This window comes from Paenibacillus sp. FSL R7-0345 (assembly GCF_038595055.1).
Taxonomy (GTDB): domain Bacteria; phylum Bacillota; class Bacilli; order Paenibacillales; family Paenibacillaceae; genus Paenibacillus_AQ.
Genome location: NZ_CP152002.1, coordinates 4,026,761 through 4,084,431 on the forward strand (window position 1 = coordinate 4,026,761; position 57,671 = coordinate 4,084,431).

A 57,671-nucleotide genomic window follows, 5' to 3' on the forward strand; every position below is an offset into this window, starting at 1 on the left:
GTCCAGAAGCTGGGCGATCATCGTACACAGCATCTCGACATGGCCGATTTCCTCAGTTCCGATGTCCAGAAGCATATCACGGTATTTCTGTTCGGCCCGGCAGTTGAAGCCCTGAAACAGATATTGCATCATAACTGACATTTCACCGTATTGCCCGCCCAGCACCTCCTGGAGTTTACGGGCGTACACGGGGTCTGGTCTCTCAGGTTTTGCCCGGTACTGGAGTTCCTTGATGTGATAAAACATAGTATGCATCCTCCTTGTCCATGTGTGGTGTCTGATTTTCCCTAAATCAATTACCCGCACTACAGGAATTTAATCGGATGCCTATCCACCCCAAATATTTACAACCGGAATTTCATTTTCTATCCTCCATTTACTTTCTGCAATCCAGTCCTTTAACCACTGGTTGTCTGAACTGCTGAAGGTTTCATCTCCATCCCAATTTCTAAAGGAGCCGATGTATACAATCAGTTCCCTTAATCGTAAAAATAGCGGAATTTGTTTAAGCCAGCACTCATCTAAAGAATGCTCAAGGGTATAACCTTGCATAAAGTGATTCATGAACCGTTGTGCCTGCTCTTCTCTATACCCCTTACCGTCTTCACCTCCAAAAACATATACGAGATAATACAGCTGAATCGCTATATCCTCAACAAACCAGCTGTACTGGGCTTCATCAAAATCAAAGAGAGTAATTCGCCGTTGCTCATCTACCCTATAATTTCCAATATTAATATCGCCGTGAATAAGTCCATATGAGTTTTTATCTTTTTTCAGGGACTTAATCGTGTTTACCAGGCTGTAGCAGCTTTTACGAACGCTGACCTGTGATTCAGGAAGCAAATCAATATTTTGCAGGAACCAATTCTGGCTCCAGTCATGTCTTTTTACTATCCCATCTTGCGGTATATAGGTTTGGGATAGAGCATGCAGTTTTCCCGTAAGCCGTCCTAATTGCTCATACAAGTTATTATCCTGAAGACATTCCGGATATCCGACTTTTCTCCCCTGAGCTTTTTCAAACAATACACAAGTGTAATATCCATCGGGCAATTGAATCACTTCTGTAAATTGATCGTTCTTCGAGAGTATGGGCTCAGAAACGGAAATACCTTCATTCGCAAGAAAACGTATCCAATCCAGCTCACTCTGAACCAGGCTTACCGTGCGATTACAACTTGGGGTTAATCTCAAAATATAGCTTTCTCCACCCTGCTGATATTCATAGACAATATTCTGGCTTCCACCGAGATAAGAAGTTTGGATACTGCTTGTATTAAACAGCCTTACTGCATTTTTAAGAATTTCGTTGTTAAAAGAACCCGTTCTGTTCATTTACCTGACCTCCACTGCGAATGGCATCTTCTGCTTCATCTTATGACACAATAAAAAGTATATACTTATATGGTGTAATATCCCAATAAAATGATTGTTGTACTATAAATTATAAAGGATATTTATCTAGGGGGAGTCCGTATAGCCTTGCGGATTATAATAATAGAAGGACCATTCTCCCATCCGAAGATGCAGAGCCGGTCCTTCTGTCCGTTCGCTTTTTATTAGTCGAAGAGTGAAGTGAAACCCAGCAGGGCAAGCAGAAGCACACCGATGCCCAGGAGAATCCCTCCTATAAGCGAATACTTGACCTCCTGCTGAAAGGTTGCAGTGCCAGGCCCTCCGGGTGCAGGCGGCCCAGGCTTCGCAACCACGCCTTCCTGACCTGTACGCCGGCCGGTACGCCGCCGCTTGTAACCAATGATCAGCAGCACGGCGCCGAGCAGACAAAAGAAGCTACCGGGATAAACGAATGCCATCCACAGATCGTCCATGATCTACCTCCTTGTTTAGCTGTCTTTCTTTATACTAAACAATGTTGCGATGAGCCAAACAAAAAAGGAGAATGGAGGGCGGGCTTCAAACCATCCGCGGACTTAAAACCACCCTAAGCAGAAGGCCCTTTCGTTTTCCATTAATCATAAATAAATACCTCGTCAGTCTGCGGTGAATTGTTGTGTCGAACTCAAACCATTCCAAACTTGTCCGCCGGACAAATAGTATTCTCTTTCTACCGAACCGTCGGTTTTATAGCAGTCGATCACAAAGACCTGTCCTGTTTCTATGAGCATCGGGTAGTTATCGTAAGGAAGATAATTCTCTACCAACGGCAGCGTTTTAACATCCTCATAAGCGTTCTCCAGTCTCCAAAACTCCAGGTGGTCATAATCCTTAAACCCGGTCAAATCCTGTTTGCCAAAATACGAAGCTGCATACTCCTTACCCTTTAAGGTAATGTAATCTACTCTGGACGGTTCGATATCTTTAGTCATCCAGCTTAGGTCTTCAGAAAAAATGTTCTCCCCATAACGCTCCCGTAATTGATTAGCCATACAAGGAAGCGAGTCTGTACCATAAGCAATTCCATCAAGTACGGTGTGTGCCGAGCCATAAATGCCCATAATGCTCTCATTGCCCAGTTTATCAACTTCTCGGATAAAGTTTTCGGTCATCTTGTTTTCCCGGTATTCGTTATCATCATTTTTGTAATAGAGCCGGCCTTGCTGGATCGCTTCTTTAGTTAAGGTGTACTCCTCCGATTCTGTCAGGCCGTTTGCCTCAAGATAAGACAAGAAAAGGCTTCCGGTAGAATCATACTGATGCCCAACATCTGTGCCGTGGAATATCGTCTCCGGACACTCGCTTTTTATTTGTTTATAAAAATTCTTGGTATCCGGATTGTAACTAGGTGATCCCTTCCAATCCTCATAGATCTCATCCAAAATATCGTCATTGTCCGACAGCATCCATACATTCAAGTATTCGGCGGTAAAATAAGACAGCTCGACGAACAAGTGCCTCATGCCCTCGTTATGATAGTATTCAGACCATATATCAAATTCCTTGTCCAAAATCTTGGCTACGCCATGCGCTTCACCATACAGATAGATGCTGCCGGATGCCTGGGCTGCAACAATAGTTGCTCTTGCTGGCTGCAGCGGCTTGCTTGGAGTCTTACCTTCGGCGGAATTGCTGCAGCCGGCAAGACTGCCGGCCGCAAGGACGATGATAAGGAGCAGCAGTAAAGGTTGTAGAAGGATTGTTTTCGCTTTTACTTTTGCTGGGCAGATAGGCTTTTCGTTATTCATTGGCAGGATTCAACCTTTCCTATAAAATAATCTATTTTATCCGCCAGCAATTGTACCACATATTGGAAATGTGTATAATGATGAAAGTAATAGAAATTAAGGGCACTGCTTCGCTAGCATCGCTAGAGACAACCCCGCTACTTGTAGCCGGGTTGTTTTTGTTTATTACACTGAAAAGGTGGCGAATCCGTTTATGACCGCAAAGGAAACTAGAGCTCTCCTCACGAAAGATGACCTCATTAAGCAGTTTAAAGACTGCGGGCTCAAGCAAGGACAACACGTCATGGTTCATGCATCGTTAAGCAAGCTGGGTTTTGTTATTGGCGGAGCCGAAACCTTCATCCGGGCGCTGCTTGAAATCGTCGGAGCAGAAGGAACCCTGATGATGCCGTCCCAGACGTGGAAGAATCTCGACCCTTCCACCGGCGTACACTGGGAGGAGCCTGCGGAGTGGTGGCCTGCCATCAGAGCGCACTGGCCCGCCTATGATAAAGAGGTAACCCCGGCGATTGGCATGGGCGTTGTAGCCGAAATGCTCCGCAAATGGCCGGGAGCCAAAAGGTCTGACCACCCGGCACGTTCTGTTGCGGCAGTAGGCAAACATGCGGCGTATTTAACGCAAGATCATGATTTATGCAATATTTTTGGGGAGGGCTCTCCGCTGGATAAGCTGTATCAGTTGAACGGTCATATACTGTTGGTTGGGGTCGGCTACGATAAAAACACGTCCCTGCACCTGGCGGAGACTAGGGCAAATTTCCCTGGCAAGAAGTTTAGCGAAGAGAGTAGCGCCATGATGGTTAACGGCAAGCGCGAATGGGTTACTTACAGGACTCAAGCCGTGGATGACGGGGATTTTATCCGGTTGGGGCAGATCTATGATAACGAAAACAAGGTGAAGCTTCATACAGTCGGGAATGCCGACGTCCGGTTCCTGGAACAGCGTCCCTTGGTCGACTGGGCCACAGCCTGGATGGAGCGCAACAGGGTCTAGCTGTAGCCGGTCAGGGTATCGCTTTAGGCAGCCAACACCCGGTGAAAGGTTAAACCTTTTTCCGGGCGCGGTATTGCTGCGGCGTTACGCCTACGATCCGTTTGAACAAATTGGAGAAGCTGCCAAGGCTCGTGTAACCTACCTGCTCGGCAATGTCGGTAATTTTATGTCCGGTTTCTTCCAGCATTTGTTTTGCCTTCCCTATGCGCTCCTGAATAATAACATCCGATATGGATAGACCGGTTTCTTTCTTGAACAGCCTGGATAAATAGGCCGGGTTAAGATAGACATGTGCGGCCAATTCATCCCTGGTAATATCTTCACTAAGACGGGAACGGATATATTGCCTGATCTTCGTGACAACGGCAGACGACACGTTATTGCTTGCCTGCAGCAATTGTAATGCAGCCCCGAGACAATCCATTGCCCAGTTTTGTAAAGCGGCCGATTGTTTCGGGTAATTATCTTTGTCCATCAGGCCTTTCAGCCTGGCCGATTCATGCGCGGACAGACCCTTTTTAGCCAGAACAGTGTGAATAATGAAGAGGATGCCATGAATAAGCTGACGGTGCGATTCAGTCGTCCAATGCTCGGCCGCAAGGGTCGAGAACCATAGTTTTACACGCCGGTCCAGCTCTCCGAGTTCACCAAGCTCCAGAATGGTCGCCCACTCTCCGAATAAATGCATAGGAGCCGCTGGCGGCAAGTAATCCAGGCGTTGATCGGATGCAGGATAGTCCGGAGTGAATACTTGGCGGGAACGGACCAGATTACGCTGCTCCCTCTCTGTTACATACGTATATGCGCTCATAATTTCCGGAAGAAACACAGCAGGACTGATGTAGACTGACAGGGAGCAATGGAGCATCTGCTCACATGTGTTCAGAAAGGTCCGGCAGTTATACTCAAGCGTAGGACTGACCGGGCCGCCTTCGCCTCTGACATAAACAATTGCCAGATTATGACCCGCCTGATCCTGCAGCACAGCGCCTTGAAGCCCGTTGATAAGCAATTCTTCCGCCAAATTGCGCACCGCATATTCCATGATTGTCTCATCCCGCGCACTTAAATCCTCTTTCCATTGCTCAAGGCCTAACAAAGCGATGACGTACCGGTCGCCCGGCTGCAAATCTAGATCATAAGTGTTTGCGGAGATCTGTAACGAGTTCAATACGGGCGCAGCCCGCCGGCTAAGAATATCCTGCCAGAACCTCTCCACCAGCAAGGGCAGCTGATGCTCCCATTTTCTCCGGTAATCCTTTATAAGCGCTTCGAACTGCTGCTGCTCTTTCAGTTTGTTGATTTCGGTAATAGCCTTGCTTGCCACTCTCATCAATTCATCATAATCCACCGGCTTCAACAGATAATGAAAGGCCCCGTGCTGGATGGCTTGCTGCGCATATCCGAAATCTGCATGGCACGTAAGCATAATCGTTAGCGTACCGGGAGAGAACTGTTTCACCCAGGCCAATAGCTCCAAGCCGCTTTTCCCCGGCATTTCGATATCGCATATGAGTAAATCCACGGATTGGTGTTCCAGACACATAGTGGCCTGATCCACGTTCTCCGCAAGACAGACATCCGTAACATCTAATGCGCTCCAGTTCACACCCTGCTGCAATCCAAGCAAGGCAAAAGTTTGATCATCGACAATCAGAACCCTATACATATGAACATTACAGCCCCCTTTGAACAGGCAGTCTTATCTCCACAACCCCGCCCCCCTCGGGAGCATTATGAAAGGTCAGCCTTGCACGGTTGTCATAGAACATCATCATGCGTCTGTATACATTCCAGATTCCCAGATGACGGTCTGTAGGCTTTTTTTCATACAATCCAAGATTTAGCCGTTCAAGCTGCTGCTCGGAGAATCCCGGCCCGGAATCCCAGATTTGGATGAAAATATACGAATCCCCGTTCTTTCCGGCTTCCTCTTCAACCGTTATACCAACCTCGAACGGCTTCGTGTTATTGATGAATCCGTGTTTAATGGCATTTTCCACAAACGGCTGAATCAGCAATGGCGGAATGAGCGTGCTCTCTAGCTCCTTTGGAAGTTTCTCCTGATAGACCAGCTTGTCCGGATACATGACCATCTGGATCTCGATGTAATTCCGGATATGATTCAATTCACTGGCGAGCGCAATCCATGTATCATTGGTGCTCATAATAAATCGGAAGTAGGACACCAGATGTCCAATCATTTTTTTGATCAGGCCATACTTCTGCAGCTCTACGAGATGAAAGACGATATTTAATGAGTTCATGAAAAAATGGGGATTGATCTGCGCCTGAAGATGCTTCAATTCCGCCTGCTGCACCTTCATCTGCTCTTCATACACATCGATCTTGAGATTGCCGATTTGCTCGGCCATCTGGTTGAACTGCCGGGTAATGATCTGAAATTCCTTGCTGTTACCCTCTTTCAGCCGGTAATCCAGCTGCCCCTTGCCCAGGATACGCATTCCGCTTATAAAATGCTGGATAGGCTTGAACACAAGCCGGCTTAGCATAACCAGAAGGATAACCAGAATGATGATAATGGCCACAGGGATCGCATTGATGATCCTTTGAAATTTCGGCAATTCGTCCAGAATTGTTTTTTCGTCCAGCAGGATAAAAACATCCAGATTGGAATAAAGGGAGGGTTTGTCTATAAGCAAATAGTTATTGCCGTTACTGAGCCGGATCGAATTACCCGATGGACGGAGCGGATCCTTCAGGCGGCTGCGGATAAGGTCAAGATCCGCGCCTGCGAAATGGCCCCATAACAGTGCGCCGTCGCTCGAGACAATACCGATCTGCTCTCCGTCCCCTGTGGACTCCAAGTGAGTCAGGGGCTGTGCCAGTGAATCAATGCTGACAAGAACACCCACGAGAAGCCGTCCGCTTTTATCCGGCAGTGCTTTGAACAACACCGGCTCTCCGCCTATCATAACCGTCTCCCATTTAAGGGAAGCGGGGAGTTTAGAAGCTTTCAACCGGGAGGACAGCCCCAAGGTTATCATGTCTTTCTCCTGGTAATACTCCCTCTGGCTGCTGAGGAACAATTCATCCCGGTCCAGATGGTACACAAACACACTTCGGATGATAGTGTAATAGCTGACATCGCTATACCATTGATCCATAAGCTTGCGTATGGACAAGTAATAATTGACACTGTCCGGCCCGCTATCCGAGTATAGCTCCAGCAGCATGTTTTCATTTGCTGTACGCAGCAAATAATGACTGGTCTGCTCCAGCAGCTCATCTAGGGTGCCCAAGTGAAGAGTCAGTGTATCGGAAGCCGATTCCGCAACTTTTTCCCGGACAATGTTGATCGAATAGATGTTGGTGTAATACTGAAAAAGAAACAGTGGCGTAACCAGCAGCAAGACCAGTGCGCTTACTTTAAACCGCAGTGATAATTTCACAGTCCCACTCCTTAGCTGCATTCACGCTTAAGCAGCATTAAAGGGAAAGACCCGATCAGTCTTCCCCTTCCCTGTTTATGGCTGCTTTGCTCTCCAGGCATCGTATTGCTTCTGAACCTCTGCACGGATCGCTTCGATCCCGTTGGCTTTCAGCTTTTGATTGTATTCCGGCAGCACCTTGTCTACGCTCAGGCTGCCCGTTTCAAGCAGCGGACGAAATTCCTTGATGATATTGCTGACCACCGACACCTGCGTTTTAACAGGATCCGTATTAAAGTTGAAGCCGAAGGATTTTACTTTATGGGCTTTCTCGTTATAGGCTTTGAATTTCTCCCACTTGTCAGCGCTTTCACCTTCCCATAGATACGTAATGGTCTGATTCCCGAACATCCACTCAATGCCTGGTGCCCAGCCTGTATCTGCCCGGGTAGCTATACCATCGGGAAGCTTAATAAAATTCTCTTTCCCCTCTACTTTGACATATTGTCTGCCCTCTACACCAAAATCAATCAGGTTAACAAGATGCTTATCGGTATGGAGAAGATTCAGCAGCATCATCGTCCGTTCCGGATCAATGGAGGTTCGCCCGATCGCCATCATGGAATTGCTGACGCTCGCGGTACTGATTTCGGGATCATTGCCTTTCAGTTTAACAAGCTCGATCCCGGTAGCAATGGAATCCTCCTTGTCGGAATCCGGTTTATCCGATCCAAATTTCATCCAGGTTTTCCCAGCCTTGAAAGCGTCCTCAGTACTTGTCTTGGTTGTTGCCGCATCTTTATTAATGTAGCCTTTACTGAACCAGTCACTGTAGAGCTTCATCCGGTAGATGGCCGTGTCGGATTCCATGGAGCTGATAATCATCTTGTCGGTCTTTGTATCCAGTACAATTCCGGCGGGAGCGCCGGCCACCAGCTCATACCGGAAATTCTCTTCCATGCTCGGCCTGGTTTTGTCAAAGTACCCCAGGGTGTCCGAGCCGCTGCCGGAGAGCCAGATCGGTGCAATGGCAGGCTCCTTCTCCTTGATGGTCTGAAGCCACGGCTCCAGATCCTCCAGCGTATTAATGGAGTTCACATCGAATCCATATTTATCGATAAGATCCTTTCTGAACATAATGGTATGGCTTTCGCCGATTTCCTTATTGGTTGGAATCGCGTAGATTTTACCATCCACGGTTCCGCCGTCAAAAAACCGGGGGTCCAGTGTCTCCTTGATCCCCTGCCCGTATTTGTCTAACAAATCATCGAGCGGCAGGAAGGCGCCTTTGGCGACATTGTTGGCAAAATCGGCCCAGTTAGGAGCAAAGGTTAAATCGACTTGTTCTCCGGACTGGTAGGCAAGCGCCATTTTCTCGGCCCAGGAAGACCAGGGCAGTCCTTGAAAGTCAATCTCGGCATTGATCTTTTCTTTAAGATATTTATTGATCTCCTCCACAACCGCTTTCGTGTCATTTTGAGGGAAATTCCCAACAGTGTACACGGTCAACCTGCGGAAAGTCGAGATATCGGGATTGCCGGAGCCCGTGTCTCCGTCTGTAGCAGCAGCAGTCGCCGGTGATTCTGTCCTGGAGGCATTGGATACGCTGGAATTGCCCCCGCTGCAGCCGGTTACAGCCAGCATGAAAGCCGTCAGACAAGCAAGCACCGGGCCAGAAGCTCTTGTTTTTTTCATTGTGATGAACCCTCCTGAATAATATTATCATATATTCTAACCGGCATTTTTGCCAGAGTTAGACAGCCTCAGCCTTTGATGGCTCCAATCGTAAGCCCCTTGGTAAAGTACTTTTGAAAGAATGGATAGATAAACAAAATTGGACCGATTGAGACAATAACCATAGCCATCCGGAGACTTTCAGTAGGAACCGCTTCCTGGACAAGCAGTGCAACTCCGCTTCCGGCCAGCTGGTTCTTAAAAAATTCTGCCTGACGGATCATTTGAATCATGACATACTGCAGAGAGTACAGGTCCGTATTATTGATAAAGAGCATGGAATTAAACCAATCGTTCCAATACATCAGTGTAGTGAACAGCGCAATGGTGGCAAGAACCGGCAGCGATATGGGCAGCACAAGCTGGAAGAAGATCCGCCACTCCGAGGCTCCGTCCAATTTGCCGGACTCAATCATTTCCTCCGGTACAGTCTGCTGAAAGAAGGTCCGGGTAATAAAGATATAGAATGCATTTGAAAGCCCCGGAAGAATAAGGGCGATCAGCGAGTCCTTCAAATCCAAAAAATTAACGTACAGCAGATAGAAAGGCACAAGCCCGCCCGAAAACAGCATCGTTATCAGGAGATAAAAATTAAAGGCTTTTTTGAAGGGAAAGTCTTTGCGGTATAGCGGGTAGGCATATAGAGCAATTAACAGTACAGCCAGGAAGGTCCCGGCAACCGTCACCGTGAGACTGACCCCATAGGCTTTGGCAAGCGTCTGTGAATGGCTGAATAGATACTGGTAAGCAGACAGATCGATCTGCTCAGGCCAGAACTTATACCCTTGTAAGGTCAGTGCTTTTTCGTTCGTCAAGGAAATAGATACAATGAGCAGGACAGGCAGAATGCAGGCCAGACTGAATGCGATGAAAAAAAGATGAAGGATCACTTGCGCACCCTTAGGTCGTTTTGAATAAGGCTTTCGGCTTGATACTGTATTCATTTAAATGCCCCTTTCTAAAAAAGTGCCGTTTCACTGTTAAGCTTACGGGCCAGACTGTTTGCTCCGAGCACAAGGAAGAACCCGATAACCGACTGATAAAAGTTGGCCGCTGAGGACATGCCCAGATCGTTGAGCTGAATCAGCCCTCTGTACACATACGTATCAATAACATCGGTTGTAGAGCGAAGCGCGCCGGAATCAAGCGTAACATGGTAAAACAGTCCGAAATCTGACCGGAAAATGCCGCCCAAGTTCAGGATGGTGAGAATCACCATGATGGGCGTAAGGAGCGGCAGTGTGATCCTGGTGATTTGCTGCCACTTGCTGGCTCCATCCATTACTGCAGCTTCGTACAGCTCCTCGCTGATGCCGGTGATTGCCGCCAGATAGATGACACTGCCTATGCCGACAGAATGCCACATCTTGGTCAGCCACAATATATAAGGCCACGCATTGGGGTGCATATAAGCATTCACTGAGGAATAGCCGAATAAAGGCAGAATGTGTTTAACCAGGAAGCCGTATTCCGGATGCAGAAAGGCGTATACAATAAAGCTGACTACAACCATGGATAAAAAATTCGGCATAATCATCACCGTCTGATAAATGCGTGAAGCCAGCCTGCCGGTTACTTCATTGACAGCAACCGCAAGGGATACGGAAAGAATCAGCCCGGAAATAATAAACACAACATTGTAGGCAACGGTATTGACGGTTACACGCAAGGCATCGGAGGTGGCGAACAGGAAGCGGAAATTGTCAAGTCCAGCCCACGGGCTGCCCATAATTCCATCCACGTAATTGATGTTTTTGAACGCAATGAACAATCCGAACATCGGGATATAACAGTTGATAAAGAAAACAATCGTTGGCGGCAGAAGCATGAACAGCAGCACCCGGTATTTGACAATGTTGTGCAACATACGGTTCAGACGGCTCTGATGCTGTGGACGCTGCTTCTGTCTCAATGCTTTTACAGTTGATGAATTTGCCATATTTTCTGACCTCGCTCTACATATTCTGGATGAATTTATTATAGTAAAGGAGAATGGACCTTTTCTCTCTTGCAGGTGACCCCTTTTATTCTGAAGTTACCTCATGATTCAGCCGCTTGAGAGATGAAGCTAAAGAAAAGCATCTTAAACAAAGCAAAAGCATCTTGAACAAAGCAAAAGCAGGAGGCAGCTCGTTTGAGTCAGCCTCCTGCTTGATCAATACAAAAAAACCGCACAGCCATCCACCGGCTGTGCGGGTCCTTCTACTATTTTACTTCGCCTGACGCTTCAGCAGCGCCAATCCGTTCACCGGCAACGCGAGCTCTGCAGGAGCCTCAGTGCCAGTTTCCAGATCGGTATAGCCGCGGCCGTCCAGCTTCACGGTCTGTGCTTCGCCGCTAAAGTTCTGTACGAAAACAAATTCGTTTACGCCGTCCGTACGCAGCTGTGCAGTCACGCCTACCGGCAGGTCCGACTCCAGCGTGCGGGTGATTCCTGCTTTGGCAGTAATCGCAGCATACAGCTCCACATAGAACGCCAGGTCCTTGACACGGGTTGCCAGATGATAGGCTTCACCTGCACCCAGCTTGTTAACGGTCAGTGCCGGGCGTCCGGCATAGAAGTCGGTACGGTAGTGTCCGAGCGCTTCAGCACCTTCCAGGTGAATCAGCTCGGCAATTTCATGCGCATCATAATCGCCGGACAAGCCCAGGGCGTTGCCGCTTTCCATTACCAGGCCGTTTAGATCACGGCTGTGCAGTCCCTCTGTCTCTTCTGCCCAAATACCCAGCGTCTTGCGCAGCGGTCCAGGGAAGCCTCCCAGATGACACAGATCGGTCTCGCCTACAACTCCCGACCAGTAAGTGGCCAGGAAAGTACCGCCCTGCTCTACATACTGCTCAATGTTCTTCCCGTTCTCTTCGCTGATCAGGTACAGCATTGGAGCGATAACCAGCTTATAGCGGGACAGGTCGTCACCGGAGCCGACAATATCTACAGGAATGCCCTGCTCCCACAGCGCACGGTAGTGCTGCAGAACAGTCTCTTCGAACTTCAGGCCGGAGTTGCGGATACCTTGGGCATCTTTGATTGCCCAGCGGTTGTCCCAGTCGTACAGAATCGCTGTCTGTGCAGGAGTCGAGGTACCCACCACATCCGTTAGGCCAGCCAGAATCTGGCCCACTTCAGCTACATCTTTAAATACGCGGGTTTCACCATGTCCGCTGTGATCCAGCACGGCACCATGGAATTTCTCGCTGGAGCCGCGGCTCTTGCGCCACTGGAAGTATTGTACGGAATCCGAACCGTGCGCTACAGCCTGCAGAGAAGACAGCTTGTGCATGCCCGGACGCTTCAGCTTACTGACCGTCTGCCAGTTGGTAAGGGAAGGCGTGCTCTCCATCAGCAGAAACGGCTTATGCTTGAAGGTGCGGAACATGTCATGGTGCATTGCTGTCCAGGCAGCCAGACGGGCATCATCGTTATCTTCCGTGTAGCCCCAATCCGGGTAAGCATCCCAGGACACGACATCGAGGATCTTGGCCATTTCACGGTAGTCAATACCGTCGATGTTATGCATATTGGTCGTAATCGGCAGCTCAGGATTGTAGCCGCGCACCGCAGACATTTCGTGGCTGCAGAAATTAATGGTCTGCTCACTGACAAACCGGCGCCAGTCCAGATTCAGGCCGTGAACCTGGGTCTCACCGTGCGGAGCCGGGGATTCAATCTGCTCCCATGCCGTATACGTATGACTCCAGAAGGTAGCCCACCAGGCATGGTTAACCTCTTCCAGACTGCCGTTATATTTCACTTTCAGCCAATCTCTAAAAGCATTCTGGCAGTAATCACAGTGGCATTCCCCGCCGAACTCATTGGAGATGTGCCAGCCGATGACTGCCGGATGGTGAGCGTAACGCTCGGCCAGCTTGGAGTTGATCAGCGCTGTTTTTTCCCGGTAGACGGGAGAAGTGAAGCAGTGATTGTGGCGGACGCCATGGAGGTTACGCACACGGTTGCGTTCTATACGCAGCACTTCCGGATATTTGGCTGACATCCATGCCGGGCGTGCACCGCTCGGAGTAGCCAGAAAAGCATAAATGCCGTTCTCGGCAAAAGTATCCAGTACGTGATCCATCCATTCGAAGGTAAAGACGCCCTCTTCCGGCTCCAGGGACACCCAGGAGAAAATACCGACAGACATTACGTTACAGCCTGCCAGCTTCATCAGGCGGATATCCTCTTTAAAAACTTCAGGGTATTTCAACCATTGCTCGGGATTATAATCGGCTCCATGCAGCATGACCGGGGCCTTGCTGCTGATTGCAGGGGATTTAAGACTCATAGTAGTTGATTCATCCTCTCATCATCTTCCGTGTCAGAATGGGACTTTTCTCTGATTAGATTCAGTCAGTATCCTTGTCCAAATCACGGATAATCATTTATACTATTTATAATATAGGATAAATGCCGTCCGGCAGTAGGAATATACTCGCGACTGCATAGCACAAAATGAATATGAGGTGTATACTTTGCTCCCTTTTTCCCTGGTCGAGCTGCCCCGCCAGCCTGATGAATTCCCGCTTTATCCTTACTCTGTAGGCCATCATATCCAGTACCATCATGTCCGCCCTGGCGGCTTCCCGGTTCATCAGGTGTTCCTGATCCGCAGCGGCAGCGGGCTGTTCCGCGATCTTACGGACGGCACGGAAACGGTGCTAAGTCCGGGGATGGTGTTTGCTTTTCCGCCTGACCGGGGACACGAATACTATCCGCTGTCCCATGAGCCTTGGCATTTGGCTTTTATCGGCTTTGACGGCAAACAGTCTGCGCCGGTACTGGAAGGGCTGCGCCTGCTGCCTTCTGTGCCTGTTATGGCCGAACGGTTCGAGGAGTGCTGGGAGGCTATCGCCGGAATCTGGCATACGGTGGACCGGCATAATGCTGCCCGGCTGGATGAACAGACGATGCAGGAGCTGTCCGTTACCCTGTACAGGCTGCTGCTGATGCTGCGCCGGGGCGATTCCTCCCTTAACCAGACTGAGCGGCCGGAGACCGAAACCGTCCGCAACGATGCGCTGCAAAAAGCGGTCAGCCTGATCAACGAGCATTTTACCGAACCGCTGCTGATCGCCAATCTGGCTTCTGCGGTCGGCTATTCGGTGCAGCATTTCCAGCGCCTGTTCCTGCAGGAATACGATGTCACACCGCATAAATACTTGCAGAACCTGCGGCTGCAGCGGGCGCTGCAGATGATTACCGAGAGTCCCGAGCGGCCGGTGCAGGATCTGGCGCTGAACGTGGGCATGGAGACGAATTATTTTATCCGGGTATTCCGCAAAACTTACGGCTGTACACCGGGTGTCATGCGCAGCCGTCTTGCAGTTGAGCGGGAGCTTCCTTCGGAATAGGTTTATACAACAGATTCAATCGGGTGTCCGAGCGGGACTCAACCCCGAAGCGCAGGCTCCAGCTCTCTATTTGGAACGGGGATACTGTTAACCGCCGTCTTATTAATCCATGAAAGCGCAAGCGTTCCTTCGCCCATATGAACACCCACCACCGGAACAAATGTCATGATTTCTGTTCGTACAGCAGGTGACATTTCCTTAATGGCCGACTCCAGGCTCAGCGCCTCTCCCATATTATTGGCATGCATTATGCAAATGTCCTGGATCAGCCGGATATCCTGGTGGAGTATCTCCAGCAATTTTTGCTTGGTCTTCTTGAAGGTGCGGATTTTGTCCACGACGATAATTTTGCCCTCATCGAACTTCAGCAGCAGATGAATCCGCATCAGCTGGCCCAGTACAAGCTGAGAGCCGGAGAGCCGTCCGCTGCGGTGCAGCTGGCTCAGGCTGGCAGGGATCAGATAGAAAGACATCTCTTCAATGATATTTTCGATTCTGCTCTTGATTTCCAACGCCGAGCAGCCGGTGTGCTGCCAGTGAACGCCGCGCAGAATCATCTCCCGGATCGGGTAAGCGCCTACTTTTGAATCAATACCAATTACTGTAACCCCGGCGATATCCGCCGCCTGCATCGAGGTCTGGTATGTACCGCTAAGCTCGGAGGAGCAATGAATCGCAATGATTTCGTCATACTCTTCCTTTAAGCGCTCATATAACTCCACGAACTCGCCGATCGGCGGCTGGGAGCTGCCCACCTTGTCATTCTGGCGCATTTTATCATAGAACTGATCGGCGTTAATATCGATATTTTCTTTATAACATTCATTATTTACAATTAGACGTAGAGGAACAATATACACATGGTTATTCATGGCAAACTCAGAATCAATTGTACTGGTGCTGTCGGTTACCCAGGCGATGGATTTCATAATCACTACTCTCTTTCGTGAGGGATTGGCTACATCAGAAATAGGCAGCTATTTAACTCTCTGCTTATTCGTAAATTATACAGGAAGCCAAGCACTCGCATAGCAGTTACGAGAGAATTCCAGCGCCTTTTTTCAACTTAATTCGACATAATTTCACATTATACATGATAAATATACCTATGAATGAATAGTCCATGTATGGTATATAAATACGCTTTTAACATCTGTTATCAGACCTCACAGCAGACAGAAGCCTGCGTTTCAATCGCCGTACCCATCACTTCCGCTACCTCCTGGTGAGCCGGGTGTATAAGGTACTCCTCCATGTCTGCCAGGGAAGCAAACTTGGTGATCAGAATCAGATCATAGGCTGAAGGGCCGGAACGAACGTTAGTCTCAGCCTGAATATCGAGAAGCACGTCTATTTTCCCGCTCATGCCCAGCAGAACAGTCTGAATGTACTCGATATGCTCAGGGCTTGGATCCTTCAGCTTTAACATCAGATGATTTACTATCATTGTCAGGGTCTCCTCGTTTCTTATCCGATTGACAGCTGTATCGCAAGCTGTTTAATTTTATCGTCGCGGATCTGAAAATGAAAATCCAAATATAGAGGATCCGGAAGGCCTGTTTTGTCGAAATCCCCGTCTACTTCAAAAGCCACTGCGATTTCTTCTTCATGACCTTTAACTCGTTCCGGTTTAAGCGTTATGTTAGCACCAAAGTGATGTTCAGCACTCCATTGTGATATAGCAGCTTTGCCTGCCCACTCTTTGCCCTCATCGTGAACCATTGCATCCTCCGAAAAGCAATTCACATAAGCATCCGGATCGGGTTTATTGGCGGCAGCTATAAAATCTTGAATCACTTGCGGAAGTAAAGTAATCTCCATAAGCTCAGCTCCTTTTTAATTTCCTTACACGGTGCGGATCGTTCCGCCGTCAATGACATACTCACAGCCGGTAATATAAGAGGCTCTTTCTGAGGCAAGGAAGGCGGCGAGCTCGGCAACCTCCTCAGGTTTGGCCGGCCGGCCAAGTGGAATGCCGCCAAGCTCGTCCATTAACTGCTGGCGCGCAGCAGTATAGTCCGTTCCAGCCTGTTCAGCCATCCTCCCGATTAGGCGTTCCGCCGATTCCGTCTCGGTAAATCCCGGTGCCAGTGCATTAATTCTTATCCCCTTAGGTCCGAACTGGGTAGCCAGGTTCTTACTATAGTTGACGAGTGCAGCTTTGGCAGCCGAATAAGGCATGGTCATGATGCCGGGAAGCTTACGTTGAATCGAGGAGATATGGACAATCACACCGCTTTGCTGTCCGGTCATGTAAGGCAGAAACCCGCGGTCGAGCCGGACGGAAGAAAACAGGTTAGCAGTGAACGTGGTTTGCCAGTCTTCATCTGTTAAGGCTAACGCTCCTGCTGTACTTGTAGAGGAGCCGCCCACATTGTTAATCAAAATATCCAGACCCCCGAGCTGTTCTATCGTCTGCTGAACGAGATGATCCACACCTTCCGGAAGACTCACATCGGCCTGAATGAACCCTACTCCCTCCGGTAATGCCTCAGGTACAGATCTTGCCGTAGCCATGACCTCAGCTCCCGCCGCATGCAGGCGCTTTACGATCGCGAGGCCGATCCCCCGGGTGCCGCCGGTCACCAGTACTCTTTTACCTGTAAATTCTTTGCTCATATCTAGTAAGTAAGGCCTGCTATTCATCATTCTGTTGAAACCTCCTTGATAAGTTTTGATTACAAGGCTAGTGTACTCAACAGAACCTGACAGCTGCGTGTCCAGTTATCCTAAATATTTTCCGGCCATTTTGGCTGTGCGGGCTTTCATCTCCAGCCTGAGGGATTCCGGCTCCACTACCTCCAGTAAATCTCCATACGAAAAAAGATATTGAATAAGCCATTCTCCGGAGGGCATATCTGTATTGACAAGGAAAGAGCCGTCCTCGAGCTTCACGATATCCTCTTCCTTAAATTCATCCACGATGCGGTAGGCTGCCGCCGGCTCTACATTTAATACCAGAGAGATTCCCGGCATTTCATTACCCTTACCTTCTTTACGGGAAGTATCGGCCGTCCCCCTCGCCTTCTGCTGAAGCTCCAAGAGCTGAATCCCGTCCCCGTCTAAAAGCTGTACATTCGACATCCTGGTAATCTTAAAGGTTCTGGACGCATGTTTTTCAAAACAGTACGCCTCAACGTACCAGGCTCTATCTTTGAACAGCAGCTTCATTGGTGCAGCTTTCCGGCTTATGTGTTCTCCGGCCCCACTCAAGTAGGTAAATGAAATCACTGTATGCTCCAAAATAGCCTGCTTCAGCAAGGTATAGAGCTCTTTTTGCTTTTGCCCGCTGCCCCATGGCGAGAAATCGACTTCAATCCAGCTGGTGCTATTCTTCCTGAACAGGCTGCTCAGCTTGGAGAAGGCCTCACCCAAATCAGGCAGCCGGGCTGCGGACAGGCTCTGCAGGGCAAACAGGATTTCATCCTGCTCCTTATCAGTCAGCAAGGATTTATTCAGGACAAACCTGTCAGTCAGAGAAATACCGCCACCTTTTCCTTGACTTGTATAGACCGGAATTCCGGCCTGGCTCAAGGCTTCAACGTCCCTGTAGACCGTTCTGACCGACACCTCGAACCGCTCAGCCAGCTCCGGTGCCGTAACCGTCCCCTTTTCCAGTAAAATATAAGTCATTTGAAGCAGTCTGCTGATCTGCATTTTTTCACCTCTTGCATTCAGTATAAACAAAAAAACCTGACAGGTTTATGTCAAGTTATACTATTCTTCACATGCACCAGGTTTTTACGAACACCGGTAGCTCCCAAATTTAAAAAGGCACCCGCACACGGATGCCCTTCTTCTACACTCTTTTAAATGTTATTCTTCCGTACTCATTACTGCAGCAGACTTCGCCTCGTCCCGGCAGGCTCTTTGAGATTCGACTTCTTAGCTGCCTATTGCAAAGACAATTTACCGTCTTCCATCCGGTATACCTTGTCGCAGTATTCAAGCATACGCTCATCGTGAGTAACCATAATCGCCGCTTTCTGGCCTGAATTCACCTCTTGTGCAATTAGACTGACCACTTCATGGGCACGTCTGGTATCCAAGCTTGCTGTCGGCTCATCCGCTAAGATGATATTGGGATTATTAATCAGGGCACGGGCAATCGCTGTCCGCTGTTTCTCACCGCCGGACAGCTCTTCCGGAAAGCTCTTTAGCTTCGAGCCCAGCCCCAGCTTTTCCAGCAGCTTAGCGGCAAATTCATTATCCTCTCTTCTAACCTTTCCCGACATCCTTTTTATAATGAGCAGCTGATCAAGCACATTCAAATAGGGTACCAAATTCGAGGACTGCATAATAAATCCGATTTCTTTTAGTCTTGTATCCGCCAGCTCTTGAGCAGTAAGCGTAGAAATATTATGTCCATTCAGCTTAACTTCTCCTTCTGAAGCTTTAAGCAGCGCTCCGGCAATGGACAAAAAGGTACTTTTACCTGAACCTGACGGTCCAACTACCGCAACAAATTCCCCGGGCTCCACTGATATGGACACATGATCGAGTGCAACAATGCGATTGCTGCCTTCGTTATAATACTTTGTGAGTTCACTCATTTGTAATCCCTTAGTCATTATTCAACCCTCCCGAGCGCCTTGAGCGGATCAATCTTTGTAATTTTTCGAACAGATACCATCGAACTTAACATTGCGATAATTAGCAAGATAATAGAATAAGTGATGACAAGGCCAGGTTCCAGCTTAAATGGCATACCCTTCGGCATAATGGCTGCTGTTCCATAAGTCAGTAAGATTCCAACTACGATACTAGTCAGCGAAAGCACAAACACTTGCGATACGATGGCTTTGCTCAAGAATCTGTTACTAGCACCTATAGCCTTCATAATGCCGAACTGGTTCGTCTTCTGCATCGTAATTACATAAAAGAACACTCCAAGCACGAATGCGGCGATAGCAAGCAGAAAGGCAAGCATCATGAAAATAGTGCCGTTCTCTTCTTTGTAACCCGGCATTCCTTGAACAGCTTCCGACCGGGTAACCGTGTCCGTACCTGTTAGCTTGCTGTCCATTACGTCTGGATCAATGTCCTTGCCCTGCAGCATAATGGCATTAACGGGCCCTGTAATACCTTTATCTGAACCCGGAGCCGCAAAGGCAATCTTCCGCCATTCAGTCATCGGGGTAAATACAGATGCCACATGGTTATAGGTCTGATTCTCGACAAATCCTATGATGGTTAATGATTGCGTCGTGCCGTCTAACTGAAAAGTATCACCGATGGCATAGCCCTCCTCCTTCATAGTCGAATTCACTATGACACCAGCAGGGTTCTCAGCGGACAAGCCTTCCCCTTCCACAACAGCCGGCTCCAGGAAGCTTCCCGGGTTAATGCCTATGACCGCAATATCCAGCTTATCTTCGTTTTTGGCGCTTTGTTCCTTTAACGCTGTCGCCATCGTACTCCCCATAGGTGCGGCAGCAATTACATTAGGCAGCAGCTTAGCTTCCTCTATCATTTGATCAGACAGCAGCGATTTGCTCATCGAAGATTGCGAGCCCTCTTCAAAAATGACATAATCTGCTTTCATGGTTTTGAATGTTGACGCAGCCAACGTAGATAACCCGTTCCCTAAACCGGATAAGATAAATACCAGCCAGGCCAGCAGTACAAAAATAATGACGATCATTAAAAATCTCATTTTACTATGCATCAGTTCTTTAACAGCTAAAAACATTCTCCTTACCAGCTCCTTCGTTCTCTTTTTTTCGACACAAGTGTCATTTTAAAGCTGCCATCATGCCCGGCACATTAATTAAACATCATAAATGACACTTGTGTCAAATTACATCCAAGACTGCGACTAGCTCTTGGCCCCTCCCATCCACATTTGAAACAGCAGCTTTCCCCAATCAGGAGCAGGGATATTCATCATATTAGGGGTATCGATCAAGTTAAAAAACACACCAATAAGTACAGGAAGTGGAATATCCTGCCGCAATCCTTTATTCTGTTGTGCGCATTCAAATAAACGAGATAATTGAACCTTGAGCGTCATATGCGCCTCATCAATAAATTCAAGATCTCTCGCTGCCGCTGAAGAGTTAGCAACATTAATTTTACCGGCATTTCCCAAAAGCTGATGTAGCGCAGATTCTTCCACATAAACGAGAAGCAGCTGTTCGAGGGCGTCCATAGGATCTGTCTCATCAATGGCTAATGCCTTTTCTAATACCTTTACCATTACGCGCTTCATGCAAGCAGCGACAATCTCTTCTTTGTTAGAGTAATATTGATAAATAGTGCTTCTGGCTCCTGACAGATGCTGTGAGAGTAACTTGAGATGAAAACCGTCATACCCATGCTCAAGCACTAATTTTTTTGTCGTATCAAGCAGTTCTGTCTCCGTAAAAGACTGTTTTCTTCCCATCGAATCTCTTCCTTCTTAACAAATTAAATAGAGTTCAGTTCCATCTCTGATTTTATTTATTATCAGTTTAGCATTGTTTATAAGCATTTCCCAATACCATAACTATTGATTTCAGCTCTTCTTGTGCCCGTAACATTCATAGTACGAAGAGGTTTATTATTCGATATCTATTTTATCGTACTATTCTTCACATGCACCAGGATTTTACAATGATAAGCTTGTTAATATACGCCTAACAACACTTTAGGAGGTAATATAATGAGCAAATTTGACGAAGCCATGAAGCTGCTGGATGAACAAGCGGGTAATAAGGATGGGCTGATCACACTGTCCACCATCGCGCTGGAACCGGGTGCTAACGGCAAAAGCCGTCCCGCCTCACGCATTGTAGATGCCTATTATGAAGACGGCGCATTCTACACCGTCACTTACGCAACCTCAGGCAAGATGCTGCAGATCGCCCAAAACCCTGAAGTCGCCGTTTGTATCATCGTCGAGAACTTTACGGCCAACGGGATCGGTGAAAACCTGGGCTGGGTATGTGATGAGAAAAATGCGGAGATGATGACCAAGCTGCGCACAATATTTGCCGGGTGGTATAACGAAGCCAATAATGATGAAGACCCTAACACCTGCCTGCTGCGCATTCGCCTGACAAAGGGCCTGTGGTATGACGCCCATAAAGGCATCCGGAATGAGATTGATTTTGTGAATAAGACGGCAACTTAAGCAGTCTGCGCGGATTCTATATTTTACATATTGGCTCATCGCCGTATCGCTGCTCATTTTTAGCACTGATCTAAAGTAAAATCCCTCCCGGATAAATAACCGATTGCAGACATCATTTATTACTGTCATTGAAAATTCGATTAGTATAAAATAGCATACATGTGCAGGTTGTCTATCAACGGGGAGAGGCAGATGGAAAAGAATGAGCGAATTTATGAAATTGATGAAGGATCTCCGGTTCAGAAGAACCATGCGGATGATTTTTAAGTTCGCGTGGGCTTTCTGGTGGCTGAGCAAACAAAAGTATTTTATACCAAGACGGCGCTTAGAAGCGAAAACAAAAGCCATATACCGAAAGCAGGCTGTCTATTTTACGAAGACTGCAATGGACATGGGCGGGTTAATTATCAAGCTTGGGCAGCATGTCAGTGCACAGGTGGATTTTTTGCCGAAGGAAATTCTTGATGAATTGTCCAAGCTGCAGGACTCCGTAGATCCGGTGGATTTTTCTGAGATAAAACTTAAGGTAGAGAGCGAGCTCAGCGCGTCCATTAACGAGATTTTTGCCGAGTTCAATACAGCTCCTATCGCAGCGGCTTCCCTTGGTCAGGTACATCGGGCAACATTACGAACTGGTGAACAAGTCGCAGTGAAGGTTATGCGTCCCGGGATCGAGGATATTATTGAAATCGATTCGAAATCCATTCAAATTGCTGTCCGGCTAATGAAACGTCAGACCCAACTTGCAGCCCTCATGGACCTTGATACAGTGTATGATGAGTTTTACGATACCGTTATGGACGAGCTCGACTATCAAAAAGAGGGACGAAATGCCGAAGAATTCCAGCAGCAGTTCACCCATCGGAAGGATATCGTTGTTCCAGGTATTCACTGGACCTATACAACCTCAAAAGTGCTTACTATGGAGTTTATGGAAGGTGTAAAAATCAACAATTTCGTCCAGCTTGCTGCCTGGGGTGTGGACCGGACGAAATTAGCAAAATCATTGATGGAGATTCTTGTAGAACAGATTCTGATAAACGGCTTCTTTCACGCAGACCCGCACCCGGGCAATGTTCTCGTGCAGCCAGACGGCACCATAGCCTTAATTGATTTTGGAATGGTCGGACGAATTCCCGAGGATATGAAGAAGCAAATGGTGGCCCTTTTAATGGCGGTGTATTTAAAAGATGCTCCCGGCGCAATTAATGCCCTTAATCGTTTGAGATTTTTAAGACGGAATACAGATTTAGAGGTGTTTTCCAGGAATCTCACGTTATTATTTGACCAAATTAATGGGGATACGTTTGACCTCAGCTTCGTGACATCAGGTGACAATGTTGAGGAGTTACGAAATTTTTTCTATTCCCAGCCCTTTCAGTTACCGGCAAACACAACCTTTTTAGGTAAGGCAATGATTACAATTTATGGACTCTGTCTGGGACTGGACCCTGAGCTGGACTTGATCGGGACCGCTAAGCCTTACATCCAAAGGGTTGTGCTTAAAGATCTGAAAGGAAGTGTCTTTTCCACCGTTCTGGATGAAGGCACGAGTCTGCTTAAAGGAATCCTTCCTACGACTAAGAAGTTCATTTCTACAGTAGATAAAATGGATAGCGGAAACCTACGGGTAAAGCTATCAAGTTCCTTTGAGAAAAAATTAGTTGAGACGCAAAATAAAAATACAAGACGGATTATCGCAACGATCATTGGAGGGGTATTTCTTCTGACTGCCTCCAACATGTGGAATGAAGTGAATCCTATCGTTTCTTATGTGCTGGGCACCCTGGGGCTGCTCATTATGCTGAGCCAGCTGATAACGGGAGGAAACCGCCGTGAAGCAAGACAGGTCAAGCATATGAACGCCATGCGTGAACGGAGCAGATTGGAAAGACCGAAGAATTAATATTTGCCAAAATAAAGAGGACCGACATTTAGTCGGTCCTTTTTCCATCACCAAGGTAGAGATTGACGACGGTTTTCGCCGGACACATGCTTACGTTTATTTTAAAATTCCAAAGCAGCTTTAAGAAATTGAAGTGAGCTATGGCGAAATGCACTTGTTTTTGATTCGTCAATATGATGAAAAGTACACTCACCGATATTTGGAATGTTTGATGTGTCATAAACATAACAAGAAGATAGTCTAAATGTATCCAGCAGAGCTAACAGTCTTGAATCCATTGATTTGGGGTCCTGCGGATTATCCGATACCGGGAAAACCAGAAATGGAACCTTATATAAAATGGCAAAAACAGCCCCATGAAAAGCACTGGTAATAAAATACTTAGCGTGTTTTATGTATCCTACAAATTCCTTCGGACCAACTGTAGCTGCTCCAGCAGCTGCAAGAGTTATAATCTCGTAGCCGCACTTTCGTGAAAGTGCTTCGGCATATTCCTGAACCCCTGTATCTCGTAAATCATAGGTCAGTATATAAGCTTTTTCTACAGGAGCTACACATATTTCATCCCATTCGGATCTATCGAGAAGCATCACAGGATCCAATACATGAGATATATCTCCATTATTCATCGTTGACACAAAGGGAATGGCACTTTTTTCGCGAACAGAAACGAAGTCTAAAGAATTAACGTGCGGGGCAAGGATCCTTTTTCGATCAGGCTCTATTTCTGCTCCCCCCATGCTTGCTGCGTATGCAATTTTCGTTTTTGATTCAGGGACAAAAGAAAGTGCCATGCAGGGTAGAACGCCGTCGGAAATAACCCATGGCAATCCCCATATTTGGTCACTGCCGCACACAAAAAAATCGTAATCATCCACGCATTCTGCAATATCAGATACTGTATATAAGCGTTTGCTGTGAGGAATGCTTTCGGAAAAAATCCTGAAATGTTCAGCCCCTTTAGCGCTTTCATATGTTTGTAAGGTGTGTTCGTTTAGCCACTTGAATGTAATCTGCTCACAATGAAAGCCTAGCTTAGCTATAGCTTTTTGCAGTGCATAAGCTCCAAGTTGGCCACCATAATTGTAGTTTTTATAATAAAGAGTAATAATACCAACTCTTTTCATAACTGATTATCCTTTCGTTTGCCAACTTCAATCGCAATGAACTCCGGCAAATAATCGGGAGTACAGCCCCTTGATACCATGTCACCTTTATAAAGCCCCGCTACCTCACCCAGCTTAATACAACGTGCACGATGCTTCTGATCCATTTGGTACAGCTCCTTTCGGCCTTGCTCTTCTTAAATAATATCCGATAATTCATTTTCCGCCAAAAAAAATTGATATTTATAGCTTTTTATTTTATACTTACAAAAAAACATACCGATTGAATGTTTTTAGGGAGGAGATCACTTGAAAAAGAAATATACAGCTAAGGAAGCCAGAAACTTAATCCTTGATACCGCTTCTCTTTTATTTATTGAAAAAGGCTATGAGCAAACTTCCATCAGTGACATTGTTACCGGATTGGACGGGCTCACACGCGGGGCTATTTACCACCATTTTGAATCCAAATATCACATTATTGTCGGAATCGCAAAAAGGTTTATACCGGAACAGGAGTTATTAGATTCTATTGATAAACGGGATGATCTAAGCGGCTTGGGAAAAATTCAAACGATTCTGCTGGAATCGATGTTTAATGAGGATATTACCAAATCGACAGTAATCTCTTTGTCCTTGCTCAGGGATCCCGTCTTTATTTCGATTTATAACACTCAAATGTGCGAGGTTTTTGTTCCAATTATAGAAAGGTATATTATTGCCGGCAATGCGGATGGCTCTATCACGTCACCACAGCCAGCACAAATGGCAGAGGTTGTTATTTTATTAACAAGCACCTGGTTCATTCAGGCCTTATTTCCAAGTACAGCTGAATCTTTTTTTGAAAAATTAAAAGCAGCCCAATATGTTTTAAAACAAAGCGGAGTAAATGTTATTAGTGATGAGGTCTTTTCCACAATCGTCCAAAAACTTACAGAGGCTGCTAAGCGGTAAAAGAAGGAGCAAACAATGAAAAAAACGTTTAAAATTGTCGGGATCATTTTACTATCGATACTAATCATTATTGCATTATTTTTTGCAGGAATTTTTATTAACAATAAGCTTCAACTGGGACGCGAAGAAAAAAAGATCGTTCCTTACGGTGAGTCCGTTGTTATAGACGGAAAAAAAATGAATGTTCAGATCTCCGGAAATGGCAGCAAAACCATCGTATTATTACCTGGCTATATGACAGCCGCACCCGTTATTGATTTCAAGCCTCTGATTGATGAGTTAGAAAAAAAGGTTCGCGTTATTGTGGTAGAACCGTTCGGTTATGGTTTAAGTGAGGATACAGACACGGAAAGATCCGTTGAACATTTAACAGAGGAACTACATAAGGTACTGGTTATGCAGGGAATTAACAAATACACGATTATGGCGCATTCCATTTCAGGGGTATACTCTCTTGACTATATTCACAAATACCCTCATGAAGTTGAAGCCTTTATAGGGATTGATAGCAGTCTTCCCTCTCAGGGAGGGGCTGATGATAATAATCAGGGGGCCATTGAATGGCTAAGTAAGTCTGGACTGTTCCGGTTACTCTCCAATATAAACGCTGATATACTGAACATTCCGGATGTGGGAGCTGTACTGGGCGAGCAGTATAAATATTTATCACTTAAAAATATAGGGTCAAAGGCAACCATGAATGAAGGCAAAGCAATGCCGGAGAATTTTAATAAAACCGCTGAGATCCAGTATCCCAAGAATCTGCCCGTGTTATACTTTTTGGCTACTGAAAGTACAGAGCCTGATGATAACTGGTTGAAGATTCATAAGGATATGGTTAAGAATAGTGAAAAATCCGCTATTGAAATCCTAGAGGGAGGGCACTATCTACACCATACTCAAGCAAAGCAAATAGCTGAACTTACTGCTGCTTTTTTAGAGTGATATGTTCACTCCATTGATAAGATTGTGAGGTTAGCCGGCTTAATCCGGTTAACCTCATTTTTCATCTAGAGCAGCTGGAGCGTCTCAACCAATTCCTCTATCTTTGAACGGGAAATTAAATATACAGGACCCATTATTTCTACTTTGCCGTCCTTTACACGTATAGCGCTCTCCTGCTCTGCCGCATAAACCTCAATTTTTTCAGATAAGGGAAACAGGTAGCCTTGAACAAATGTGGCGTAGTCGCGTTTAGAATGAGATTCATAGGCAAAAGGATCACAGCCCATACCATCATATACACTGCCTGTTTCAGCGTCATCGTCTGCGTCATTCAATTTCAGCCAGTTCGCAGCCATATTTAACGAACCGGCGCTGGCACCCAATATAACGGCATTGCTGTTCTTAATAAGATCCGACAACTCATATTCCGCTAAAAAACCATTCTGCCAAACCGGATCTCCGCCGCATAAGAAAATGACAGACGCGTTATGAAGGACCCGCCGGGCCTCTTCCTTCTGCATGCGGTAATCAATGAAATGATATTCATCAAAAATAAGGTTTGCCTGATGCAGCCAGGTCCATTCAGAACTATCAGCAAAGTTAATTTGCTTATCTTCACAACCAGACGGCCCAGCGCTAATCATAACAAGCGATTTCCGGTCTTGGATATCCTCCTGCAAACACTTAACAAGCCTCTCTGGAAAAAAATCATTAAACCAGCTGAAATAGTAATGAGTATTCAATTTAATTTACCTCCGGTTGAGTTATTCAACGTCATTAAAGCAGTTTAATTCAGCCTCAGCCGTCAGCATGGCGCCGTTAAGAATAAGATTATGAGAGTTATTCCGGGCCGTTGTTCTGAAATACAGGCTGCGTACAAAATGTTTCCCGTTAACTCTGGCGATTCTCTGCGCGCGCGTATCCGGCCATTCCGTACACTTCGACAAGCTATGAATCCAGCCGGCAATCTCCTGCTGCGGAAGCAGCGCTTCGCTGATCATCGTGTCCACAATGCTGGCCATGCGTTCGTCTTCCTCCTCGTCAAAAATCCGGACACCGTTATGTAGCATCCCTTTAATTGCCACCAGCACCTCGTGCTGTACTGCATTATCGCTTTTTGGATGGCGGATCAGCTCCTCCAGGGCATCTGCCCCGTGAGCTGCAGCATGAGCCCAGCCTTCGGCTGCCAGATAACCGCGCAGATCCTCCTCCTCCTGATAATAGCGAAGCAGGGAAAGCTTTAGATGCTCGAACTCGCCGGGGGTCAGGAATGGATTGTTCCTGTCCCGCTGCACTATAAGGGCAATAGGCAGAACCGCAAACGCCCTGGTAAGCACACTGTGGTCGCCCTCGCTTCCAATCCGGCAGAATAAATGCCGGTCATCCATCAGGACTGCCAAAAGCTGCCGCAGCTCCTCACACGAAAACTTATTATCGCGCTTCAGCCATATGTAAAAGGTAGAATAGATATGCTCACGAAGCTCCGCCTCCGGGTCCCCAATATGCCGCAGCATCAGATAAGTAAAATCTTGTAACCTTTCTCCCTCATGCAAAATATAGCGTTCCTCCTCCAATCTTTGCAGCTTTTGTATCAGTTCCGTTCGCGTATCCTCGTGCATTTGGTCGCTTGCCTCCTAGAGTAGTTATAGCGGGCGTTATGCTTCCCGCCGATATCCCTACTATAAAACACAATGACTGACACCAGGGCGTCAGTCATTGTAGGTTAAAAGCATATTTCGTATATATTGCTGCAGCTCCGCACGTAATTCACGGGGCTCCAGCAGCTCGCACTCCTTGCCGAAGCTTAGAATGAACTTTAGCAGGCCCTCCTCATTAGGAAAAGTATCCGAAACAAGATAAAAACCATCTTCCCCCCGGCTAATCTTCTCCTTCTGAAAATACTCGGTAAGCTGTGCGCCAATCCGCGAAGTGAATCTCAACACAACCTGTATGTCCCGCTGCGAGTAGCTCTGCTCAATGACCCCGGCAATCCGGTCTGCTGCCAGCTCTCTTTTTTCAAAAGCCGGCCCCTGCTCCAGCTGCTTGATCCGCACAAGCTTGAATCTGCGGTAGTCCCTTCTGACCCGGCAAAAGCCTGTCACATACCAATGGCCGTGGCGAAAGTCAATCGAGCTTGGCTCTACCGTCCGCTCCAGATATTCCATATCCCTGTTAATATATTTGAATATGAGCAGCCTGTTATCCGTAATGGCCCTGCTTATGATTCTCAGGTATTCTTTCATTTCCTGCTCCATGCTGAAATGGGACAGATCCAGAGTCAGTTTGTCCTTATCGGGATCGGGCTTATAGGTATGTTCAACCTTCAGCATGATGTCATTAAAGGCTTCATTCCTGCCGAATAAGCCGTGTAAATTTTTCATTACCGTTACAAACGTATGTGCTTCATCCCGGTTTAAAAAGAGGCTGCTTATATTATAGCCGTCCATAATATAGTATCCTCCGCCCTTGCCGCTGGACGCTGCAACCGGTATGCCGGCTTCGCTTATTTTTTCGATATCCCGGTAGATCGTCCGCAAGGATACCTCAAAATGCTCGGCAAGCTCCTTGCCCGTTACCGTACCTTTACCGGAGATGATCAGCAGCATGGAGAGTAATCGATCGACTCGCATGATTGTGTGCGACGCTAAAGTAACGTCTCCTCCTCTGGGTGAAGTAAGTGAATCATATATTCTCTTGCTTTAACGCATCAATAATATTCTCCTTTTTTACTTTAGCTCCGGAATAAACAACCGCAGAGCTGACAATGACAAATACGCCTACAATGACAGACAGAATGCTCATCCATGGCAGGGTGAACCCATAGCTGAATTTGTTCGCAAATGCTTTATAGATCAGAACCATCGCGGCGAAACTGATAGGAAGCCCATACAAGAGCGACTTGACCCCATAAAAAACACTCTCATAGTTCAACATTTTTGCAAACCCCTTTGGCGTCGCGCCTACGGATTTCAGCATCGCGAATTCCCGCTTGCGAAGAGCCAGCCCTGTTGAGATCGTATTAAAGATGTTGGCAACGGAAATTGCAGAGATTAATACGATAAAACCGTAAGCAAAGACGTTCATTAGCAGAATTTGTTGTTCTTCGCTTTTTCTGAATTGATATACATTGTAGACATTCAGATTGGTCTCATTCATCGCTTCAATTTCCTGCTGCGTTTTCACCGGTTCCGTGCTTTTCAAATGGAGGTACATCGAAGCGTTAGCCAGCTCCTCGTCGTCAGCCAGCCGATTCATAACGCGTTCCGACACGATCATATTTAACCCGCCTACGCCTACCGGGCTCATCCCCATCGGTGCCTTATCCGTCAATGCGGCAAATATCACTTTGTTTGCCTTCGTTTCTTCCCCGCTCTCTTTAATAAAACTCGTTAGCTCGATATGTTGACCGATATTCGCATATATGGACTTCGTCTGAATATATTTCCCCGTGTCCATATCTTTGTAATGAATCGTATCCATCACGATTGCGGCGGGATGCTCCAGATCCGTAAGCTGTTCGTAATCTGCGTGAGCCGCTCTGGCATAGGCTTGCAGGCTCGAATCATTCAGTGCATGGAGTTTAATGTCGTAAGGGTATTTCCCGTCTTGCAGCATACTCTGATCCTGCTTGACCTTCTCTTGCAACTCGTCGGCGATGCTTGCCGCATCAACCCAAGCGTTCCCGACTAACTCATGAATTACGTTGTATTCCGTGACGCCATCCAGAGATACAAGCGATTGCATTAACTGTTCATCTAGTCCTTTTCCATTACTGGTCGACACTTCAATATCGTAATTGATGCCTTCCTGGGACAATGCCAGAGATTGTGTCAGGCCAGTCGTGAAAAACGATATCGTCAAAAACAAAACGATGCTGATGACAAGCGAAAAAAGAATGACATGATGTCTTCGTTTGTTCCTTTTTAAGTTTTTCAGCCCGATTTCTGCTTCGATTCCGAAGAGTTTACGAATGATCTTCGACGTCTTCACTGCTTTGGCCGTAAGCTTTACGTCAGTGGTTTGGCGAATCGCGTCCATGGGAGATACTCTGGATGCCTTGGCCGCCGGGAGATACAACGAAACGAAAATCGTCAGCATTGAAACAAGACAAGTAATCAAGAGCAATAACGGCGTGACGATAAGCCTCAGCTTCTCACTAGTCCATAATGCCCCTTCAATCCTTGTGTTCATGAACGAAAAGGTGATTCCGATTCCGGCAAGACCGCATAGGATGCCAATGGGAATGCTGATCAAACCAATGACGATACCCTCAAAAAACACGGAATTTCGCTTCTGCCGTTTCGTCGCCCCCACGCTCGCAAGCATCCCTAAATGGCGGGAACGTTCCGAGACGGATATCGCAAAAGCGTTGTAGATGAGCCCAACCGAGCCAATTACAATGACCCCCATAATGATTGCCGATAATGAGAACATCATGCTGGATGAGGCTCCGCTGCCGGACAAGCCATAATAATGAAGCAAATCGTTATTAAATTGGACAGTGTCAATTTGGTTTTTCTCAGCCAGCTTCTCCGCATGTGTGAACAAGAACGGATTGACCTGCTGCAAAACCACCGAAGCATCGACCCGATCGTCCCCCCCGAGGATATGATCATCGGCATAGCTAATGATCGTATAACCCGGGGCCCAGTCCGTTTCCGACACGGGACGTTTAATGAAGCCTACCACCGTATAATCCCTGATTATGCTATGCTGTAATGTCTCAGTCAATGTGCCGTCTTTCCTGCGCAGCGGTTGCGTCTGATCCAGGGGATGTTCGCCCCCTTGTTCATATCGGTCGCCGACGCGAAGCGTTAAACGATCGCCGATTTCGTATTTCACTTTGCCATTTGTTACAACAGACTCGGAAATCACAACTTCCTTGTCCGTATGCGGAAGACGTCCCTTGCTTATTTCAATCTGAAATTGTGCAAACCCTTGCACATCATATTCCTTAATGAACAAGTACGGCTTATTGGAATTTTGTCCCCCTTCTAATGGGGCATACCCAAGTTCTCTTGTGATTGCAACTGTTTTGGTTGCATCATCGCCCTGTATCGCCGCAAGCTGTTCTTTAGTTATATCTTGATACTGAATATGCCACTCCCCTGTATCTGCGATCGTTTGTCTGATCATTAAATCCGCAAAGGAAAAAATAAGCGTAATGACAGCGGTCATCATGGATACTGAAATAATCACGCCAACAATAGTCACAAGTGTTCGTCTCTTGTTCTGCTTCAGATGCCGGATGGTTAATGTATTGACAATATTCATCGCCTTATTACCTCGTCTTTGGCAATCCTCCCATCTTCAATCGAAATGATTCTGCCGGCTTGCAGGGCGATCCGTTCGTCATGCGTGATTACGATCAGTGTCTGATGATAGGTCCTATTCAGCATTTTCAATAAATCGACGATCTCGCTGCTATTCCTGCTGTCCAGATTCCCGGTGGGTTCGTCAGCCAGCATGATCGCAGGATTGCCGATGATCGCCCTGCCAATCGAGACACGCTGCTGCTGTCCGCCGGATAGCTGATTCGGCAGATGGTTTAATCGATGCTGCAAATTCAACGTGCTCACAAGATTAGCCAATTGCTTTTGATCTACCTTTTGTTGATCCAGCAAGAGCGGCAGCGTAATGTTCTCTTCCACCGTCAGGACGGGAATCATATTAAAAAATTGGTAGATCAGCCCGATTTGTCTGCGCCTGAAGATGGCCAGCTGCGTTTCGTTCAAGGTATACATATCCGTATCCTGAACATACACTTTCCCGCCGGTCGGTCGATCCACACCGCCCAGCATATGAAGGAGTGTCGATTTTCCCGAACCGGAAGGTCCGATAATTGCGACGAATTCACCTTTTTGGACCGAAAAGGAAACATCATCAAGCGCCTTTACCGCCGATTCGCCTGTGCCGTATATTTTAGACAAATTTTCGATTGTTAAAATCTCCATTGTCATCCCCCTTCCCTAGATGCTCAATTCCAGGTATATACCATCTCTCTATATCCAACATCCCAAAGGGTTTCATTCCCCTCAATGGTTATCTTAAGCTCCTTAGCCCGGGTGAGATAAAGGATCCTCATATCCGGCTCATGGAGCTGATCTTCTGCAGATACAGACAGGAGCTCTTGCCCGTCAACGGTAACCTTAATGCTGCCCTGAAAATCCTTATGATCAGGAATTCCATAATTCAAGCTAAGATACAGCTCTCCCTTATTGCCTAACGAATACGTATAGGTTTCGTTCTTTTTACCTTTGGTGTCATACACATTATATTGGGGTTTCACGTCTTGACCGCCAATCTTAAGACGGTCCTGTCTGGTTCCCGTTAATGGATTTCCGGTACTATCCTTCCATTCGTTTATCGCTACAAATGGGCCCACCTCTTTGGTGAACACTTGATCCACTATTCCGAAGACTCCCCACACGGCGAGCATTAAGGCAGCACTGGCAATTCCTGTAGCAGCGATATTTCTCCAGTAGTTTTTTGTACGAAAGCCAATCTTGTACGCCCCGAATCCGATAGCAGCGCCCAATGAGTTCTGTATGACGTCGTTCGTGTCAAAGCTGCCGAGGAATGTTAGTGCCTGGATGGTCTCCACCACAAGAATGGACAGGATAAACCCTGTCATAAGGCGAACAAAGCTGGTGCGGTATAACAACGGAAGCAGTATGCCAAAAGGTATGAAGGCTGCAAAGTTTCCAATACCCACCAAGTCCATCAGTGTCGGATGCTGAAGATCGGAAAGACCCGGCACCCTAAAAAAACTGTCCGGCAAAAAAATAAAGGTGTACTGACTGATTTGATCCACCTTATCCGCTCTGCCGAAAGCAAAAAGCATAAAATAAAGAATAATCAGGGTGTAGCCTATCGTGATAACAAAAGTAATCTTGCGCTGCTGCTTCACTTGCATGGTTGTACCTCCATCGTTCATCTGATGAATATCATTTTATCTGTCCAAAATGACTTTACAGTGACGCTGGAGGTGACAGTTCAGTCACTTAAGGAGTGCTGTTAAATCACATGCTTATAAAATTTGATCCGAAACTCTGTGCCCGTCCCGCTGTTGCTCGATACATCAATCACGCCGTTCTGGCTTGCAATGATGCTTTGAGCCATCGCAAGCCCTATACCGATGCTTCCTTCATTAGCATTCTTTCCTTTATAAAAGCGTTTGAAAATATAAGGCAAATCCTCTTTCGGAATACCCTCTCCGTTGTCAGCAATAACAATTTCCGTAAATAGTACGTTGCCGGAAAATGTGATGGTAATCGCACCGCCTTCAGGTGTATGCTCCACTCCATTTTTCAAAATATTGATCACCGCTTCAGCAGTCCAATGGAAATCGCCGGCAAAAGAGACGTTGTCATCCCCCGTGACGGAAACGGTCTGTCCCTTAATATCCATCGGAATCATAACCGGCTCCAGTGCCTTTTGGATAAGGGTTTTCATGTGTATTCGATCTTTTTTGAACGGGATGGTTCCCGCTTCCATTTTCGCCAGCTTTAATAAGGATGAAACAAGCCAATCGATCCGTTCAAGCTGAATGCGAATATGATGGGTGAACTCTGTTCTTTTGAGTGGAGGCAGGTCTGGGGCGCTTAACAGATCTGCCATGACGGTCATAGAGGTGATCGGTGTTTTGAGCTGGTGTGAAATATCGGAGATGGCATCGGTCAGTTGAAGTTTATCCCGCTGCAATAGCGACCGGTGCTCGGAGAGCATGCGTGTCACCTTGTAAATATCATTCTTTAAGATGCTAAGCTCACCTTCCTGATTATCGCGAGGGTCAAGGGAGTCCTGGCCGCTGCTAATCTCCCGCAAATATACGGACAGCTTCTCTAGCTCGTAATATCTCCGTTTCGTGAATAATAAAGCTGTGCCGGAAAGCAGCACGGATACAATAATAACGAGGGCTGCGGCGGCGGACGAAATGAAGGCAGCAATGACGATCGCCGATAAGCTGATCGAGCCCATGACGAGTAATAATATTTGATTTTCCCGATTGCGCAGCATCTATTCACCAACCTTATAGCCTAAACCGCGTACCGTTTTGATCAGAGCCGGCTGCTCTGGATTATCCTCCAGCTTTTCCCTTAGCCTTTTGATATAGACCGTTAACGTATTGTCATTCACGAAGTCGCCGGCCACGTCCCAGATCTGCTCCAGGAGCTGATTTCTGCTGAGGACCTGTCCAACGTGGTTCCCAAAGATCAGCAATAAGCGGTATTCCAAGGCGGTTAGCGAAATTTCGGCACCATTTTTATATACTTTGCCTTCCAGCGTATGGATGCGCACATTGTCAATGTCGATGACCGCTCCGGCATGGGACAGCTTCTGGTATCTCCGCAAGACGGACTTGATCCGGGAGAGAAGCTCACGAACCCGAAAGGGTTTGGTAATGTAATCATCGGCTCCCATATCGAGTCCCATCACCACATTGACCTCATCATCAATCACCGTTAAGAAAATGACCGGAATATCACGTCGTTCCTTCACCAGCTTGCATAATTCATAGCCAGTTCCGTCTGGAAGCTGTAAATCGAACAGGCATAAAGTGAACTGATCGATGTCCTCGGCGAGCACCTTTCGGGCAGCAGCGGCATCATGGCAGAGAACGGTCCAATAACCCTCTTGCTGCAGCGAATATTCCAGTCCCGACGCGATCGTCTTATCATCTTCAACTAATAATATTTTCATCTGAAGGTCATCCTTAGGATTGATTTTAGAAAATTTAATGGCAGACTTCACGGCAAAAATCGTTAAGGTCTCCACCATAAAGCATATACCATGATCTTGCAACACATAAAGACCCCTTTCGTGAGGGGTCTTCCATTTTTTCAGGAGGAATTTAAGCAGAACCATCCCTTTGGCTGCCTACACTATCTCTTTATTAAAATGTCCTCTTGTGTCTGTTTCCTGATTAAAGACAGCATTATTCATGGAGCCGTTTAGTTTGCCTGAGGCCATATGAATGACTTTCACAACCTGCTCTTTAGATTCAACTGTGAAGTTTAATCTGAGCGCCTGGATTCCTTTGATGCTTGGCAGCTCATCTAAAAGATTAAGCGTCTTCCCGTTAAGGAGAGTCGTTGTACAATCCTCATGGGAAAGGATAGGGAATGTTCCGTGCTCGTCTTTTAGCTCATAGCTCTTCGTTTTGCAAATTCTACATTGATTCATTTTTTTCATCGGACAATATTTTGTAAACATCAACGGAGCCCTGCCATATACGATCATTTCCAGTGCAGGATAGCCGTCATTTTCTTCATAATAGGCATTCATTAAATCTTCAATTTGGCTCTTATTCAATTCATAAGATAAAGTGACTCGTTTGGCACCTAATTTATATAATTCATAGCAACTGGTAGCATTTATAACATTTAGAGAATAGTCCGTAACGAACGGATTTGTTTCTCTGTAGTGATAAATGCCGCCATATCCTCCGATGAGCAGCTGCCCTTCTTTTTCCTTATACTCGTTCTGATTTCTTCTAACCACATTTTCAAAATAAATTTCCTTAATTCCACAGCTCACGCAAGCATCATACTGTTCCTGATTCGTTACAGAAGCTGTAAGGTATGGTTGTTCAGGGGCAAAGCTTATTTTTTCTTTGGCTTTCAGAGCCTTGGTTCTTTTCTTCCGGCTGTTAAGCTTTAAGTCATATAAGCCCTGTACAATCTCTCTTCTTGCTGCATTTAACAGTTTAGCCGGAATAAATGCATTACATTCCTCATAATCGACATGATTCAGTTCGAATATAGTATCATTTAATCTGGAGAATTGCTTGATGACCTGGTCTTTTGTGGTTGGATTATTAATGGCTTCGCCTAGGATTTCCTCGCTTTCATATGAATAATTAAACCCCAAGCCCTCCGCATCTATGAACAGCTTTGAATCTGGACATGCATATACTCTAATATCCAGGTTAAACCGCTTAAATTCTTTTTCAAGTGATGCTTCTAATTCTTTGTGGTAGTAATAATCCTTCGTTTTATATACTACATCTCCCGTAGACATCTTTTCTGTAACTTTGATATAGCAGACATCATCTGCGGTGTTAATTAAATCGCCATCTTTGTTGTACAGTTTTGCAACCGTTAAATTAACATCTTCATTGTTATGACTTATCCGGATTGTATCGTTTTGATTTAAAGGACGTGTAAGAGTTATTTCATACCGGTCTTTATCCATCTTGCTGATTGTTCCAATTTCATAACCAAAGTTATTTGGCCTTGAGATGTTTGTAATATTTCTCCTGTCTTCGTGAAACAAATATCCTTTAGTAAAGGTCCTGTTGAATGTTTTTTTCAGATTTTCTTTCTCTTCTTCGGTTATTTTATGATCTAAGGCCCTGCGATATTTGGATACAACATTAGCAACATACGTAGGCGCCTTCATTCTGCCTTCTATTTTTAAAGAATCGATTTCTTTTAAATCATGGATGTAATCGATTGTGTTTAAGTCCTTTGTAGATAGAATATAGCTTTTCCCTAAAGATGTGTCTGTTGTCTTATCCATTAGTTCATACTCCTTACGGCATGAACCCACACATCTTCCGCGGTTTGCGCACCGATTGCCGAGTAATCCCGACATTAGACAGTTTCCGGAATAAGATACACATAAAGCACCGTGAACGAAAATTTCTAAAGGGATTTCAGCTATTCTTTTAATCTCTTTTACTTTTTCAATCTTAACCTCACGGGACAGAACAACTCTTTTAGCACCAAGTTCTTTAAATAATAAAGTTCCGTCTACATCGTCGATTCCCATTTGAGTTGAACAATGTGCTTCCAGATCAAGAAAGTTTTTAACGATATAATCGAAACCAGCCAGGTCCTGGACAATAATGCCATCCACACCGGCTTCATTTAATTCGTGTATCTGCTCCTTCATCTCTTCAACTTCGTTTTCGAAAACGATGGTATTCATTGCAACGTAGATTTTAACGTCCCTCAGGTGCGCATACGTAACAGCCTCTTTTAACGATTCTAAATCAAAATTAGAGGAGTATGCGCGTGCACCAAATTTTTGCATTCCTAAGTATATTGCATCACATCCATTAGATATTGCAGCTTTTAAAGCTTCCATATTTCCTGCTGGAGCTAATAATTCAGTCATTTCTTCCTCCTTGTGACCCATAAATTGTACACTATAATAGATTGAACTAATAATATTGCTGTTTTGGGATTGCATGTGACTCCAGAGAATGTTTGGACTTCCAGCCGCTGTTGTCTGCAGATTTCTTGATTTATACCGTTTTTAACGGTTGAAATCCGCAGACAAAGGCGGTCGCTACCGCTCCTCCAGTTCCAAAATTCCCCTCCGCCACTTTTCCCTTAACTTAAATTCTTAAGTTCAATCTATATAGTTAAAGCGACATTTTTTTTACTTAAGAGATATTTTTTCTTACGCCTATATAGCCCTGGTCTTTCGACAATTTAAACTCAGCACCATTGATCATAAAATAAGATTTACACTTAAGCTACGGCAAAAAGCACAAACCAATGGTTTGCGCTTGTGTTTTTAATGACCTTATTCGTCATGAGAGGCTTGCCTTATCATTATTCTTTATAATAATTCCTTTAGTACATTTTTCGCCACGCGTATCTTCTCATCATTAGCGTCACGAAGCATACCTACAATATCCTGAATATCCCTCTCAGCTGAGGTAACCATAAACTCTTCATTCTGATACGCAAACAGCTGAACTAAGTTAACTTCAAGCGATTCCGCTATCTTATGTAAATTCAATAAAGAAACGTTCTTCTCACCACGCTCAATCTGCCCTATGTACGAAAAATGAAATCCGCCTTTCTCCCCAAGTGCTTCCTGCGATAAACCCCGCTCTTTCCGAAGAGCACGAATCCGGGTTCCGACGAGCTTCAATATTTCCTTATCCATCACGGTATTCACCTCTCCATGTCAAAAGTGTAGACAAGTCCTCAACTCTATGATTCGTGCGTTATACATCTATGAGCATAAGACAGAGTTTGGCACAGAGATATCATTAATTGATCTATTGCTGCTAATACATACAGATTAATAATCCTGGGCCTGAGGTTGTGGTATTTGTAGGTGAGTTGAATTTTACTTAATGAGGAAGGACATGAGCTAGAGGTGATACGGGAGGAGGATATGAAGAGAGTGATGAGGAGGGCGGGTGAGGTTTTGGAAGAGTTATGCTGGAGGATGGGGATGTAGAGAGAGGCCATCATAGCGGGGTCTGTCAATAATTTTGTGTAAACTCTTTTAAGCACAGATTCCACCGAGGGGGAAGTCGCGAATCTAGCGCAAGTGTTGATCGACCCGATCCGGGAAGAAGACCGACAGCTGGAGCAGCATTTGGCCCCAGTTTTGGACACGTCCCGTCCATTTCCGAGTGACGTCTACGGTGGCCAGATAGAGCATCTTCAGCAATGCCTCATCCGTAGGAAAGATACTCTTTCCCTTCGTCACTTTACGAAGCTGACGGTGGTAACTCTCGATCATGTTGGTGGTGTAGATGAGTTTGCGGATCTCAGGCGGGTACTTGAAAAAGGTAGCAAGCTCGTCCCAATTTGTTCGCCAAGAACGGATAATAAGCGGATATTTTGTTCCCCAGACCTCCTCGAAACGGTCAAGTTCAAGTAAGGCGCCTTCCTCGGTAGCTGCCTTGTAAATGGGCTTTAAGTCGGCAGTCACCTTTTTAATGTCCTTGTAAGACACGTACCGCGTGGAGCTGCGGATTTGGTGAATAATACACTTCTGGATTTCAGTTTGGGGGTAGCAGGCTGCAATCGCTTGAGAGAACCCAGACAGGTTATCCACGCAGATAATGAGAATATCCTGAACTCCGCGATTCTTCAGTTCATTCAGCACACTCAGCCAGAACTTGGAGGACTCATTCTCCCCAATCCACATGCCCAGCACGTCTTTGTTTCCGTCCAGATCAATGCCAATGACCATGTAGGCAGCTTTGTTGATAATAGCCCCGTCCTGCTTGACTTTGAAGTGGATCGCATTCAAATAGACGACTGCATAGACCCCTTGCAGAGGCCGATTCTGCCATTCTTTAATGAGAGGGACAATTTTATTCGTGACATTGGAAATGAGTGTAGGCGAGACCCCAATGCCGAACATCTGCCCCAGATGATCCTGGATTTCCCTGGTGCTGATCCCTTTAGCGTATAGGGCAATGATTTGCTCTTCGATGCCGGTTATATTGGATTGATGCTTCTTAACGACCAAGGGCTCAAACTCAACCAGCCGGTCCCGAGGGATGGCGATTTCCTGCTCTCCGTACTCACTGACTACCGTTTTACGGCTCTTCCCGTTGCGGCTGTTTGGTGTGAGCTTCGCTTTCACTTCATGCTTTCCATAGCCCAAGTGGGTATCCATTTCAGCTTCCAGCATCTCCTGAATCGTCTCTGCAAACAGATCTTTTAAGGCAAAATGACTGTATCTAGATATTATAGTGATTTGAGAAGTTTAGAGAAAATCGAAAAAAATTTGGGGCTTTTAAAATAAACTTGCCGCTTCAAGCAGCGCGGTGAACCGTATCACAAGTAGAGGTAAGCGGAAAATTAGAGTCAGACCCCTAACGGGTCTGACTCTTCTTGATTATGGAAAGTAAATTCACATCAGTGCAAAAAGGTAATTTCCTCGCTATGAGAGTCTGTAAAATATATTGTGTAAACTCTCAAACCCATTAAAATGGAAGTAAGAGAAAGGTTGGGGAGAACACATGGGACTTTGGTCAAAACAGCAACTTCGGGAATTCATTAAGGAGAACAACTCCGCACAAGATGCGCAGAATACTGTTTTCCGATTGGTTGAGTCTCTCTGATCCTTATATTTCTCATTATAGAAAAATGAAAAATCGTGAATTGTACTTAAAAGTGAAATCTGAGCCTCCCTGTATTCCTTAATATTTGTCGAAGATAGACTTATATCTGTCAATGCTATAAAAAGTTTATCCAATCCAGGGCACAGGGGTGTTACAATATGGAACAATTCATCTTCCGAAATTTTCTGCAGTATTTAACATTTGAACTCTAACCTGCCTTAATTGTTCAATAGCTTCTATATCACTTATAGTGTTTTCATTCATAAATTTTTTTAACATAGTGTACAAGGAGTTCTTTTTAAAGTGAACATTATTTATTATTTTCTGTTGTTTATCACTTAATCTATACCACCAGTCTTTATTTTGCTTTTCATCTACCCATGTGGCTATTCCATAATAATTAGAGTTAGTAATATCTTCTTCGGAAAAGCCAAAGTAAACCCATATTATATTAGTTTTTTGATTTTTGTAGGTATACTTTTGTTGCTCGCTTTTATAAATATCAGCATGCTTCAGAAGCCTGCTTATTTCAAGAGTTACCTTTGCTATGTCTTCATCTTTTAACATGGATTTCAGAATAACTTTAGCAGCATATCTTTTTACTGATCCATTGTGAAGAGGGTCTAAGGAATGGATTATAAAATTATTATTTTCCAGATAGTAATGCTCTCTAACATATGGGGCATAGTCTGAGGTTTTCAAAAAAATTGTTCCTCCCATATTGGCTCTAAAAATAGCATGCTGCGGATTATTCGGGTTATTTTCCGTTTGAATTTCCAAAGCTCTTTTTACCCATGTTTGTAAATCTTGTAATGACAACATTCCCTCTCTCGATAAAAACTTGTTTGTTATTGCAGTACATAATATATTTGTAAAGACACTCCCTATATCATCGCCAAAGGAAGGCTCTTGCTCATTACTAGATGTTAGAACCGCATATCCAGTACCATTAAACGTATCAATAGAATCTTCTATATCAATTTTTATGCTTTTTGCAATACTAAAGTTACCTGAGTAACAACAATCTAAAAACAATACTTTATTTCTAGCTCTTGATTTACTAATTACTTCAATTAACTCTTGCGTTTTAACAAATCCATCACTTAAAGCCAAATAATGTGGATTAGTAGAAGTGCCATGCCCTGAAAAATAAAAAATAATGGTTGCTTGTTCTTCGAGCTCAGCAATAAAATGCTTTAATTCCTCCCAAAATCTCTCAACGGACACAACACCATTAAAAGATTTTCCTAAATGAATAATGTCTCTTTCTTGGACATGCAAACCGACTTTGATTGCTTGACTGAAATTATTCATATCCAACAAACAGAACGGAAGATTATTTGCATTTATTTCTGTATAATCACTTACACCTACCACGAATGCTTTTATGTTATTCACATTATCGCTCCCTAATAAGAATAGGCTTTGTATCCTCTCTAACGACGATCCCACTCTGCAAGAACACCCTGGGCATGCATAGAAAAGGATTTCATTAATATATCGAATATATCCATTGCTCGGTTCTGTAGAACTTCATCTGATAAAGGATCTGTGTAGATATTTATTACGGCAAGTATTAAGTCTCTTGAATCAAGGTACCAATTATCTCTATTACGAAGATGCTCATTACCCATAATCTCACTGATAGCTGAAAGGGTCCACTCTGGATAATCGGTAGCATGTTGCCATAAGATTTCACCCAATTTCCCTCCGTAGGTCATTGATCTTGAGCCTGCAAATGCCATAATTATCGTCCGGATTTCTTGTCTTAGTTCTTTGCAGTTTTTCTTAATATCGAGCAATAAAAAACTAATCTGACGCTGAACTTCTTCGTCCTCATCGTTCATTAGCTGGAGTAATCCATCCATAAGAATAGAGGAGACATTATCAGGAAAATTATATGAAAGTATTCGTGCAACACCTCGACGATGATAAGGATTACCGTTTATCGTTTTTGTTAGTAAGGTCATAACTTGCTCTTTAACATATTGACTCTCAAAGAGATTCTCAGAAATTAAAGATAAAGCAACAAGTTCAGCTCCGCGTTGTTGAATCTCATCCTTCTCATCAGTGATAAATGCGTCTAACTTAGAAACGAGACGTTCAAATGGCTGCCCCATTGCCCAATAACAAAAATCATTTGTATAAGCTATACGATATAACTGAGGATTCCCTTCAATTGCATTCTCAAATAAATCTAATGAACGTTCACGATCTATTCGAATCATATATATCAATTCATAAATCGCACCAGCCCTTAAAGAAATATCATCGCAACCGACAGCATAATCAAGGATTTCCCACTTCTCCTTCTCCTTCTCACGATATATCTTCATCAACGCATTCATGGCAGCTCCACGAACTGAATTATGACAACCTGATACCGGGTCTTCAGTATAAGATTCTTCTATTAAGGATGTATCGTAAAAATAACTAATTAAGAGGCCTATAATCCGTTCCGGTACTTCTTCATCTGCTCGTTTTTCAACAGCCCATGCTATAGTCCTTCGTATATTTCGATCTTCATAATATTCGAAGAGACTGATAGCAGCAAAGAATTCACTTCCTGAAATGGTAGAGTCTGTTATTCCATATAACACTGCCTGCACATAATTGTGGTCAAACCCATCTTTATTTACTGAGAAAAGGTTAATAAACCGTTCAGGTTCTTTCCTCACTTGCTCCTGCAGGAGTCGAGCCAGGGATTCAGCCCCTCCCTTTGACCAATCAGAATGTCTGACTCCTCTTTGGTATTTAGCCATCGCCTTTTTCCATTGCTGATCTGTCATTTTCCTCACTGCCTCAGCATCGATAGGCGATCCCACTACTCCACCTCTAATCCGGCGGGGGTTATCAGATGCTTGGTACTCTGGAAATTTCCTCTCCAACTCCATTAATCGTTGTTTTCCATGCGAACTGAGGTATTCACTAGATATCGAACTTAGAATTCTACACTGACTAAGGTCATGATACATATATCCATCTAGTTTCCACTTTTTATTTAAGGGCAAACGGGTTATTATAAAATCTTCTAAATCTTGACGTTCTGATTCCTGAAGATAAGGCATTATTGATTTAATCAGATACCTACTTTCAAAATCTTCATTACCAATTTTCAATCTACGTGGATCAGCTAAGATGAAATTAAGAGCCGTTATGGAATGTTGTTCTGGTACCTGCCGCAGTATATGCGCTATTAGAAACTGTATAGAATCATGAGGAATGTTATACAGATAGTTAATCTTCTCCACAAATATTTGCGGGTGTTCTTTGGCTAACAGAATAAAAGCTTTTACCAAGGTCTCATTCAGTACAACATCAAATTCAACTTGGATCCTATCATACCAATTACGAAATAGAGAATCAGGGATAAAGTCCTCTTCCGTTTCTGGAACCTCGTAGCTTTCAATCTTTACCGCTTCTATCAGCCAAGGAATGATAATTTCCAAAAAGTAAAGTGCCGATTTGTTCACGACAATTTGAAGAGCTTCATCCATCAATGTTGAACCCAGTTTATTCATTTCTTTATTGAGAGAAATAAAATTAAATTGATACGATTCTGTTTGAATTTGATTTCGCTCTTCTTTTTTTCTTCTATAGTTCTTTATAGCCTGGTTCATGAAATTCCGCAGAATACGGCAAAATGCCTTCGAATCGTACTGGGCCAGTTCCTTCCAACCAAGGTATGAAACGCGGTTGTCAAGTTCACTTTTCTCCATCACAACTTCAAATAACTTCACAGCTTCCTCGCATTTCCACGAGCGAATCTGCAAAACTAGATTTTCAACAAGCTGTTCTAAACATTGACTTTTGTTGTAATAAGGAAGAACTAACACTATGATTTCACTTTGCCGCAAATCAATCATTGAAGTTAAATAGCTGAATACTTCCTCTAAAAATCTTTCATCTTGCCCATCCATTATTTCAGGGATTACTTGAGTTCTCCAATATTCGAACCATCCCGGATTAAGATATGAGAATCGTAAGAGCTGAGAGCGAATATTCAAGTCTGCTGACGTCCGCTTCATTAATCTCCATTCTTGCTCTGTAGGGGAAGCGAGTGCAGCAAACCAACGGTAAAGATGATTTTTCAAATGGTATCGCAAATCGTCAGATTTTAAGAGCGCATTAAGCTGCATAAAGTAGGAACGTTTATCTTCCTGCCCTCGCAAGAATGATAAAACTTGCACCAATTGTGGCCGCTGAAATAAGCCTTGTGGAGAGGCGACTAAAACATCAACAAGAGAGTAACCCTGTTGAACGAAGTTTCTGGCATAGCAATAATCAAAAAACGTTTGATGAAAAAAACTCAGTTCTTTACCTTCATTAAGTATAATACCTTCGCTGGATAACCAGTGGAATGCACGTTCTAAAGCGTTTGTCTCCTTCTGACTAAGAAGAAACTTTGGCACCGTAATTCTTTGCTTATGGTCCATATATTGTGCGATAAGAAAAAGAGCCCGTTCGCGTTCCCAAGCAGGTGGGGCATCGGCGTGTTGCTTCATAATCACCCAGTCCCATACAAGCTGGTACAGTTCTTGGAGGCTTGAAAGACTACGGTCTTGCAGCAACTCTTTACTTCCGTCTGATTCGTAAGCCATTAGGAAGAGGTTTAGATGTAAGGGAATTCTCAACAAATTCTGTGTTGTGGGTAGTAACTGTTTGTAATCCACACCCACATCGCATAGAAAATTTCCGACTTCTTCATTAGAAAACTCCTCAAGAGAAAACACTTTACAGTTCTCAAGATTTTTAAGACGAGGATCACTATCGAAATCAAATTTACGACAACTGATAATGATACGCACGCCTGGGATGGAGCGCAGCCTAGAAATCAAATCTAATGCCAAATTTAATGACCCTTGATCATGAGCCATTGATAGGGAAAGAGCGTCAATTTGATCAATTAATACAACAAAACGCCCCTGTATAGCTAATGTATCTGCGAGTCTTTCCATTCGAACAGGAAGATCCAATTTGCTTTGTACATCCTTCAGGCTCTGGGCATCTAATAGTTGCTGATCTGCTTTAATCGCCAAAACATCGACTTGCCGGCTCTCCAATTCCTCAAGAACCTCTTGAATAACAATCGTTTTTCCTGTACCTGCTTGATCCAAAAGTACTCCTACAGGCTCCTTGTCTGAGGTTTCCAAAAGCCACTTAGAGATATCTTTGTAGTCATCACGCAAAAGCTTTTTCCCCGTTTTCCCTATTGTGTTCTTCTGATGTCTCATAATAGAACTACAGGAATAGACAGCAGAACGCAATTCTGAAAGTGATACTGATTCAGATATTACAATCTGATTCTCTTGCAGCCACTCTTGGAGACTTTTAACTGTATGTGATCCTCTAATTCGAGCATCACCACCTACTTTATCCCGTAGGATTGAAAACAAAGCAGTAGGTGCTAAATTAGATTCTGGCATCCAGTATCTCATCTTATCTTTCTCAAGCATCTGCCGTGGTTCAATTTCTATATCTATACTCGCAAAAAATTGTAATAATAAATCATTATTACTTTTTAGTTCTAAAGATAAGAATTTATTTAGATGTTCAAAGAATACAAGCTGATTAGCCGTGAGCCTTCCTTGCCACTCTTCGTAACTTTCACAACTTGAAGTTCGTTCCACCAAGCCCTTAGCTTCATATATTTCATCCTTATGTGTGCCACAGATTAATTGTAATCTGTCTTTTCCCTTGTTAAAAGAAGAATGAATGAACTGCATTTCAAAATCCTTCCACAATTTCCCCCAGGTACTTTCTGTGCTACTACCTTTAGAGATAGATTCCTTCGCTTGGATGTACCACTTTACTTCATTTGAAAAAGTAATTACGATATCATCAACATGTTCAGGAGCCTCTACTCTGACTTTAGTTACTTTCTGAGCTACAGAAAAAGACCTTGAATCAAGCATTCTACCTAAATATAACGCTGCAATGGCATTTTGATATGAAATTCCTGCCTGAGTCGTTGGTCCACCGGATTCAGCAATTGCCACATCTCTCCTCCTTTTCCAATTCCTTATTCTGTACAAATACGTTCAATGAATTCCCCAAGAGGTTTACAGGCCAAATGTCATCTTTACCAACTGGAGCCTTAGAAAAGAGTGTTGTTAAACAATTATCTTAAACTCATTACTTTCATGGTAATGTACCGGTTGCCCAGCACCATGAGCGTTTCTGTTCCTGATCGTCAAGAAAATCAAGATGGACGACAAGTGAAGGATCAAGTAAGTAAACTCAGCTTCAATTCAAAGACCGAAAAGCAATTTTAGCGCAGCCACTTCCGCTGACAACATACTGGAAGGGACTTTTCCTTTATCCGGAAAAGCCCCACGACTTATTCTAAATATATTCATCTAAATTCTGGGTGTTTAGTCATTTTACTTGTGCGAGTAAAACTCAACGACTTCAAAGGGAAAGCCTTTATTAATTGTATGATCGTAGCTATAAAGATGATCGCTATTATTTTCACATTTACCCACAGTTCGTTTAAATCTTTCATCCTTGATAAGGTTCACTCTTCCACCACATATAGGACAATAACCATACTTCTTTATTGAATAAACATCGCCTTCCTCATCTTCAAATAGAATTGGTCGTTTATTTTCTTCATACACACCATCGTCCAATAACTTTCTGTGTTTATTACGTGAATCAAGTGCATATACTGCCAAGCCAATTGTAGTCATTATCAAAAAAAGAATAAAGCTGTTATTCCGAAAAAAATAAGTGACAATAGTTATAACTGCCGAAATTACTGACAACACCCCTGAGACTTCAAACTTTAACTTATACCCCTTAACTCCACCCCAAACTTTTCGATCAGGGAGTTCCTCATAATCTACAACTAATGCATTCGCCGGATCAGTAGCAACTGTACGGTTATCAATATAAAACTCCTGCTTACTGTTAATACCCAGCCCAATGTTAACATTATCGTGACCTGCATCAATTGTATTTAAACCCTCTCGTTGATTAACTGGATCTTGGCAATATGGACAGAAACTAAAATCTTCCTTAATTTCCCCTCTACATTTCCTACAAATCATCTTATCACTCCAAATCAGCCAGAATGTCTTGGCTAATTATACCATAAACGAGCTAAACTACTGCACCGATAATAAGGATCCTATCTTTTGTACGTGAGCTACAAAAAAACAGCAACCAATTCCTTCTGTAGTTCTCTCAGCCCAAAACTTGCCCCTACTTGTGATAAGGTTCACCACAGTAATTCTTCAACGAATCCCCAGCATCCCCTCATTAAAAAGCTTCATATTTTAATTTTTTTGTATCCCCTACAAGCTCCCCCACCCTTGCTTCAAAAGCATCCCACTTAGTATCAGAACCTACACCATAGTTCCACCCGCTGGAGCGTAACTCCTCCCCTAGACGAATATAATCTGCCCGCTTCTTATCCGTTAAGCTAACCGATAAGGTCTCGTCGCTGACGCTGAACTCTCTCAGGTAATCATGTAGTTTCCACAGAACAGCTTCTTTATCATCGTCTTGTTCCATTCCCATATGCAGGAGAACCGAATCAATAGCATCATCCAATTTCTGAGGAACGAGAGGTTCGCTCACCCAGTTATTATCTATTTGATACCGCAGCATGCTCACGATAACCGCTCCACCGCCTGCGGTAACGTTCTTTCATATTCCTTATGTAAAATATAACGCTGGGCGCCTCCCGATGCGTCCACAGCTTCCCTGGCATGCTTAACAGCCGCTTCGCTGTTACCTGCTTTGTGTTCCAACCCAGCGAGCAATGCCGATCTCATCCACCGCTTTTTAATAGATTCCAGATGTTCTAGTGCCTGAGCACTTCTCCCTTCCTCCAACAATAGCACCGTCTCGTAATATTTCCTGTGATCGGGATAGCGGATATGCGGCACAGCTTGCCCAATAGCAGCCATATCTTTGCAATAAAGTCCGTAAGCCGCCTTGTAAACTGCCAGTGCCTTTGAGTGCTTATACTTTTTCATCAGCTTATCCATAGTCGTTTTCACTTCGTCATCAATTTTGTTTGCAACAACATAATGAATATAAACCCCAGGTTTGTGTTTCTGGCTAAGCAGAAAGTCTTCCACCCGTTCCACACGCTTCTCCAGAACAAAAGGATAAACAAACAGGATCATATAACCAATTAGGAAAACCGTTAAAGCAATCCCTCCTGTCAGAATGGGTGAATAGCCGTTTGCGGCCATTATCACAGCAAACACAAATATCACGAAATAAAAGAAAAGTTTCCCCAAAAATCGCTTCATCCTAAATCCCCTTTAACATCAAACTTATAAACACATTTGGAAAAATTATACTTCTCTGCTTCCAGACTAGTCAATGCACTAACGATTATCTTATCCGGGCAGCCCTGCTAAATAGTCATTCTCAGCAACTTATCCGCCTAAACAACGTCCATATCCATATGGAAAACTCTAACTATTAAGGATGGCGGTTCATAGATGCGTTATTTGACAGTTATTGTGCTGGCGGCTGCTATGCTGGCTGGGTGTCAGGAGGCAAATACAGCAGAACAAATGGATACTTCTCCGCCCCCGCCTTCAGCAACGCTCCAGACAGCTACAGCTACTCCGGCCACACCTTCATCTGCGGAATCCTTAAACCCGGAGGAGCCTTTTCTCTATATTGAGCAAATGAAGAGCTTGGGCGGAAACGGGCAAGTGGTGCAGGTAAAGTCCAATACCGATATTGACAAAGCTTCTCTGGAGTCCGCACTGGAAAAAAGCCTGCAGACCAGCGATCCGCAGACAGCATTCAGCTATACAATGGAATGGGAGTCACCGAGGTTTGTGCAGATTCGTCTGCAGATGGACGAGGATACCGCTTTTTCCGGGACATTTAATCTGGATGAAGCTAACACAGCAGATGGACGAAGCTATGCGAGTACAGAGCAGCCGTACCGCAACACTGTCGTTGTCAGTTCCCTGACTGATCAGGGCAGTATACATTTCAAAGGCATCGTATCCGGTACTGAGCGGATGATTCCGGTCTGGAATACGGGCTGGGTCAAAACCGTCGATAACCAGGAATACTCTGTGCCCTCCTTTCTGTTCTATGGACAGGAAGAGCATCATCTGGTTCAGGCTATGACAGGCCGGGAGCTTACGATCCCTGCTTCTCCCCCGGAGGAGGGCGCTTACGGCAATGACTATGGTTACTCTGAGATGTATTCCGACCGTTTTTATCCCGGCTACACTTATATGGTATCAGGCAATAAAACACTGTACCGGGTTGACTTAAAGGATTTCAGCCGCAAGAAGCTGCATGTTTTTGACAAGCCGGTCTACGGAATGTCCTCATCACCGGATGGTACCCGCATCGCCGTATTATATGCACATGATGATTACATCGGCCCCGGAGCGGATTTGCTGGTACTGGACCAGAAGGGAAACATGCTGTTGTCACGGGAGAACGCAGCTTTCCTCTCACACAGTGACGGCTTCCTTTTTGTGTATCCGCTGGCGTGGGAGGACAACTCGGTCCTTATCCTTCCTGCAGACAACGGGGAGAGCAGCCTGCTTGGCAAAATCCGTTTTGACACCAGCAAAGGAACCTCTGACGTCATGCGGGACGAGCGAATTACGGAGCAGATTAAAAAGGATATTTGGGCGCATGAGCGGCAGCAAGATTACTATGTTCTGTCTGCCCTCACCTGGTCGCCGGACGGCAGGTTCGCTGCTTACACATCCGGCACAGGTACAATCCGGTTATATGACAAACAAGAACGGACCATAACATTCGTGGCAGCAGGCGTTCTGCTTGGCTGGATGCCGGACGGGACATTGGCCTGGGCAGATGTGAGAGGTCATGCTTATACTTTTTGAAAATCGGGGGATAATGGTGGTTTGCCGCTCACTCCACCTACAGTCATACCAAAAAAACTCCGGAAGTCCCGAGTGTGGCGGGTTTCCGGAGTTTTTCGTACTCTCAAAGTATTTGAACGTGTGGGCAGTAAATGCTTGCTATGTGTAATTGTCGAAAATACGAACTAACTTATGATTTAAATTGTGATATTCCTCCATAAGATCTGCGTTGTTTTTAGAATATTTACTTTGCACATAGAATCTGCTGGAGGTATACAAAAGGGACCATACTATTTCTTTAGATACCATTTCTTCTTTGCCAATCGCTTCCTTGTAGGCATCTAGTGTTGTATGTAAACGTTGAATCAGGTCGTGATCAATCAAAGCATTGCCATCCCCGCCGCCGTTTCCTCTTAACTTTACAGTAAGGGCTATACAAATTTCCTTCAATTCTTTCTCCAGGTCTGGTACCACAATGATCCCTCCTCATTCAAAAGAACTCACAACTGCCCAGGCGATGCCTTTTCCGGATGATTAGACGCGTTCAGCAGCACCACACCGCCAATAATAGCCGCAATACCAATGAAAGACACAAAGGTAAACGGATCGCCCCACACTACTACCCCGAGCAAGGCCGTAATCGCCGTCCCGACGCCCGACCAGACTGCATAAGCGAAGCTGAGCGGAATGACCCGCAGACTCATGGACAAGCTGTAAAAGGATAACCCCATCCCCGTGATTACCCCGAGACCCGGCAGCAGGTTCGTGAACCCGTCCGATAATTTAAGCATGGTCGTACCAAATATCTCAAAACAAATGGCCATCGCCAGGTAAATGTAACTTTTCACATTAATCCCCTCTCTTGTGCCCCTGTAAAATCAATGCGCTCCGCCGGTAGCCAGCTTCAGTGTAATAACACCGCCGATGATTAGCAGCAGCCCCAGCACCTTTTTCGTATTAAACCTTTCCTTATAAAAAAACACGCCGACCATAGCCGTTAACGCCGTCCCCGCCCCGGACCAGATCGCATAAGCCGTGCCAAGTGAAATGGACTGCAAAGCTAATGATAGAAAATAAAACGCTGAACCCAGACCGAGCACTACACCGATTGAGGGGTAGAGCCGTTTGAAGCCGTCGGATAATTTGAGCAGCGAGCTGCCGCAGACCTCAGATACAATGGCAATCGCCAGTAAAACAAAGGGGTTCACAATCTTTCCCTCCTACACCGTCATTTTGAGCAGTTCCTGGATGACCTGTTCGCGTAGCTCGGCATCCAATTTCCCTAAGCTGAACATCTCAGAGAACCACAGTCCGTCTGCCGCCAGCCGCACAATGGTCGAGCGCACGGGATCGATCCCGTCGTTTTCAATGTCTTTTTGCCAAAGCGCATATTGCTCCTGCAGTTTCCCCAGCAGCTCCGGCTTGCTGAACAGCGCCGCGGTCAGCGCCGTGCTGATCCCGTTCCCGTCCTTGATATCACAGGCCACAGACTCCGTGTATGCCCTGCTCCACTTTCCTTCATTCACTGCTGAAACTGCCGCCCGCTCCTGGACATCGGATACGAACCCGTCCGTCAGCTCTTCGACCAGCCCCTGGATCAAAGCATTTTTATTCGGAAAATGGTGCAGCAGTCCGCCCTTACTGACCCCAGCCTCCTTGGCAACAGCCTCCAGCGTAAGCTTCTCTACCCCCTGGCTTCTGATCACAAAGGATGCGGCTGTCAAAATAACCCCGCGCTTGGAATTAACGTTCATATGGTTCACCTCTGAATTTACTATACCGTCTGGACGGTTTTGGTGTCAAAGCAAAATTGTTATTACCTTGGCATGAAAATGAATGACCGCCGAAGGAGATAAACATAAAAAAGACTGCACACAGTAAAATTCACTGCATGCAGTCTTTATCGCATATTAAAGCTTTACACCGCCGCAAACTGGCTGTTATACAGCTTCGCATAATGTCCGCCGCTGGCCAGCAGTCCCTCATGGGTGCCGCTCTCGACAATGTCCCCGTCCTTCATGTAAAGGATAATATCCGACTCGCGGATCGTGGACAGCCGGTGGGCGATGACAAAGCTGGTCCGGCCGGAGATCATCCGCAGAAAAGCCTTCTGGATACGGATTTCGGTCAGCGTATCAATACTGCTGGTCGCCTCATCGAGGATCAGCATCGGCGGATCAGCCAGCATGACGCGGGCGATCGTCAGCAGCTGCTTCTGGCCCTGGGACAGATTGTCCCCGGAGCCGCTGATCTTGGTGGCGTAGCCCTCAGGCAGCCGCTTGATGAAGCTGTGTGCGCTCGCAGCCTTGGCAGCGGCAATAACCTCTTCGTCACTCGCCTCCGGCTTGCCGTAGGCAATATTGTCGCGGATTGAGCCGCCGAACAGCCACGTATCCTGCAGCACCATACCAAAGTTCTGCCGCAGGCTGTCACGGGTGATGTGATTGATATCCACACCGTCAATCCGGATGCTGCCGCTGTCCACATCGTAGAAGCGCATAAGCAGGTTAACGAGCGTCGTCTTCCCTGCTCCTGTCTGGCCGACAATGGCAACACGGGTACCCGGCCTCACTTCAAGGCTGAAATTACGGATCAGCGGCCGTTCCGGCGTATAAGCAAAGCTTACTTTGTCAAAAGTGATCGTCCCCTGGCTTACGCCCAGCACATGAGCATCAGGAGCATCCGGTATTTCCGGCACCATATCGAGAATCTTGAAGACCCGCTGTGCCGAAGCCGTTGCTGACTGCAGCTGGGTGATGACACCGGTGATTTCATTAAATGGTTTGGCAAACAGATTGGAGTAGATCAGGAAGCTGGACAGGTCCCCGACCGAAAAATGCCCGCCGATCACCAGCGCACTGCCGATCATCGCAATGACTGAGAACGTAATATTATTGACCAGCCGTGTAGTCGGATTGGCCAGTGAGCCGTAAAACTGTGATTTAACCCCGGTCTGATACAGTTCATTATTGCGTTTAGAGAATTGTGCAAAGGAACGGTCCTCGTAATGGTAGGCCTGCACAACCTTTTGCCCGCCGACGATCTCCTCCACATAGCCGTTCAGTCCGCCAAGAATCTTAGCCTGCTCGCGGAACAGCTTCTGGGAGCGTGTAGTAATGAATTTGGCGACATAATAGGTCACCGGCGCGGACAGCAGCACCACCACGGTCATAATAGGACTGATATACAGCATAAAGCCGATTGCCCCGGCAATAGTGACAATACCGGTCAGCAGTGTCGAGAAGCCCTGCAGCAGCCCGTCAGAGACAGCATCCATATCATTGACAAACCGGCTGATGCTGTCACCCTGCGGGTGATTGTCATGGAATTTTAGCGGCAGGGTATCCAGTTTATCGAATAAGTCATGGCGCAGATCATAGACCGTTCTGTAGGCGATTTTGTTGGTGTAATAGGTCAGGAGCCAGCCGAAAAAGCTGCCAACCACATAAACGGCGCCCAGAATCAGCAGCAGCCGGAGAATTTCCGAAAAATCGACATTGTCCGGCCCGATCATCCGGTCGATGGCCCGGCCGATCAGCAGCGGACCGATCAGACTGGCAGCCACGCTCAGGATCGCGCAAATGACAGCTCCGATAGAAATACCACGGTATTGCCTAGTGTAATTCAGCAGTCTCTTCCATGTTTCTTTCGTATTCATTGCGCCACCTCCTGGCTGGACAGCTGGGATTCACAAATCTCACGATAGACCGTGCAGGATGCAAGCAGCTCCTCATGAGTGCCGGTTCCGGCAATACGTCCCTCGTCAAAGACGATGATCTGATCCGCATGCTGTACCGTGCTCACCCGCTGAGATACAAGCAGCACGGTCATCTCCCGTCCGTATTCCTTAAGCGCCTTGCGGAGCGCGGCATCTGTTGCAAAATCAAGTGCGCTGGACGAATCGTCCAGGATCAGAATCGGCGGACGGCCGACCACGGCGCGGGCAATGGTCAGACGCTGCTTTTGGCCGCCGGACAGATTCAGGCCGCCCCGGGCTACCGGCGTTTCCAGGCCTTCCGGCAGCTTGCTGATGAACTCCTCCGCCTGAGCCACCGCAGCAGCCTGCATAAGCTCTTCACGGGTAGCATCCTGCTTGCCCCAGCGAATGTTGTCGGCAATTGTACCGGTGAACAGCAGCGCCTTTTGCGGTACAATGCCAATTCTGCTCCGCAGCTGCTCCAGCGGATAATCCTTGACATTCACCCCTCCGACTCTAATCTCACCTTGAACGGCATCATAAAAACGCGGAATCAGGTTCACGAACGTCGACTTGCCGGAGCCGGTACTGCCGATCAGCCCGACTGTCTGACCTTGGCTAATGCTTACCGTAATGTCCTCAAGGGCAAGCTCACCGGTACGGTTATAGCCGAAGGAGACATGCTCGAAGGAGATGGCCGGAACATCTGCCGGTCCCGCTGCAGCAACCGCCGTGTTTCCTTCATCCGGAACGGAGGTGGATGCGGCCAGGACTTCATTGACCCGGTTAGCTGAGGATGAAGCCTTGGTGAACAGGATCACCAGATTCGATACAACGATCAGGGCCAGCAAAATCTGGGTCACGTAGTTGATAAAAGCGATAATCTCCCCCTGCGAGAGACGTCCGGCGTCAATATGCCAGCCGCCCGCCCAGAGGATGGCGATAATCGCCGCGTTAACGACCAAGGTCGTCATCGGGCCGAGCCAGGCGGCAATACGTCCGACCCGGATCGCAGTCTCCGTCAAATCGTCCGAAGCCGCGGCAAAACGCTGCTTCTCACGGCGCGATTTTGCAAAAGCACGGATAACGCGGATACCGGACAGATTTTCGCTCAGTACAAGCGCCAGATGATCCAGCTTCTGCTGGTACTTGCGGTAGAGCGGGCTGCTGCGGGTGATAATAAAATACAGAATCACCCCAAATACCGGCGTTGCCGCCAGCAGAATGAGCGACAGCTGGAAGTCAAGAATCATCGACATAATAATAGCCCCGATGCAGATGAACGGCGCCCGGACAACCAGCCGGATCAGCATGGCTACCGCCAGCTGCAGCTGGTTCACGTCATTGGTGATCCGGTTAATCAGCGAAGGCGTTCCCAGCTTATCCAGCTCCGCATAGGAGAGCGATGATACATGCTTGAACATCTTATTGCGCAGCGATGTGCCGAAGCCCTGTGAAGCGCGGGCGGCATAATACTGGCAGACCATAGAGCAGCCGAAGCCAAGCAAGGTCATCAGAAGCATCAGCCCGCCCATCCGGTACACATATCCGCTATCCTGATTGCCGATGCCATTATTGACAATCAGCGCCACGATAGTCGGGAGCAGCAGCTCCAGCATCGCTTCCAGCAGCTTGAAGATTGGACCGAGAATGACCTCTTTTTTGTACGGTTTCAGAAAAACAGCAATTTTAAACATAACTACTCACCAGCCTATACAGTATGTAACCTCTATGCAACCATTAAAAGACCCGTTATGATTATGTCATATCTGCTACCATATTAATAATATTGGTTTCATATCTCTGCGATACGCACTGCATATGTCAACACGATCACACGGAGGTTTGTTATGGATATCCGCCAATTAAAATATTTTCTGGCCATTGCTGAGGAAGGCCAGATTACGTCAGCAGCACGCAGGCTGCAGATGGCCCAGCCGCCGCTCAGCCAGCAGCTCAAGCTGCTGGAGGATGAGCTCGGAGTGAAGCTCGTCGAGCGCGGCCCGCGCAGTGTACAGCTTACTGAAGCCGGAATGATGCTGCGCATACGGGCTCAGCAGATTCTGGAGCTCGCGGACTCTACCACCCGCGAGCTGAAGGATTATGTAGAAGGCGTGTCCGGCACGCTCTCTATCGGCACCGTCTCATCCTCTGCCGCCACCCTGCTGCAGGAGCGGCTGCTGGAGTTTCATCAGCTCTATTCAGGTGTAAAATTTGAGATCCACGAGGGCAATACCTACCGGATTCTCGATTTGCTGAGTAAAGGCATCGTCGAGGTCGGCATCGTCCGTACCCCGTTCAGCAGCGCCGGGCTGGAATGTATTTATACGGCATCTGAACCTATGATTGCCGTGATGTCACCTGATTATGACTGGACGGATGGAGGTTCAGACATTGAGATCGGCGAGCTGCAGAACCAGCCGCTTATTGTCTACCGCCGGTTTGAGCAGCTGATCCGCGAGACCTGTCTGGAGCACGGCTTTGATCCGCAGTTTTTCTGCATGAATGATGATGCCCGTACGACCCTGCTGTGGGCCAACGCCGGGCTCGGCGTCGGTATTATCCCCAGATCCGCCTACAGCCTTGCCGCCAACAGCAATCTGGTGCTCAAGGAAATCCGCAGCGATTCGCTGAATACCCGGGTTGCCGCCGTCTGGATGAAGGATAAATACCTGTCCGCCCAGGCGGTAAAGTTTATTGAGAATTTCCGGCAGGGCTGATCTTGAAGCCTAGAGACACCGTCTTGTCTAACCCGGAACTCTGCCACTACGAGAAACATGAAAAACCCGCCCCGGCTAGCGCCGGAAGCGGGTTTTATCTTTTACAGCCACTCTACAGCAGCCTATAGCTGCCGATTAAGCATTAAACCATGATTTTGCAGATATCGTTGGTGAACTGCACCGGATCGTTAACCTGCAGGCCTTCGATCAGCAGCGCCTGGTTATACAGCAGGTTTGTGTACAGCCCCAGCTTCTCTTTATCGCTGTCAGCCGCAGCTTTGAGCGATTTGAAGACGTCATGGTTCACGTTGATTTCCAGCACCTTGTCCGCCTGCACCTCTTGTCCGTTAGGCATCGCTTTGAGGATTTTTTCCATCTCGATGGTCAGCTCGCCTTCAGTGGACAGGCAGACCGGATGGGACTTCAGCCGCTTGGAGGCTTTAACTGCCTTCACTTTGCCGGACAGGATACCCTGCATCGCTTCGAACAGGTCCTTATTCTCGTTCTGCTCCTCTTCCGACGGCTTGTCCGCAGCATCCTCTTCGATGCCGAGATCGCCGCTGGAGACGTTTCTGAATTCTTTTTCCTTATAGGACATGATCATCTTGATCGCAAATTCATCGATATCGTCCGTGAAGTAGAGGATTTCATAACCTTTGTCCAGTACGATTTCGGTCTGCGGCAGCTTCTCGATCCGTTCTACCGACTCACCGGAAGCATAGTAGATATACTTCTGGTCTTCCGGCATTCTTTCCACGTATTCAGCCAGCGTAACCTGTTTCTTCTCCTTGGAGGAGTAGAACATCAGCAGGTCCTGCAGGGTGTCTTTTTCCATACCGTAATCATTGTACACACCGAATTTCAGCTGGCGGCCAAAAGATTGATAGAACGTCTCATACTTCTCTCTCTCATCCTTCAGCAGGCTGAGGAGCTGGCTCTTGATCTTGTTCTTGATATTC

At 46.0% G+C, this 57,671-nt stretch carries 52 protein-coding genes (2 of these 52 running past the window's edge); 9 read left to right on the forward strand and 43 right to left on the reverse strand.

Going from position 1 to position 57,671, the window contains the following annotated elements; genetic code table 11:
* The 4 genes from NST84_RS17125 to NST84_RS17140 form a co-directional block, all read right to left on the reverse strand.
* Positions 1-246: the start of a manganese catalase family protein gene (locus NST84_RS17125; RefSeq protein WP_342561384.1), read on the reverse strand. 609 nt of this gene lie to the left of the window's left edge; only the first 246 of its 855 coding nucleotides appear in the window; its start codon is at positions 244-246; the stop codon falls past the left edge of the window.
* An 81-nt stretch (positions 247-327) separates the two neighbouring features.
* Complete coding sequence (locus NST84_RS17130; RefSeq protein WP_342561385.1) at positions 328-1,338, reverse strand: phosphotransferase; 1,011 nt, start codon at positions 1,336-1,338, stop codon at positions 328-330.
* Positions 1,339-1,562: 224 nt separating this feature from the next.
* Positions 1,563-1,832 (reverse strand): hypothetical protein, encoded by a 270-nt coding sequence (locus NST84_RS17135; RefSeq protein WP_342561386.1) that lies wholly within the window; start codon positions 1,830-1,832, stop codon positions 1,563-1,565.
* Positions 1,833-1,994: 162 nt separating this feature from the next.
* The gene (locus NST84_RS17140; RefSeq protein WP_342561387.1) at positions 1,995-3,146 is read right to left on the reverse strand and encodes a hypothetical protein; all 1,152 of its coding nucleotides are present in this window, start codon (positions 3,144-3,146) and stop codon (positions 1,995-1,997) included.
* Positions 3,147-3,429: 283 nt separating this feature from the next.
* On the opposite strand from NST84_RS17140, the gene NST84_RS17145 reads away from it, so the two are divergent.
* Positions 3,430-4,140: an AAC(3) family N-acetyltransferase gene (locus tag NST84_RS17145; RefSeq protein ID WP_342561388.1), complete on the forward strand. Its 711-nt coding sequence runs from the start codon at positions 3,430-3,432 to the stop codon at positions 4,138-4,140.
* Positions 4,141-4,189: 49 nt separating this feature from the next.
* Here NST84_RS17145 and NST84_RS17150 read toward each other — a convergent pair whose 3' ends face one another.
* The 6 genes from NST84_RS17150 to NST84_RS17175 form a co-directional block, all read right to left on the reverse strand.
* Positions 4,190-5,809: a helix-turn-helix domain-containing protein gene (locus NST84_RS17150; protein WP_342561389.1), complete on the reverse strand. Its 1,620-nt coding sequence runs from the start codon at positions 5,807-5,809 to the stop codon at positions 4,190-4,192.
* A gap of 7 nt (positions 5,810-5,816) precedes the next feature.
* Positions 5,817-7,553, reverse strand: a complete 1,737-nt coding sequence (locus NST84_RS17155) for a histidine kinase (RefSeq protein WP_342561390.1) — start codon at positions 7,551-7,553, stop codon at positions 5,817-5,819.
* A 75-nt stretch (positions 7,554-7,628) separates the two neighbouring features.
* Positions 7,629-9,227 (reverse strand): ABC transporter substrate-binding protein, encoded by a 1,599-nt coding sequence (locus NST84_RS17160; RefSeq protein WP_342561391.1) that lies wholly within the window; start codon positions 9,225-9,227, stop codon positions 7,629-7,631.
* Between the two features lie 68 nt (positions 9,228-9,295).
* Complete coding sequence (locus NST84_RS17165) at positions 9,296-10,156, reverse strand: carbohydrate ABC transporter permease (protein WP_342561392.1); 861 nt, start codon at positions 10,154-10,156, stop codon at positions 9,296-9,298.
* A gap of 68 nt (positions 10,157-10,224) precedes the next feature.
* On the reverse strand, positions 10,225-11,133 hold the full coding sequence (locus NST84_RS17170) for an ABC transporter permease subunit (RefSeq protein WP_342561393.1): 909 nt from the start codon (positions 11,131-11,133) through the stop codon (positions 10,225-10,227).
* A 343-nt stretch (positions 11,134-11,476) separates the two neighbouring features.
* Positions 11,477-13,549, reverse strand: a complete 2,073-nt coding sequence (locus tag NST84_RS17175; protein ID WP_342561394.1) for a beta-galactosidase — start codon at positions 13,547-13,549, stop codon at positions 11,477-11,479.
* Between the two features lie 187 nt (positions 13,550-13,736).
* Here NST84_RS17175 and NST84_RS17180 point away from each other — a divergent pair, with 187 nt between their 5' ends.
* The gene (locus NST84_RS17180; RefSeq protein ID WP_342561395.1) at positions 13,737-14,615 is read left to right on the forward strand and encodes an AraC family transcriptional regulator; all 879 of its coding nucleotides are present in this window, start codon (positions 13,737-13,739) and stop codon (positions 14,613-14,615) included.
* A 38-nt stretch (positions 14,616-14,653) separates the two neighbouring features.
* Here NST84_RS17180 and NST84_RS17185 read toward each other — a convergent pair whose 3' ends face one another.
* The 8 genes from NST84_RS17185 to NST84_RS17220 all read right to left on the reverse strand — a co-directional run bounded on the left by NST84_RS17185 (position 14,654) and on the right by NST84_RS17220 (position 21,000).
* Positions 14,654-15,544 (reverse strand): DegV family protein, encoded by an 891-nt coding sequence (locus tag NST84_RS17185; RefSeq protein WP_342561396.1) that lies wholly within the window; start codon positions 15,542-15,544, stop codon positions 14,654-14,656.
* A gap of 230 nt (positions 15,545-15,774) precedes the next feature.
* The gene (locus tag NST84_RS17190) at positions 15,775-16,062 is read right to left on the reverse strand and encodes a Dabb family protein (RefSeq protein WP_342561397.1); all 288 of its coding nucleotides are present in this window, start codon (positions 16,060-16,062) and stop codon (positions 15,775-15,777) included.
* Between the two features lie 20 nt (positions 16,063-16,082).
* Complete coding sequence (locus tag NST84_RS17195) at positions 16,083-16,436, reverse strand: nuclear transport factor 2 family protein (RefSeq protein ID WP_342561398.1); 354 nt, start codon at positions 16,434-16,436, stop codon at positions 16,083-16,085.
* 24 nt (positions 16,437-16,460) lie between these two features.
* On the reverse strand, positions 16,461-17,261 hold the full coding sequence (locus NST84_RS17200; protein WP_342566462.1) for an SDR family oxidoreductase: 801 nt from the start codon (positions 17,259-17,261) through the stop codon (positions 16,461-16,463).
* 78 nt (positions 17,262-17,339) lie between these two features.
* On the reverse strand, positions 17,340-18,272 hold the full coding sequence (locus tag NST84_RS17205; RefSeq protein WP_342561399.1) for a YafY family protein: 933 nt from the start codon (positions 18,270-18,272) through the stop codon (positions 17,340-17,342).
* Between the two features lie 236 nt (positions 18,273-18,508).
* Positions 18,509-19,186, reverse strand: coding sequence for an ABC transporter ATP-binding protein (locus NST84_RS17210; protein ID WP_342561400.1), 678 nt, complete (start codon positions 19,184-19,186; stop codon positions 18,509-18,511).
* Positions 19,186-20,307, reverse strand: coding sequence for an ABC transporter permease (locus NST84_RS17215; RefSeq protein WP_342561401.1), 1,122 nt, complete (start codon positions 20,305-20,307; stop codon positions 19,186-19,188). The genes NST84_RS17210 and NST84_RS17215 overlap by 1 nt, the downstream gene beginning before the upstream one ends.
* 126 nt (positions 20,308-20,433) lie before the next feature.
* Positions 20,434-21,000 (reverse strand): TetR/AcrR family transcriptional regulator, encoded by a 567-nt coding sequence (locus NST84_RS17220; protein WP_342561402.1) that lies wholly within the window; start codon positions 20,998-21,000, stop codon positions 20,434-20,436.
* A gap of 258 nt (positions 21,001-21,258) precedes the next feature.
* Between NST84_RS17220 and NST84_RS17225 the strand changes: the two genes are divergently transcribed.
* Both NST84_RS17225 and NST84_RS17230 read left to right on the forward strand, forming a co-directional pair.
* Positions 21,259-21,729, forward strand: coding sequence for a pyridoxamine 5'-phosphate oxidase family protein (locus tag NST84_RS17225; RefSeq protein WP_342561403.1), 471 nt, complete (start codon positions 21,259-21,261; stop codon positions 21,727-21,729).
* Between the two features lie 202 nt (positions 21,730-21,931).
* Positions 21,932-23,635 carry an AarF/UbiB family protein gene (locus NST84_RS17230; protein ID WP_342561404.1) on the forward strand — a complete coding sequence of 568 codons (1,704 nt, stop codon included), beginning with the start codon at positions 21,932-21,934 and terminating at the stop codon, positions 23,633-23,635.
* A gap of 101 nt (positions 23,636-23,736) precedes the next feature.
* Here the strand turns inward: NST84_RS17230 and NST84_RS17235 are convergent, their stop codons facing one another.
* Complete coding sequence (locus NST84_RS17235; RefSeq protein ID WP_342561405.1) at positions 23,737-24,762, reverse strand: polysaccharide pyruvyl transferase family protein; 1,026 nt, start codon at positions 24,760-24,762, stop codon at positions 23,737-23,739.
* Positions 24,759-24,908, reverse strand: coding sequence for a hypothetical protein (locus tag NST84_RS17240; protein ID WP_342561406.1), 150 nt, complete (start codon positions 24,906-24,908; stop codon positions 24,759-24,761). The genes NST84_RS17235 and NST84_RS17240 overlap by 4 nt, the downstream gene beginning before the upstream one ends.
* Positions 24,909-25,050: 142 nt before the next feature.
* Here NST84_RS17240 and NST84_RS17245 point away from each other — a divergent pair, with 142 nt between their 5' ends.
* Together NST84_RS17245 and NST84_RS17250 are read left to right on the forward strand one after the other, a co-directional pair.
* Complete coding sequence (locus NST84_RS17245; protein ID WP_342561407.1) at positions 25,051-25,695, forward strand: TetR/AcrR family transcriptional regulator; 645 nt, start codon at positions 25,051-25,053, stop codon at positions 25,693-25,695.
* A 15-nt stretch (positions 25,696-25,710) separates the two neighbouring features.
* Entirely contained in the window at positions 25,711-26,640 is a 930-nt protein-coding gene (locus NST84_RS17250; protein WP_342561408.1) for an alpha/beta hydrolase, read from the forward strand.
* 65 nt (positions 26,641-26,705) lie between these two features.
* On the opposite strand, the gene NST84_RS17255 is transcribed toward NST84_RS17250, so the two are convergent.
* The 7 genes from NST84_RS17255 to NST84_RS17285 form a co-directional block, all read right to left on the reverse strand.
* On the reverse strand, positions 26,706-27,383 hold the full coding sequence (locus tag NST84_RS17255; protein ID WP_342561409.1) for a Type 1 glutamine amidotransferase-like domain-containing protein: 678 nt from the start codon (positions 27,381-27,383) through the stop codon (positions 26,706-26,708).
* A gap of 21 nt (positions 27,384-27,404) precedes the next feature.
* On the reverse strand, positions 27,405-28,259 hold the full coding sequence (locus tag NST84_RS17260; RefSeq protein ID WP_342561410.1) for a DUF2785 domain-containing protein: 855 nt from the start codon (positions 28,257-28,259) through the stop codon (positions 27,405-27,407).
* Positions 28,260-28,349: 90 nt separating this feature from the next.
* Complete coding sequence (locus NST84_RS17265; RefSeq protein ID WP_342561411.1) at positions 28,350-29,270, reverse strand: YafY family protein; 921 nt, start codon at positions 29,268-29,270, stop codon at positions 28,350-28,352.
* 52 nt (positions 29,271-29,322) lie between these two features.
* The gene (locus tag NST84_RS17270; protein ID WP_342561412.1) at positions 29,323-31,914 is read right to left on the reverse strand and encodes an FtsX-like permease family protein; all 2,592 of its coding nucleotides are present in this window, start codon (positions 31,912-31,914) and stop codon (positions 29,323-29,325) included.
* Positions 31,911-32,594: an ABC transporter ATP-binding protein gene (locus NST84_RS17275; RefSeq protein ID WP_342561413.1), complete on the reverse strand. Its 684-nt coding sequence runs from the start codon at positions 32,592-32,594 to the stop codon at positions 31,911-31,913. Before NST84_RS17275 ends, NST84_RS17270 begins: the two co-directional genes overlap by 4 nt.
* Positions 32,595-32,617: 23 nt before the next feature.
* Positions 32,618-33,556, reverse strand: coding sequence for a VanZ family protein (locus tag NST84_RS17280; protein ID WP_342561414.1), 939 nt, complete (start codon positions 33,554-33,556; stop codon positions 32,618-32,620).
* A gap of 101 nt (positions 33,557-33,657) precedes the next feature.
* Positions 33,658-34,467: a HAMP domain-containing sensor histidine kinase gene (locus NST84_RS17285; RefSeq protein WP_342561415.1), complete on the reverse strand. Its 810-nt coding sequence runs from the start codon at positions 34,465-34,467 to the stop codon at positions 33,658-33,660.
* Between the two features lie 40 nt (positions 34,468-34,507).
* Here NST84_RS17285 and NST84_RS17290 point away from each other — a divergent pair, with 40 nt between their 5' ends.
* Positions 34,508-34,639, forward strand: coding sequence for a hypothetical protein (locus NST84_RS17290; RefSeq protein ID WP_342561416.1), 132 nt, complete (start codon positions 34,508-34,510; stop codon positions 34,637-34,639).
* A gap of 20 nt (positions 34,640-34,659) precedes the next feature.
* On the opposite strand, the gene NST84_RS17295 is transcribed toward NST84_RS17290, so the two are convergent.
* The 9 genes from NST84_RS17295 to NST84_RS17335 form a co-directional block, all read right to left on the reverse strand.
* Positions 34,660-35,343: a response regulator transcription factor gene (locus NST84_RS17295; protein ID WP_342561417.1), complete on the reverse strand. Its 684-nt coding sequence runs from the start codon at positions 35,341-35,343 to the stop codon at positions 34,660-34,662.
* A gap of 177 nt (positions 35,344-35,520) precedes the next feature.
* Positions 35,521-37,764, reverse strand: coding sequence for a DUF3656 domain-containing protein (locus NST84_RS17300; protein ID WP_342561418.1), 2,244 nt, complete (start codon positions 37,762-37,764; stop codon positions 35,521-35,523).
* 450 nt (positions 37,765-38,214) lie between these two features.
* A complete protein-coding gene (locus NST84_RS17305) occupies positions 38,215-38,550 on the reverse strand; it encodes a helix-turn-helix transcriptional regulator (RefSeq protein WP_342561419.1) in 336 nt (111 codons plus the stop codon).
* 381 nt (positions 38,551-38,931) lie between these two features.
* Positions 38,932-40,104, reverse strand: a complete 1,173-nt coding sequence (locus tag NST84_RS17310; RefSeq protein ID WP_342566463.1) for an IS256 family transposase — start codon at positions 40,102-40,104, stop codon at positions 38,932-38,934.
* A gap of 535 nt (positions 40,105-40,639) precedes the next feature.
* Positions 40,640-41,869, reverse strand: coding sequence for a caspase family protein (locus NST84_RS17315; protein ID WP_342561420.1), 1,230 nt, complete (start codon positions 41,867-41,869; stop codon positions 40,640-40,642).
* A 38-nt stretch (positions 41,870-41,907) separates the two neighbouring features.
* Complete coding sequence (locus NST84_RS17320; RefSeq protein WP_342561421.1) at positions 41,908-46,470, reverse strand: ATP-binding protein; 4,563 nt, start codon at positions 46,468-46,470, stop codon at positions 41,908-41,910.
* A gap of 384 nt (positions 46,471-46,854) precedes the next feature.
* Positions 46,855-47,523 carry a hypothetical protein gene (locus tag NST84_RS17325; protein ID WP_342561422.1) on the reverse strand — a complete coding sequence of 223 codons (669 nt, stop codon included), beginning with the start codon at positions 47,521-47,523 and terminating at the stop codon, positions 46,855-46,857.
* 211 nt (positions 47,524-47,734) lie between these two features.
* On the reverse strand, positions 47,735-48,091 hold the full coding sequence (locus NST84_RS17330; RefSeq protein ID WP_342561423.1) for a hypothetical protein: 357 nt from the start codon (positions 48,089-48,091) through the stop codon (positions 47,735-47,737).
* Positions 48,088-48,738 (reverse strand): hypothetical protein, encoded by a 651-nt coding sequence (locus tag NST84_RS17335; RefSeq protein WP_342561424.1) that lies wholly within the window; start codon positions 48,736-48,738, stop codon positions 48,088-48,090. Before NST84_RS17335 ends, NST84_RS17330 begins: the two co-directional genes overlap by 4 nt.
* 195 nt (positions 48,739-48,933) lie before the next feature.
* On the opposite strand from NST84_RS17335, the gene NST84_RS17340 reads away from it, so the two are divergent.
* Positions 48,934-50,316, forward strand: coding sequence for a hypothetical protein (locus tag NST84_RS17340; protein ID WP_342561425.1), 1,383 nt, complete (start codon positions 48,934-48,936; stop codon positions 50,314-50,316).
* Between the two features lie 138 nt (positions 50,317-50,454).
* On the opposite strand, the gene NST84_RS17345 is transcribed toward NST84_RS17340, so the two are convergent.
* From NST84_RS17345 to NST84_RS17370, 6 genes are all read right to left on the reverse strand, one after another.
* The gene (locus tag NST84_RS17345) at positions 50,455-50,769 is read right to left on the reverse strand and encodes a hypothetical protein (RefSeq protein WP_342561426.1); all 315 of its coding nucleotides are present in this window, start codon (positions 50,767-50,769) and stop codon (positions 50,455-50,457) included.
* Positions 50,770-50,795: 26 nt separating this feature from the next.
* Positions 50,796-51,143 carry a multidrug efflux SMR transporter gene (locus tag NST84_RS17350; protein ID WP_342561427.1) on the reverse strand — a complete coding sequence of 116 codons (348 nt, stop codon included), beginning with the start codon at positions 51,141-51,143 and terminating at the stop codon, positions 50,796-50,798.
* A 30-nt stretch (positions 51,144-51,173) separates the two neighbouring features.
* Positions 51,174-51,503, reverse strand: coding sequence for a multidrug efflux SMR transporter (locus NST84_RS17355; protein WP_342561428.1), 330 nt, complete (start codon positions 51,501-51,503; stop codon positions 51,174-51,176).
* 12 nt (positions 51,504-51,515) lie between these two features.
* Entirely contained in the window at positions 51,516-52,049 is a 534-nt protein-coding gene (locus NST84_RS17360) for a TetR/AcrR family transcriptional regulator (RefSeq protein WP_342561429.1), read from the reverse strand.
* A gap of 164 nt (positions 52,050-52,213) precedes the next feature.
* Positions 52,214-53,953, reverse strand: a complete 1,740-nt coding sequence (locus tag NST84_RS17365; RefSeq protein WP_342561430.1) for an ABC transporter ATP-binding protein — start codon at positions 53,951-53,953, stop codon at positions 52,214-52,216.
* On the reverse strand, positions 53,950-55,689 hold the full coding sequence (locus tag NST84_RS17370) for an ABC transporter ATP-binding protein (RefSeq protein WP_342561431.1): 1,740 nt from the start codon (positions 55,687-55,689) through the stop codon (positions 53,950-53,952). Before NST84_RS17370 ends, NST84_RS17365 begins: the two co-directional genes overlap by 4 nt.
* A gap of 153 nt (positions 55,690-55,842) precedes the next feature.
* Between NST84_RS17370 and NST84_RS17375 the strand changes: the two genes are divergently transcribed.
* Positions 55,843-56,712, forward strand: coding sequence for a LysR family transcriptional regulator (locus NST84_RS17375; RefSeq protein ID WP_342561432.1), 870 nt, complete (start codon positions 55,843-55,845; stop codon positions 56,710-56,712).
* A gap of 142 nt (positions 56,713-56,854) precedes the next feature.
* Here NST84_RS17375 and htpG read toward each other — a convergent pair whose 3' ends face one another.
* A protein-coding gene (gene htpG / locus NST84_RS17380; protein WP_342561433.1) for a molecular chaperone HtpG crosses the window boundary here: on the reverse strand, positions 56,855-57,671 show its 3' portion. It continues 1,064 nt past the right edge of the window; 817 of the gene's 1,881 nt are visible here — the last part of the coding sequence; its start codon lies beyond the right edge, outside the window; it ends in the stop codon at positions 56,855-56,857.

Bases quoted from the DNA above. Each gene is read 5' to 3' on its own strand.
- NST84_RS17145 (WP_342561388.1), top strand. From the start codon at position 3,430: ATGGTTCATGCATCGTTAAGCAAGCTGGGTTTTGTTATTGGCGGAGCC.
- NST84_RS17215 (WP_342561401.1), bottom strand. From the start codon at position 20,307: ATGTTTTTAGCTGTTAAAGAACTGATGCATAGTAAAATGAGATTTTTA.
- NST84_RS17340 (WP_342561425.1), top strand. From the start codon at position 48,934: ATGCGTTATTTGACAGTTATTGTGCTGGCGGCTGCTATGCTGGCTGGG.
- NST84_RS17170 (WP_342561393.1), bottom strand. From the start codon at position 11,133: ATGTTGCACAACATTGTCAAATACCGGGTGCTGCTGTTCATGCTTCTG.
- NST84_RS17190 (WP_342561397.1), bottom strand. From the start codon at position 16,062: ATGATAGTAAATCATCTGATGTTAAAGCTGAAGGATCCAAGCCCTGAG.
- NST84_RS17160 (WP_342561391.1), bottom strand. From the start codon at position 9,227: ATGAAAAAAACAAGAGCTTCTGGCCCGGTGCTTGCTTGTCTGACGGCT.
- NST84_RS17360 (WP_342561429.1), bottom strand. From the start codon at position 52,049: ATGAACGTTAATTCCAAGCGCGGGGTTATTTTGACAGCCGCATCCTTT.
- NST84_RS17280 (WP_342561414.1), bottom strand. From the start codon at position 33,556: ATGCAAGTGAAGCAGCAGCGCAAGATTACTTTTGTTATCACGATAGGC.
- NST84_RS17300 (WP_342561418.1), bottom strand. From the start codon at position 37,764: ATGACTGAATTATTAGCTCCAGCAGGAAATATGGAAGCTTTAAAAGCT.
- NST84_RS17230 (WP_342561404.1), top strand. From the start codon at position 21,932: ATGAGCGAATTTATGAAATTGATGAAGGATCTCCGGTTCAGAAGAACC.
- NST84_RS17295 (WP_342561417.1), bottom strand. From the start codon at position 35,343: ATGAAAATATTATTAGTTGAAGATGATAAGACGATCGCGTCGGGACTG.
- NST84_RS17220 (WP_342561402.1), bottom strand. From the start codon at position 21,000: ATGGGAAGAAAACAGTCTTTTACGGAGACAGAACTGCTTGATACGACA.
- NST84_RS17375 (WP_342561432.1), top strand. From the start codon at position 55,843: ATGGATATCCGCCAATTAAAATATTTTCTGGCCATTGCTGAGGAAGGC.
- NST84_RS17185 (WP_342561396.1), bottom strand. From the start codon at position 15,544: ATGAAATCCATCGCCTGGGTAACCGACAGCACCAGTACAATTGATTCT.
- NST84_RS17250 (WP_342561408.1), top strand. From the start codon at position 25,711: ATGAAAAAAACGTTTAAAATTGTCGGGATCATTTTACTATCGATACTA.
- NST84_RS17195 (WP_342561398.1), bottom strand. From the start codon at position 16,436: ATGGAGATTACTTTACTTCCGCAAGTGATTCAAGATTTTATAGCTGCC.
- NST84_RS17235 (WP_342561405.1), bottom strand. From the start codon at position 24,762: ATGAAAAGAGTTGGTATTATTACTCTTTATTATAAAAACTACAATTAT.
- NST84_RS17265 (WP_342561411.1), bottom strand. From the start codon at position 29,270: ATGCGAGTCGATCGATTACTCTCCATGCTGCTGATCATCTCCGGTAAA.
- NST84_RS17260 (WP_342561410.1), bottom strand. From the start codon at position 28,259: ATGCACGAGGATACGCGAACGGAACTGATACAAAAGCTGCAAAGATTG.
- NST84_RS17275 (WP_342561413.1), bottom strand. From the start codon at position 32,594: ATGGAGATTTTAACAATCGAAAATTTGTCTAAAATATACGGCACAGGC.
- NST84_RS17150 (WP_342561389.1), bottom strand. From the start codon at position 5,809: ATGTATAGGGTTCTGATTGTCGATGATCAAACTTTTGCCTTGCTTGGA.
- NST84_RS17270 (WP_342561412.1), bottom strand. From the start codon at position 31,914: ATGAATATTGTCAATACATTAACCATCCGGCATCTGAAGCAGAACAAG.
- NST84_RS17200 (WP_342566462.1), bottom strand. From the start codon at position 17,261: ATGAATAGCAGGCCTTACTTACTAGATATGAGCAAAGAATTTACAGGT.
- NST84_RS17325 (WP_342561422.1), bottom strand. From the start codon at position 47,523: ATGATTTGTAGGAAATGTAGAGGGGAAATTAAGGAAGATTTTAGTTTC.
- NST84_RS17240 (WP_342561406.1), bottom strand. From the start codon at position 24,908: ATGGATCAGAAGCATCGTGCACGTTGTATTAAGCTGGGTGAGGTAGCG.
- NST84_RS17175 (WP_342561394.1), bottom strand. From the start codon at position 13,549: ATGAGTCTTAAATCCCCTGCAATCAGCAGCAAGGCCCCGGTCATGCTG.
- NST84_RS17210 (WP_342561400.1), bottom strand. From the start codon at position 19,186: ATGACTAAGGGATTACAAATGAGTGAACTCACAAAGTATTATAACGAA.
- NST84_RS17205 (WP_342561399.1), bottom strand. From the start codon at position 18,272: ATGCAGATCAGCAGACTGCTTCAAATGACTTATATTTTACTGGAAAAG.
- NST84_RS17335 (WP_342561424.1), bottom strand. From the start codon at position 48,738: ATGAAGCGATTTTTGGGGAAACTTTTCTTTTATTTCGTGATATTTGTG.
- NST84_RS17365 (WP_342561430.1), bottom strand. From the start codon at position 53,953: ATGAATACGAAAGAAACATGGAAGAGACTGCTGAATTACACTAGGCAA.
- NST84_RS17130 (WP_342561385.1), bottom strand. From the start codon at position 1,338: ATGAACAGAACGGGTTCTTTTAACAACGAAATTCTTAAAAATGCAGTA.
- NST84_RS17140 (WP_342561387.1), bottom strand. From the start codon at position 3,146: ATGAATAACGAAAAGCCTATCTGCCCAGCAAAAGTAAAAGCGAAAACA.
- NST84_RS17135 (WP_342561386.1), bottom strand. From the start codon at position 1,832: ATGGACGATCTGTGGATGGCATTCGTTTATCCCGGTAGCTTCTTTTGT.
- NST84_RS17225 (WP_342561403.1), top strand. From the start codon at position 21,259: ATGAGCAAATTTGACGAAGCCATGAAGCTGCTGGATGAACAAGCGGGT.
- NST84_RS17370 (WP_342561431.1), bottom strand. From the start codon at position 55,689: ATGTTTAAAATTGCTGTTTTTCTGAAACCGTACAAAAAAGAGGTCATT.